This window comes from Microbacterium meiriae (genome assembly GCF_025143875.1).
Lineage (GTDB): Bacteria > Actinomycetota > Actinomycetes > Actinomycetales > Microbacteriaceae > Microbacterium > Microbacterium meiriae.
In genome coordinates this window covers 1-53,201 of record NZ_JAMBDU010000026.1, presented here as the reverse complement: position 1 = coordinate 53,201, position 53,201 = coordinate 1, and the positions used below count along the sequence as shown (strand labels likewise).

The following is a 53,201-nucleotide window of genomic DNA, read 5'->3' as shown; positions in this document are numbered from 1 at the left end:
AGACGTGGGTCTGTCCGTTCCTTTGTGTACGGGGCTTCGGCTTAGTTGATTCCTAGGCGGTCGCCGTAGGTGATGGACAGGGTGTTCAGGATAGCTTTCCAGCCGGCGATCTGCCCGGTCGGGTTCGTGCGATTCGGGCGCCGCTCGAGCACCGTCAGGTAGAGCACCTTCATCGCCGCCTGCTCGTTGGGGAAGTGCCCGCGGCGTCTCGTGGCCTGCCGGAACCTGGCATTGAGCGACTCAATCCCATTGGTCGTATAGATGAGGCGTCTGATCTCCGGCGGGAACTTCAGGAACGGCACGAACTCGCCCCACGCGTTCTCCCACATCTGGATCATCGCCGAATACAGGCTCCGCCATTGCTCGGCGAACTCCGCGAACCTCGCCTCGGCCGCTGCGACGGTCGGAGCGGTATAGACCTCGCGGAGCTGCCTGGTGATCTTGGACCAGTACTTCTTCGACGCGTATCGAAGTGAGTTCCGCACGAGATGCACGACACACTGCTGCACCGTTGCGAGGGGCCAGATCGCGGTGATCGCATCGGGGAGGCCTTTGAGTCCGTCGCAGCAGACGATGCAGACATCGGCGACACCACGGTTGCGCAGCTCCGTGAGCATGTTCATCCATTGCTTCGCACCCTCCCCGCCGGTCGGTCCCATCCACAACCCGAGAACGTCACGATGCCCCTCCAGATCGATGCCGACAGCGACGTAGACAGGCCGGTTGGCGACCTGCCCGTCGCGGACCTTGATCACGAGCGCGTCGATCAGCACCACCGGATAGACGACGTCCAGCGGACGGGCTTGCCATTCCTGCATGTCGCCGAGCACCTTGTCGGTCACCGTCGACACCAGATCACGAGAGACGTCTGATCCGTAGAGATCGGAGAGGTGCTTAGCGATATCGCCGGTGGTCATGCCCTTCGCATACAGAGAGATCACCGCCTCGTCGAACCCCGCGATTCGGCGTTGATGCTTGGGCACCACCACCGGCGCGAACGTGCCCGCCCGGTCCCTCGGGACCTGGATCGTGAGATCGCCGATCTCGGTCCGCACCGTCTTCGGCGTGGATCCGTTCCGACTGTTCGGCGTCTGCTTCCCGACCCGGTCGCCCGGGTCGTAGCCGAGGTGTTCGGTCAGCTCCGCTTCCAACGCGGACTGCAGTACCTGCCGGGTCAGTCCCGTCAGCAGCCCGTTCGGGCCAGTCAGTTCGATCCCTTGACCACGAGCGGCGGCCACGAGTTGCTCCGCGACCGCGGTGATATTCGGCGGCGCAGGAAGGATCTCCCCGGTTCGCAGATCGACGGTCTCGGATTGCTCAGTTGGTGTCTTCAATTCAGTGTTCATGACGTGATTCATCTTCCCGGACGACCGAAGCCGAACCGATCACGCCGAACCCCTCACACACAAACTTCCCGACAGACCCCAACCCTGCCCGGGCGAGATCCGCGATCACGCCGGAAATGGACCTTTGGGGAAGTTCTGAGACGTCGAGAAGTGATCGAAAGACGAAATGTGCGGATGCGGCAATCAGGGGCCCCCGTCCCTCGCAGACGCGCGTGCGACGAGGTACTCGATGCTGTCCCGTTGCGAACGCTGCGCCCACCGCGTCGTGGTCTGAGCGGTGAGACCCATTTGCGTGGCCACGACGGCCGCTGGCAGGTCGCTGGCGAGAGTAAGCATCGCCGAGTTGCGGGCGATCTGAGGGTGGATCCCGGCCTGCGTGAGCTTTCGCCCGAGCGTGGTGGGGTGGACGGGCTCATGGGATCTACGTGGGGAAGCGAAAAGGTAGCCGGCCTGTCCTGCTCGCGTCTGCGCGCGCGCGGACCGCTCTGCGATATCGGCGAGTTGTTCGATGAGCTGGGCGACCGGCGACGGTAGCTCCAGAGGGTCCTTCGCGATCGCCAAGTAGGTTCGTCCTTCTGCCGTGCTGATGTCGGCGGTCGTGAGCCTGTGGACACTTTCTGTCCGAGCGCCGTAGAGGAGGATGAGGAGGCCCGCGACCCTGGTCGCGAGATCTGCTGTGGTCTGTCCGGAAATGAGCTCGCGAATCAGCGTGCTGTGCAATTCTTCAGGATTGATCTCGCTGGGGTCCGCTGCCTTTTGGACTTCGACCCGGAGACCCTCGGTGACGCCGGAGATGTTCAGCCAACGTATGAACGGGGCGATATCGCTGCTTCGTGACCGGTTTCCGTTGGTCCAGCGGTCGAGCACGTCTTGCGTGAGCACCCCGATGCCCCCGCCGTCATGGTCGAGGTGACGGAGGAGACGAACGGCTGCTCGAATTCGTTCGCGGGCGGAGCCCGCTACTCCAATGGAGGTTCGCCTGCGTCGCGTGCGGCGTCGGACGGTGCGGAGGACCTTCCAATTCGCGTACGGGCCGATCACGGCGGCGTGGTGCGGCGGGAGCGTCGCTACGAGTTCGTCCACCCATGTTCCGAGCCGCTCGGTGTGTTCGTCGCGAAGAGGCAAGATGCCCGCGTCGACCAGCAGCGACCTGAGGTGATGTCTGGCCTGCCCCGGCGGGCATGCATCGAGGCTGGCATGCGTGATGGAGGCCTCCGCGCCGATGTTCTGCAGGAGTGCTCTCGGGATGGGCCTGAGGAGCCACCGCATGGTTGAGTCCGGACGACCGCGCCGCGCGAGCGCCGCCGGGAGCTCTGCGAGCGGGAAGGGGATATGGCCTGTTGCCGCGGAGAGTAGCTGCTTGACGCTCAAGGTAACTGAGCAGCGTATGCACGTTTGCTCAAAGTGTTGATCGCCGGCCGCACCGCAGAGAGCACACACGTAGTCCCGTGTTGCTCCGGCGCACGGCCCGCAGATCCGCTCCCCCGTCTCGGAAGCCCCGATGAGAGCCTTGACCTGATCGCAGGAGGGACACGTGCTCGGGGCGCGGAGCACGCGCCTGTAGCAGCCGGCGCAGACCGGGCCGATCGGCCACGTCGTGGTGTGAACCGGCTGCGTGAGATGGCAATCGACGCACTCCGTCTCGGTGGTCTGGTAGCAGGCTCTACAAAGATCGGTAAGGCCGTTCTGGCGGCGTGTGGCGATTGGTCGTTCCTGTCCGCAGCGCCCGCATGCCCGGACAGGCGCGTGGTAACAGCGCTGGCAATAGTCGTCTCCGTTGACGACGGCGGTGACGTGGTCCACGCGGCCGCACCCCGCGCAGGCCCGCTTGGGTCGAGCGCAATAGCTGCAGAGTGGGGCGCCGTCGCTCGTTCGGGCGGTGGGTGTTCGTGACCGGTGGCAGCGTGAGCATTCCTCGCGCCTGCTGATGTTGTAGCACGGGCGGCACAATCCGCCTCCATCGGCGAGCCTCTTGGAGCGTGGTGCGGTCACACCGCATGCGGAGCAAGGATGCTCCGGGAGTGCTTTCACTGAGCTGTGCCGGGGCGGCTGATGGTCGTGCGCCGGGACGTCACCCGGCTCTTCGGCGACAGGGTCTCCCCCGCGACCTTCTTGTTCGAGGCCTCGACGATGCGGGGCTCGATGAGGTCGTTGGGCGTGCACCCCAGGATGTCGCACAGTGCAACGAGGATCGACATGCTCAGCCGTTGCGGTTGTCCGGTGACGAGTCGGTAGGTCTGCTCTCGTGAGAGCGAGACGCCCCGTTCAGCGAGGCGTGGCTGCAGATCTGTCGTAGCGAACATGCCCTGCTCGGCCATCTTGGCGCGCAGGTGCCAGACGTAGTCCATTTCCTTCATCGCGGTTCCTCCTGGAGCTCGAGGCCGTACCTTGTGTGGATGGCCTGGGTGAGGAGACGGTTCCGGTACTCATTGGAAACGCCCACATAGATTGCGGTTGTCGAGGAGAACGAGTGCCCGACCTGCTCTTGGATGAACCGTTCCGGGTAGTCGAACTCCACCAGGTGGGTGACGTACGAGTGCCGCAGCGAATGCAGATCCAGCGTGGAGTCGATACCGGCAGCGTCCCGGGCGGTGCAGAACGCTTCGTTCGCGGCCCGTCTACTCATCCGCGTTCCGCGCTCGGTCAACCACAGAGCCGGTGATGACCGGGAGGAACAGAAGGCGGGACGAACCTCCTCGAGGTAGTGGGCGAGGGTCTCGGCGATCCAGCCCATCTCCGGAACCGTCAGGACGGTGCGGCGCTTGGGCGGGCCACCGCGGTTTGCCTTGCCGTACCGCACTGACAGCGCCCCGAACCGATCCAACTGCGGAAGCTTTGCGTTCCGTCGCAGGTCCACCAGGTCAAGCATCACCGCCTCCCGGCGGCGCAACCCATACGCGTAGACGCATTTCAGCAGTGCCGCATCGCGAACAGCTTGCGCGGCGCCCTTTCGCCGTCGTGCGCGGATCCGGGCGGCCAAACCGTCGGCCGCGTCGAACAGTGCCTGGACCTCGTCGTAGGTCAACGGTCGCCGGCCAGCGTCGCCTTCATAGTCGCTGACGTGCACGATCGAGTTGTCTTCGTGGAACACCTGCCTTGGGGTCACCCCGAAACGTTCCTCGCACTTCGTCATCCATTGGTACCGGGTGTCAGTGAGGTACTCGCAGAACATCTTGATGTCGATCTCGTAGCCGCGCAGGGTGGATACCGTGAGCGGCTTCACACCCGAACGCAGCTCGCTCACCCATGCCTCGGCCTCCGCCGGCGTCCACTGCCACGGGTACTGGCCAGTGAACTCCGCGAACCGCCGCACAAGACGCTCCCGCGCCTTGATCGTCGGCACTTTGAGGTAGCGAGCCGTCTGCTGCGCCCGCCACCCCTCTAACATCGCATCGAACACTGCGCGCTCAGGGTCCAGGTGAATAACGTTTCGCGCTGCCAGGCGAGAGGGCAATGGGTCGGGATCAAGCACACCTCATCATGCATCAGACCGGACATTGATGCAACTGAGCCAACCAAGTCGCGAGCTCAGCGTTAAACCCGAACTCCCACGCTGCGATCGACGACTTCCGCGCGAAAAATGATCCGAGAATGGTCGTCTTTCATGTTGCATCAGACGGCAATATCGCTCGTTTGGCGATGCGGTCGATCTGATCCGGCCGAACATCGCACCAGTGGTCCTGCTCGTCGACGACGACGACCGGCGCCATGCTGTAGCCCAGTTCTTCCGTGATGTAGGCGTAGGCGGCGGGGTTCTCCCTGACATTCACCTCGACGAACGGAATGCCGGCCCCGTCGAGCATCCGCTTGGTCATGGTGCACTTCACGCAGCTCGGACCCGTCGTGTAGACCGTCACAGGTTCCATGTCCCCTATCCCTCCTGGTCGCCGTCCCACATGCCTAGTGGTCTGGTTTGTTGATACTCTCAGTCTAGTCTAGTTGGTCAATGCTGTCTAGTGTTTCTTTCTGTTTTTCTCGGGACGTACGCGCTGGGGCTGCTGGGTGTTCGGTAGGGCTGGGTATCCCCGTGGCGCAGCGTGACAACCTCGGCCACGCCCCCGCATGCTCGATCTCCGGCAGTCAGCTCGGGGCGGACGCTGCTCCCTCGGCTGGGACAGGCCAGGGCCTAGGTACTTCTCCCCCTCCAAATCCCACCCCGTCGTCATCAGCGAAGAAACCGGCGTCGGCTGGGTCGGATGTCGCCGGCGTGGGGCTCCCCCCACCGGAACGCCGGCGCCCGTCCGGGCGGAGCCCGGCGCGGGGAGCGGCCGGGCTTGATGCTCCGGCCACTCCCCCACCCGCCCTACCCTCGGGCGACGACGATTGCCCGTAGGATCGCCCGGTGCTGGGTCGGCGTGGGTGTGACGTGCTCGCCGTCCTCTGTCACTCCGAGGAAGACGACCGGCCCGGCGAGGTAGTCGCCTGGGAGGAATCGGGCACCGAGGAGCAGCGCCACGGCGGTCGCGTGGTGGTTGGGCTCGGCGCCTGTGATCTTCCCTTCCTCGTCGAAGATCGCATCGAGGCCGCCGCGCAGCGCGGCCGTCTCGATCGTGCCGCAGCTCAGGGTGTCGTAGAGGGCGCGCAGCAGGGCGCGGCCGTCGAGGTGGACGTGCTGGATCTTCTCGTCGACGCCGGCGTCGATCCGAACTCCGGTAATGGTGGTCATGATGTGCTCCTTGTCGATGTGGGGTGGTTAGTCCCGGTGGTCTGCCGTGTTGTTACTATCAGTCTAGTCTAGTTGGTCAATACTGTCTAGTCTTGATCTCGATTGTCTGCGGTGGCGGTATCCTGGTGGGGTGCTGCCGGTGTGGTAACCGGCTGCCGTGTTGAAGTCGGGTCCGGCTCCTCCTCGCGGGGGACCGGACCCGACTTGTCTTAGGCGGCGGCCTGCTCGGCTTCGGGCTCGGCTTCGGGCTCGGCGTCGATGCGCAGCGCGTCGGCCAGGGCGTGGACCGCGGCGAGGACGCGGGTTGCGCTGTCGCGGATCACGTCGGCCTCGGCGCGCTCGGCCCATCCGGCGACGTATCCGACGCTGTAGGCGGTGCTGTCGAGCCCGAGCATGCCCGCCAGGACGTAGGCGACGCTCTCGGCCTCGACCTCGTAGCGGCCGCGGTGCTCGACGTACTCGGCCAGGTCCTCGACGTGACCCAGGGCGATGTGCGCGGCCTCGTGAAGGGCGGTCTTGGCCTGGTGAGCGGGGGAGAGGTGGTCAGCGATCACCACGCGAATCGGCCCCTCGGACGCCGGTGCGGTGTACCCGTTGGCGGCCGTCAGCGGCGAGATCTCGACCACGGCGCCCGATGCGGTCAGGTGGTCGACGACGCGGGCGAGGATCCCGCCCTCATCCTCTCCGGCCAGCGGGTGGGCAAGCTCGGACACGTCTTCGTGCCCTTCCATCACCTCGGTCTGTGCGATGTCAAAGACGCTCACGGGGAAGAACACCCGGCGGCGGCCGTTCTCGACCTCCTCGCCGTTCTCCTCGTCGTCAGCTGCGACTTTGACTGTCCCCGTGCCGTAGATCCGGATGCCGCGCTCACCCTTGCGCACCTGGCGGCCCTTCGCCTGCCAAGCCCGGTAGCCGGCGACCTGGGTGGCCTCGGGGCGCTGCGCCCAGATCAGCAGGAGGTTAGCGAAGCTGTAGCGGTGGAAGGACCGCGCGAACCGCAGGTAGGCAGTCCAGGTCTCGGAGTCGCGCAGCTGCTCGACGGCGGCCGTCAGCGTGTTGTGCAGCTCCTCCATCTCGGCCCGCTTCTGCTCGGGAGTGCGGCCCTTGCGGCTGGTCTGGCGCTTCGCGGTCATGATGTGCTCCTTGTCGATGTGGGGTGGTTAGTCCCGGTGGTCTGCCGTGTCGTTACTCTCAGTCTAGTCTAGTTGGTCAATGCTGTCTAGTAGTTGTGTTTATTCTTCTTCCTCGATCTCGACGCGCTCGAACCGGTGCGCGATCTTCGCCGCCATGCGCTCGGCGCGGGCGCGGGTTGGGTAGTTGGCTGTGCGCCGCTCGTCGAAGGTGACGCCGTACAGGGTGCGGAGGTTGAGGTCAGTCTCGCTGTACAGATAGCCGGTTTCACCTTGTACGTGACCAGGATTCGGATGCTCATAGGTGGGGCCTCACGGTCGGGGGAGGGGCGAACCGCTGCGGCCGCCCCTCCTGGTGTGTGCTTAGTGGGGCTGGATGGTGGCGATGTACTCGCCGCCGGGGCCGTGGATCACCAGAGGCGCGTTCACGCCGTCGATCTTCATGACGAAGACGTCTTCGGGCCGCTGCGCTTCGCCCTCGATGTGCACGGTTGCGATCGTGGTTCCCTCGTCGTCGTCGAGTTCGGAGGGTCGGGGCTCTGCCGTTCCAGTCAGTCCGTCACGCACCCAGGGCAACGGCTCCAGGCGTTCGCCGGTGTTGTAGGGGCTGGCGATCTCGTGCGTATTCATGATGTGCTCCTTGTCGATGTGGGGTGGTTAGTCCCGGTGGTCTGCCGTGTTGTTACTCTCAGGTTAGTCTAGTTGGTCAATACTGTCTAGTGTTCTGGTTGTGTTTTCTCGGGAACGTACGCGCCGGGGCTGCTGGGTGTCCGGTAGGGCTGGGTATCCCCGTGGCGCAGCGCGACAACCTCGGGATCTCTCCCGCATGCGCTCGACGTCGGTAGGCGGCTCGGGGCGGACGTCAGCCGCGCGGCTGGGACGTTCCGGGGCTCGTGACGTTGCACTTTCCCGATCCACCCCCTCGTCATCAGCGAAGAAACCGTCACCGGCTGGGTCGTGACGTGCGAGGCCGTCCCCACTGTGTGCAGGCAGCCGGGCGGTAGCTGGCTGTGCACATTGGGGTCGGGGCAGCGTGGTCGTGTCGGAGGGCGGTGGGAGGATGCTTGCCATGAGTTCCGCCGACGTCACTGCATCTTTGCCGGAGCCCTCGGCGCCGGCGCCCGGTCTCATCGCCGGGGTGCGGTCGCGGAGGGGCATGCTCCTGCTGGGCCGCGCGCAGAATGCGATGGTGATGCTGTTGCTGTGGGCGGCGCTCTGGATGGTGTCGGCCGCGGTGTGTGGCGCGATCGCCAATTCACTACCCGGTGTGACGCCGTTCGAATCGCCGAGCGTGCTCGTGCGGATCGGCGTCTTCGGGGTGAGCATGGCCGCGATCGCGGTGGTCATGCTGAACCTGGTGGTCTGGGAGCCGCCGTTGCGGCGCCGCGCTCGGCGGGTGCTGTCCCGCGCGTGGGCGCTGTTTCGTCGGCTGCTGCGTGATGTGTTCGGCCTCGCGTTCCTCAGCGGCCGCCGTCTGGCCGCCGCGGTCGGCCTGGGCGTCATCGCCGCGTTTGTGGCGTTCGGGGCCGGCTACCTGCTGGGCCTGGTGCCCGTGCTCGCGGAGAGCGTGCCGGCGACGGATGCTCGAGTCGAGGCAATGGGCGGCGCCCCGGCGTGGGTGCCGGCGGTGTTCTTCGCGACTTACGCTGCGGCGCCGGAAGAGATCGCCTATCGGGGCGCGCTCCTGGTGGCCGTCGCCGTGGTCGGGGCGTCGACGTCGAACCGGTGGGTTCGCGGGATCGTCACCGTGGCGGCCCTCGTCGGCACCAGCTGGCTGTTTGGTCTCGTGCATCTGGACTGGTCGCTGCTGAACGCGGTGTCTGCGGGCGTGACCGGCGCGATCTTCGGCGTCGTGGCGATCGCCACCCGGAGCCTGTGGGCGGCGATCGTCGCGCACGCGCTGTTCAACGCACTGGTATTCATCCTCTGAGCATCCGTCAGCTGCGCCGGGGCCGGGGGCGCCTCGGGAACCGGCGGTGCATGTCCGCGATGATCCGATCGATTTCGGGCCGCTGGGCTTCGATGTCCTGGCGCCGCTGTGCGGCCTCGGCCCGGCGGATCTCGTTCTCCGCACGGGCCTGGTCGCGGTCGCGCTGCGCCTGGAGGCGCGGGGAGAGCTGATCCTGCCCGATCGCGCGGCGGATGAGCCAGACGAGCCAGGCGAGCGGGTCGCGCTGCTCGGCGGGGTCGACGTCGACGCGCAGCGTCGCGCGGTGTTCGTCGACGAGCTTGAGCACCTGGGCGACGGTCCAGCCGCGCTCGACGAGCCGTTCCCGTGCGATCACGCTGCACACCTGACCGATGTGGCGGCCGCCGACCCACTGAAGGTCCGTGCGCCCGTCGGGCAGCTGCACGAGCACCCGCCGGGGTGCGCTGCGTGATGTCCAGAGGAGCCGGGGGAGTCGTCGGACCAGCTCGGCGGCGAAGTCTTGGACTCCGGGCCGCCAGCTGGGCAGGGAACCACCCAAATCGAACACTTCATTCATAGCTCGACGGCGCGGAGCGCCGGCCGTGTGCGCGCTTGCGCGCCTTGGCAGGGATCTCTTAACCGGTGATTCTTCGGGAACTGGTTGCGGAGTAGGTAGGGGGGTGCCGTCCACAGAACGAGGGATCGTGAGGGCGCGTGTGGACGCCACCGAGCGCTGCGAGATCCCGCCGAGTTCGCGGGCCTCGGCCAGCTGCTCCAGGGTCAGCCGGTTCGCGCCCCGTACGACCTCGACAATGAGCCCGAGACGGGTCAGGAACCGCATGATGCGCTTGACCGTCGCGTGGGCGTATCCGATGCGCTCTGCGACCGTCTGGTGCGAAATGGCCACGCCGCGCCCTGTGGAGTGGTCTGCGGCCGCCGCCCACTCGCGGCAGGCCCGGAGCACCGTGGAGACGCCTGCGACGCGCAGACGGCGTCTCAGGGCCTCGGAGGAGGGCATTGCGATGACGTGCTCCGCGGCCGCGAGCCAGTCGGACGGTGGCGCAACCGTGACACGGGCATAGGCACCGGGCTCCGGCTGGAGCACCAGGCCGCCCCGTCGACGGGTCGCGCGTGAAGGGCGCCGACTATCCGTCCGCTGCGGCGGCCGCGTAACACCGCCCGATGTCCCCCCAATGGGGGACACGCCGTCAGCACGGGCGATGGTGCTTGAAATCTGGGCAGCACGAGCTACCATAGGTGATACCTCCAGGGTCATCTCCTCGGGGTACAACGAAGGTCCGGCTCTCGGCCGGTTCTTCCTCACATCGCCTGATCTGTTCCCGTCGCCAAACTTCGACAGATCCGGCACTAGAGCTTCGAGGCCCGCCGCTGGCGGGCCTCACCTCGTTAAGCGGCGTCGATAGGCAGCTCCCCGTCTCTCAGCGGCTCAGCGGGCAGCCAGATAGGCCGGCCTCGCTCGTCTAGGGGCATGTGCTCTGCGAGCTGGTCGAGCAGCGCGCCGCCCGACATGCCGCTGCGTGCGGCGATCGCGTTGAATCGCTCGCGGGTGGCCTTCTCGATTTCCCAGCCCGCCGTCACGGGTTCGACCCGTGTGCCGCGGGGGAGTCTCGGTGCCATGTAGGCGACGATAGCGCTAGGGCTAGTGTTAACCAGCAGAGACACGCCGAGGCTCAATCCCAAGTTGAGGGTTGGCCGATCAGCGGTCGAGGGTGACGCCGAGCGCGTGCCCGAGGGTCAGGTACAGATGGTCGATGCGTTCAGGTACTGCGACGTACCGGACGCGGCTTCCGGGCCGGATCTGTTCGGCGGGCGGGTCGGTGGTGATAACTCCGGCGTCAAGGAGCACGCCGAGCTGGCTGGACACGGTGCCGGGTACTAGGCCCAGCGCTGTGGCGATCTCGCCACGGAGGGCAGGGCCGTGCGCCTGGAGGTATCCAAGGATCGCGACCCTGATGCGGTTCCCGAGGATGTCGATGGCTGCCTCCACGTTTTCTCCGAGCGGAGTGGGGACAAAACCAGGCATAGGAGCCATTGTGCCCGACTGGCGGCCGTGCCCCTTAGATCTTCACCACTCACACATGACCTATCATGTTACGACCTACCTTGTTACAATGTAGGTATGCTCATCTTACTCCGCCCCGATTCCCCCGGCGAGGGGCGCACGCTCAGCAGCCAGGGGGATCACATCGCCGGAATTTCGGTGTTATGGGGCGTGTCCCCCAAATGGGGGACAGATTCAGCGTGGGTCAGAGGGGTCGGCTTTACTGATAGGCGTGTCGGGCACGGTGGCCGGCATCACAGACCTCGGGGGGAGGCGACGTGAGTAGGAAGAACGCAGTACCGGCATGGCCTGTCATCGGCCTGACGTTCGACGGTGACATGGCCGTTGCGGATGCCGCCGGCGTGGGCGAGCCCATCCGTGTCGCCGCGTACCCGGATCTCGCGACGGCGGCGGGCGCCGCTGCGGCGGCCGCCGCTCGACGGCTCAACGTCCCCCGTTGCCGGGTTCAGGGGATCACCCCTGACGGCGACGTGTGGATGATGGTCGTCGACGCCGAAGCGGAGACCTTGGAGGAGCTGGAGACCGGGGGAGAGGAGAAGCAGGCCCGCCGGGGCTCTAGCTTCTTCCGCGGCCGCCTGTCGACGGTGCCTCGGCAGTGGTGGCTCGTGATCGGCGTGGGCGTCGTCGCGGCGGTGGCGATCGCCGTGGTCGTTGTCCCGCGCGGGATGCTCCCGACTCCGGTGGTCGGCAAGCCTGCCGCCGTCGACGAAGTGCCGGCGCCTGATCCTGGCCAGCTGCCAGTGTCGGCCCCGACCGGGTGGGACACATATGCCCGGTGGGTGATCGAGGCGGAGAAGCCAGACGCAGCCGCGATCCTTGCCGGCCGTGACGTGCTGGTTCTCGCGGACGGCGCAGACGTGATCGCAGTGGACGCGAAGACCGGCCGCCAGCTCTGGCGCTCGGGGACGGCGGGAAACGTCACCGAGCTCTACGCGCCGGCCGACTCCGATGTGATCTACGCCGCCCGCTCCAACACTGGAGTGAGCGTGATCGATCGGTCGACGGGGAAGGTGCTCACCAACGGGGAGACGTCGGCGCGGAACATCATCCTTGGCGATGTCCCGTTCGCTGAACTTCCTGGGCAGGCCGGGGCGGTGCTGGTCGGACGCGCGTGGGAGCGTCGGCAGGTGCCGGCGACGTCGGTCCCGATCGGGACCGTGGGCGAGGGGCTGGTCAGCGTGAGCGTGGAGCAGTCGAGCTTGTGGGTCACGACCTCCGACAGTCCGGTTCTGCCCGAGGCGGTGGCGCTGGGGGCACCGGCTGAGGGACTGTCGCTGTCGCGCATCGTGGCGTTCGTCGACGGCCGGTTGATCCTTGCCTGGGCTGATCGGTTCGGCCCCAAGACCTACACGGTCGATGCCGTCGACGAGGCCGGCCGTCTGACCCGTGAGAGCACGTTCGACGCGACGGGGCGATCGTCGGGTACAGCGACCGTCGACGCATCTGCTGGTCTGGTCGGCATCGGATCTCTCCTGCTCGACCTCAACACCGGAACGGTGACGGAGGCGGAGCAGGGGACGGTGACCGCCCGCGCCGGGTTCGGCTGGACCGAGCAGAGCGGCGACGACCGCGTGCGGATCTCGCCCGACGGCACGACGCTGCCGATGCGCAGCGGCGCCGTGATCCCCGATGTGATCTTGCCGGACGGCCGCGCCGTGGTGCGCGCAGCTCACGGCTCTGATGGAAACGCCTACTACGTGCTGGAGGTGCAGCAGCCGACCCCGACTGCCACTCCGGAACCGAGTCCGACTGACGGAAAGGGAGAGTGATGGAACTCATCGAGGGTGTGGTGACGCGCGACGGCAAAGCGACCGTGCGCGCTGGTGGAGAGTCGGTGCAGCTCACTGCACCGGGAGCTGATCTGAAAGCGGCTCGAGACGCGGTGCTCGCGTCCGCGAAAGACGCGGTGCGCGAGCGCGGGGAGGTCTGCCGACTGGAGATCACCGACAACGGGCGTCGCCACGTGTTCGCGGCGCACCCGGACGGGTCGCTGGTCCCGCTTGCAGACCCGAGCCCGGCCGATGCCGCCGAGCTGCACGACGACGCGGCCTCGGGGCCGGCCGCTCCTGCTCCAGCTGCGCCGGAGCCTGCGCTGATCGAGGACGTGCCCACGGGTGCGTCTCTGCTCCCAGCTGCATCGGCCGCCCCGTCGTCGACGCCGCAGCTCGCGGTGCCCCCGCGTCCGGATCTTCCCTCGGCCCCGGTCGAGGAGCCCCGAGCGAACTACCCCGTGGAGCCGGCCGTGGCCACTGCGCCCCCGGCTGATCAGGGGCCCGTCACTCGGCGCAGCCTTCGCGACACGACGTTCCTCGTCGATGACTCCCGCCACGATCCCGCGGCGAAAGGCTTCCGCGGGCTCCTGACTCGCATCGGAATCAAGCAGGAGCCCTCCGCGGCCGAGCTGGCCGAGCGCGACGATATCGCTGTCGTGTCTCGGCACTGGCCGGGCACGCGCACGATCGCTGTCGTGAATCGTAAGGGCGGCAGCGCGAAGACTCCGGTCGTCGCCGGCCTCTCCGCCGTGTTCGGCCGTTACGGCGGTGGCGGTGTTCTCGCCTGGGACAACAACGAGAACTCGGGCACGCTCCCCATCAGGACCGAGCAGGAGCCGCACGGGGCAAGCGTCCTCGATCTGCTGCACGACGAGGACCGCCTCAGAGACGGCCAGAGCCACGGGCTCATCGCCGGCTACGTGCACCACCAGTCGGCCGATCGCTACGACGTGCTCTGGTCAGATCAGAACGACTTTGGAGATCACGAGATCCAGGCGGAGGAGGTGCGCCGAGCCCACGCCGTGGCGTCGAGGTACTACCGGATGCTCGTCATGGATTCCGGGAACACGGCGCGCGCTGCGAACTGGAAGGCGATGATCGAGCTGACGAACCAGCTTGTGATCGCCACCACGACCGGCGAGGATCGCGCGGAGCTGGGATCACGCACCCTGCAGACGATCGCGGAGCGTGATGAGCACGGGGCGCGCCTGGCTGAGAACGCCGTCGTCGTGGTGAGCTGCTGGAAGCCGGCCGACATGGTTGAGGCGCAGCGCATCGCGGGTCTGTTCGAGCCTCTGGTGCGCTCCGTCGTCATCGTTCCCTTCGACAACGCGTTGAAGGCCGGCCGCATCCGGTTCGACGCGATGCAGCCGAACACGCAACGCGCGTGGCTCGCAGCTGCGGCCGCTGTGGGGCGGGGACTATGAGCAACCCGTTCCTGCCCGCTGCGGCCCCGGTCGAGGTTCCCGAGGAGATCGAGACCGATCCGATCCTGGGCAACGCCGCCGAGCAGACTGGGCTTGACGCCCCTCGTCTCGCGCGCGACGTCGCCCCGGCAGCGCCCGCGGTGCAGGCCCCGACGATCACCGCAGACACGGTGTGGCTCGTGGGAGCGTCCGGCGGAGTCGGCGTGAGCACGCTCGCCCGCCTGGCCGGGGAAACCGTCGTCGACGGGGGAGTGCACGCGCCGGCATGGCAGGCTCCCACGTTCGTGGTCGCAGCCACTCACCCCGCAGGGCTGGAAGCGGCGGCCGTCCTCGCACGCGCAAACGCGCGAGGAGATGTCGACTACGACATTCGCGGGCTCATCCTCGTACACGACCGGCCCAAGCTGTCGCGGGCGACCGTGCAGCTCGCGAAGCAGGTAGCGGGCGTGTACCCGCGCACGATGACGGTTCCGTTCGTTCCCGCGTGGCGGGAGCCCGGAGCCGTCGAGATCCCCAAGAACGTCCGTGTGCAGCTGGTCCTGGCTGCTCTGGCACCCAAGAAAAGGAAGAAATCATGAAGATCCTCGCGGCATTCACTGCACTCACCGGCTACGTCCCGCCGTCCGGCGGCGAGGCCCCTCCCGGCGTCGAGAACATCAACACGATCGTTACGTGGGCTCTCTGGGGCGTTGGAGCGGTCCTGTTCATCTACTTCATCGTTGGCCTCGTGCAGGCCGCACAGGCCCGCAACCGCGGCGGCCAGGCCGACGCCTCGGCGCCGGTGTGGCCGCTGGTCCTCGCGATCATCCTCGGCGCATCGGGAACGATCTGGAACGCAATCGCCTAACGGGCACACGACAGGACGGAGCGAGACATGGCGAAGGAAACCCCCGGCTGGTGGAGCCGCAACGCAAACCGGATCGCGCGCCCGGAGGAGCAGAGCCCGGAGCAGGCGAAGCGTGCCCCGTGGGTCTTGCTCGCGTTCCTCGCGCTGATCGTCATTGTGGCCGTGGGCGTGTGGGCGCTGCGGGTGTTCTGGTTCGAGCCGTCCCAGACGGCCGAGCCGGCACCGCAGCCCACCAGCTCGTCGGCCCCGGTCGAGACGACGACCCCAACCGACCCGGATGGGACGTGCACGCTCGACAACACCAACCGAGACATCAGCGCTACGCCGCCGGAGGCCACTCAGTGGGTGATCGAGCGCTGGGCGCCTCTCCCGGTCGTCGACGGCGCCGGCCCCTGCATCGAGCGCGACGGCTACCGCGTGGGCTTTGCCCACACCCAGACCGGCGCTCTGCTCGCCACCTATCACTACTTCGTACACGCGAACCCGAGCACAGCTGGGGCAGAGACCCGCGCGATTGCTGAGTATGGACTGGTCGATGGGCCTCTGAAAGACCAGATCCTTAAGCGAATCGACGATGTGCTGAACGGTGTCGAGCCCCGCCATACGGACGCGGACATGGCCAAGATCTCGCTGCGCGGATATCGCATCACCTATGAAGGCGATACGGCCGTCGTCGAGCTGCTGGCCGGCAGCCCTGACGGTTCTGTGCTGTCCGGCGGCACCTTCAAGCTGGTGTGGCAGGACGGCGACTGGCGAGTGGACCCTGCGGCGGGAGACTCCCTTGAAGCCTCGACGACGAACGTGCGCGCGAGCGACTTCGTTCCGTGGAGCCCGAGCACGACAGGTGCGAAATGAGAAGCGCGGGGATCATCGACGACATTGTCGGCGGTATCGGTGATTGGTTCACCGATGTGCTGCGGAACACGGTCTCCGCGCTGATTCAGGGCGTCTCGGAGGCTGTGAAGTGGGTGTCGACGTACTTCCTGTACCTACCGGCACCGGTGCTGGAGGGCGAGGGCGCTGGTTGGTCTCCCGCGGAGCGCGTGCAGGCCTATACGGACTGGGCCGTGATCATCGGCGGCATGATCGGTATGGCGTTCGCGCTGATCATGGTGGCGCGTCGGAAGGACGCCGATTCTGCGGTCGACGTCACGATGGGCTTCTTCCGCGTGATCCTCGTAACGGGCGCAGGTATCCCGACGATCTCTCTGCTGGCGAAGTTCTTCGACCAGGCATCGCCGTGGCTGATCAACAACATTGCCGGCGGGACGTTCGAGGAGGGGTTGGGAACGCTCGTGGGTGTGGACGCGGCGGCCGCGTCGAGCATGGGTGTCGGCACTCTGGTGCTGATGCTCGTCTCTCTCGTTTTCGGTGTGCTCGGCGGCATCCTCAACCTGTTCATGGTGATGTTCAACTGGGGCGTCCTCCCCGTCGTCGCGGGGCTCCTCCCGGTGCTTGCGGCGGCCGCGATGTCCGAGCGGGGCCGGAACGGCTTTAATCGGGTGCTCGCGTGGACTGCTGCGATCCTGCTCTTCAAGCCGGTTGCGGCGGTGATCTACGGCGTGGGTATCGCCAGCGGCCGGATGATCACGGGCGGGGTCGAGGACGCCGGGCAGATCGTCCTCCAGTCGATTTATGGGACGGTGCTGCTGTGCGCTGCCGGGATCGCCTTGCCGGCGATCGCGCGTATCGTCGCGCCGGCGATCGCGGCGGGCACTCAGGGCGGTGGAGCCGGCTTGCTGATCGGGGCGGGGATGGTCGCCGCTGGAGCTGTCACGGGTGGAGCTGCGGCAGTGGCGGCCGCCGGAGCCCGCGGCGCCGGCATGGCGGGCGCAGGGAAGATCGCCACTGCCGCTGCGCCGGCCCCGAGCGGCGCATCGTCGACGGCTGGCACGAAGGGTGGCGCGTCTAGCGGCCCGTCGGGTGCCGGCTCGGGGTCTGGCGGCGGCCCGTCGGGCGCTGGCTCTGACGGTGGCAGCTCGTCCGGTAGTGGCGGCGGCGCATCTGGTGGCGGTGGTTCCGCTGGCGGTGGAGGTTCGGCGCCGTCGGGTGCTGGCCCCTCGGGTGGTGCTCCCGCGACTCGCGGGTCGCAGTGGGCGAAGCGCTGGGCGGCGAACGGCGCGTACCAGACGCAGTCGCAGATCGGCGCAATGGAGCAGGCAGTAGAAGCGGGGGATGAGCGATGACTGAGCAGCTTTACGGGAACGTGCAGGAGCCGCGTTACGCGCGCACGATGGGCCTCTCAATGGCCTCTGTCGCGCTGGTGATCGCGGGAGGCGTGTCGACGTTCTTCCTGATGCAGTTCTTCGCTGTGCCGATCCACTTCGCGGCGATCGCGCTGCTGGTCGCGATCGCCGGCGTGTGGTTCTTGGAGACGGGTAGGAAGCAGGGGCGTACGCGCCTGGAGAGGGCGGTAGGTGCACACATGTTCCGCAAGTCGAAGAAGAAGGGCGCATCGACATATCTGAGCGGCCCGACGTCGCGGATGCCGGACGGCTCGCACCGCGCGCCGGGACTGCTGGCGTCGACGGAGATGTTCGAAGGGACCGACCACCTCGGCCGGCCCTTCGCTTTCCTGTGGGATCGAGTGAAGAAGACGGGCACGGTGTTCTTCACCGCGTCGGCGTCCGGGCTCGATCTCCAGGATCAGGAGGTGATTGACTTCCTGGTCTCGGGGTGGGGTGGGTATCTGCATCAGTCGGGCACGCTGGCCGCGTTGGAGCAGGTAGCGGTGACGGTGACAAGTATGCGAGACACGGGGGAGCGGCTGCCCGCCGCGGTGCAGGAGCATCGTTCGCGGGTCGACGCCTCCGCGGTGCCGACCTTCGCCCGTGAAGCGGTCGACGAGATCGTCGCGGACGTGAACGCGGGGGTCGGACGCATCGATGCCCGGATCGCGGTCACGTTCTCGGGCGCTCCGAACCCGGATGAGGGTTTGGACGCCCGCAGCCGTGAAGACCTGATGGGCGAGGTCATGGTGCACCTGCCGGCGATGATCGAGCAGCTGGAGCTTTCCGGCGGCGGCGTGGTGTCCTACCTCGCCGCGCAGGAGATCATCGACACCACGTACGTGGCGTACAACCCGGAGGCTGCGGTCGCGGTCGAGCAGGCGCGGTTGTCGGGTGTCGGCACTGGTCTCACCTGGGAGGAGGTCGGCCCTGTTCACGCGGTGAACGAGGTCGACCGTTACGAGCACGGCGGCGGGATCTCGCTGTCGTTCCAGGTGTGGAGGGCACCGGCAGGGGTGTTCCGGGAAAGCTCGCTCATGGCGCTGTTGAAGGCGGATGACGTCAGTGAGCAGAAGCGGGTCACGATCCTCTACCGGCCGCTGTCGGCGGAGCAGAGCCAGAAGCGCGTGCAGACGGCGGTGGCGGATGCCGACTACGAGACGAACCAGAAGGGCCGCAAGGCGACGGGCGCGCAGCTCGCGTCGGCCGCGCGGGTGAAGCAGACCGAGGCGGAGGTGTCCGCGCGGGGTGCGTCGCTGATCCGGTTCTCGTTCATCATCACCGTGACGGTGATGGATCCGGCCACGCTGCGGCGGGTGCCGTCGATGGTCCGCAACGCGGCTCAGACCGGTGTGCAGCTGAGCGTGCGGCCGTCGACGGGCAACGAGGATGCAGCGTTCGCGATTGGGCTGGGTCTCGGCATCGTCCCGGCGAAGTGGGCTTCGGTATCACCGCAGCTGCGACAGGCGCTCTAGGAGGCGATGACATGGGTGTTCTCGATGACGTATTCGACAAGGCGGTCAGCAAGACGAATCGGCTGCTGGGCCGTCAGCCGGCGCCAACAGCGGTCGATGTCCCTTTCCCGGGACTGACCGCAAAGGGCGTGGAGGGGCCGACGCTCGGCGCACACGTCTTTGTGGAGGCGCCACCCGAGTTCGAGGCGTCGAGCATGCAGGTGTGCGGGTTCTGGCCGTTCAGCGTCGGGGCCTCGACCCCGCTGGTGGGGGCGGTCCTCGGCAAGCACTTCTTCAACGGCGGCCCCGTCTGCGGCGATCCGATGACGCTGTTCAAGCGCGGCATCATCTCCTCGCCGTCCGGGTTCGTCCTCGCCCTCAACGGGCGAGGAAAGTCGTCGTTCGTGGTGCGGATGCTGCTCGGCATTGCCGACGGTGGAGATCTCCCGATGATCCTCGGGGATCTGAAACCCGACTACGTGGGCTTCAACCGGGAGATCGGCGGATTCGAGTTCTCTCTCGGGCGCGGCATGGGCGGCATCAACGTCCTGGACGCGGGGCCGTGGGCGGAGCACCTGCCCCGGCTGGACCCGTCCCGGCGTGAGGGCCTGGACGAGCTGGAGTACGCGCAACTCGCCAAGCGGTACAAGGAGGTTGTGGGGCGCGTGCACGGCCGCCGCCTGAACGCCCTCCGCGGCTTGGTGGAGATGGTTCTGCGTGAGGAGCTGAGCGAGAAGCGGTCAGAGGTCACGGTGCTGTCCGTGGCCGTGGAGATCGCCGCTGAGGAGGCGGCCGCCCGCGGTGAGCAGCCGCTGCCGGCCGATGTGCTGCGCGTCATCACCGAACGTCACCCGCGGGTGCGGGAGAACATTCTGCCCGTGAGCGACGAGGACTACGACAAGCTCACGTCGAACCTGCGGACCGGGCTGAATGGCCTGGGTCCGCACGGTCCGTTCGGGGACGTGTTCTGCCGCCAGACGACGGAGAAGGTGCCGATCGATCGGGCGCTGTGCTTCGACGTGTCGAGCATCCCGTCGACGGACGCGCAGCTGCGTGCGGCCGCGCAGCTCGCGTGCTGGTCGTACGGGCAGTCGGTCTCCGAGTGCGCGAAGATCCTCGCGGAGGAGGGTCTGGAGCCCGAGCGTCACCACTTCATGGTGATGGACGAGCTGTGGCAGATCCTCGAGGCCTGGGACGGCTCGGTGTACCGGATCAACGCGATTACTCGCGTGAACCGCACCGAGGGCCTGGGGCAGATCATGATCACGCACTCCATGAAGGATCTGGAGCTGTCGACCCCGGAGCGGACGAAGATCGCGCGCGGGTTCGTCGAGCGCTCGTCGATGCTGTACCTCGGCGGGCTCGCCCGCAACGAGATGCCCGACCTGCTGAGCGTGCGCCCCTTCTCCAAGAAGGAGCAGGAGCTGCTGGTCGCGTGGTCGGCTGAGGGGTCGATCAACCCCGTCACCGGCAAGCCGACCGCGCCTCCAGGTCGCGGGAAGTTCCTGATGAAGACCGGCGACATGGCAGGAGTCCCGTTCAGCACGGGGCGCGGCCTGACGGCCCGTGAGAAGCAGATCCACGACACGAACGCCGCGTGGGCTGCGGCGATCGGCGCGCACGGGGACAACTGATGCACGGGCGCAGGTATCCGGTCGGGCCGTACGTGATCACCGTGGCGGTCGCCGCTGTGATCTACGCGGCGATCTACCTGGGACAACTGATGTGGCCGGCCGACCGCGGCACGCTGTCGTGGAACCCGCTCGCGGCCGCGATCCAGCTGGTGACGGGGGAGAGCGCGTGGCCTCCCGGCGCCACGGTGCTGCTCCTGGTCGCCGCAGCGCTCCTCGTGGTCGTGCTGGTGGTGCTGTGGAACCGCGGTGGGAAGACGACGGCCGGGAAGGGCCCGCGCCGGATGACGGAGTTCGAGCGTCGCGTGAACGCGAACCAGAACACCGGGCGCATCCAGGAGCGGGAGCGTCGTGCGGAGATGGAGCACCTGCACCCCGACGTGGAGATCTCCGAGGCGGGCGTGCAGATCGGGCGGGCGCTCGATCGCGGCCGCGGTTGGGTGCTCCAGTCGTACCGGCAGTGCTCGGCGCACATCTGGGGGCCTGGTCGCGGCAAGACGCTCACGCAGGTGGTTCGCCACTCGTACTACGCCCCGGGCGCGTACGTGATGACGTCGAACAAGACCGACGGCGTGAAGTACGTCCTCGCGGCACGGGCGCTGCGCTACCCGGCCGGCCGGGTCTGGATGTTCGATCCCGACCGCATCTTCCGGCACGGTGAACGCCCGGCGTTCACCGTCGATCTGCTCGCCGGGGTGAAGGATACGAAGACGGCCGAGAAGCTGGCCAGCCTGTTCGAGAAGTCCGCTCCCACGGCCGAGCAGGCCGGGGGAGATCCGCAGTTCGACCCGCAGGGGCGGGAGTTTCTGGCGTGGTGCATGCTGGCGGCCGCGGTCTCGGGTAAGCCGCTGCGCCAGGTGCACCTCTGGGTGACCGAGGGCAACACCAGCGACCCGGCGGAGCGCCTGGTCGACGCGGGCTATGTCGGCCCCGTCGCAGCGCTCCGTGGTCTCGGCAAGCAGCCCGACCGCACGCGCGGGAGCGTCTTCGCGACCGCGCAGCGCATGTCATCCGCGATGGTGCACGATCACCTCATGGCGTGGATGACACCGACGCCCGGTCTCCCCGTGTTCGACCCGTCTACGTTCGCGACGTCGACGGACACGCTGATCCTCCTCACGCATGACCAGGCGGGGCCGTTGGCGGCGTTCGTGTCGAGCTTGGTGACTCAGGTCGCCAACGGTGCCGTCGCGGAGGCGGGCCGGCATCACTCGGAGCGCCTGCCGGTGCCGATGGTGATGGATCTGGACGAGTGCGGCAACGTCGTCCGGCTGCCCGATCTGCCCGACTGGTACACCCACTTCGGGTCCAAGGGCATCATCATCAACTCGTACTTCCAGTCGCCCGCGCAGGGCGAGGCCACCTACGGCAAGGAGAAGTTCGCGCAGCTGTGGGACGCCGCCGGCGCCCGCGTCTTCGGCGGCGGGATCGATCACGAACCGTTCCTGCGCGCCCTGTCGGATCTGATCGGCTCGTACGACAAGCCGACGGTCTCGACGACGACCAGCCAGGGCTCACGCTCGCGGTCGGAGTCGACGCAGAAGGAGGCGCGCGCGAGCGTGGCCGAGTTGGCCAACCTGCCTGAGTGGCGGGCGATCGTGCGCACCAGCAACGGCGTCTCGGTCGTTGTGGAGACGGTGCCCGTGTTCAACGATCCGGCGTTCGCGGAGGTCATGCGCGCCGGAGATCAGATCGGAGCGAGCGCATGAGCGATCAGACCACTCCCGCACCCGACCCTCGGGTGATCGAGCGCGCGGAGGCTGCCGTGGCGGCCGCCACGCGCGCCGTCGTCAACGCGGAGGCCAAGGCGGCCGCCGCCGCCGATGTCCTCGCGGACGCGGCCGATGCCGTGTCGGTCGCGGAGACGAAATTCGAGGACTTCCGCGGAGAGGACACAAAGCTGCCGTGGCAGGTCGCGGCCGCGGAGGCAGACCTGGCCAAGAAGAAGCGGGCTCACGCGAGGGCGCAGGCCCGGCACGCGGCGGCCGCCGAGAAGGTCGCCGCTGCGGGGGAGATGCTGGCCGAGGCGCGCGCCGAGCTGGCTCAGGCGCGCGTCACGCCGGCCGAGCCGATCCCGGATGACGCCGGCATGCCCCCGGGTGCCCCGCCCGAGGTCGTGGCGTGGGTCGAGAAGCTGACCCTCTACCTGGAAAGCCAGGAACGCGACGACTCGGTGTGGTGCCCGCAGTGGCAGGAGCACCCCGAGGCGGTGTGGCGGTTCACCGCCCTGCATCGGGAGTTCGAGATCTCTTTCCAGGACGACACGATGTCGAGCTGGTGGGTGAACCACTTCGATCGGCACGCGCCGTTCCTGTTCGGCCGAACGGGGATCTTTCAGGGGTGCGAGACCGCCCACGACCCCGACCGGACGTTCCGGTTCGCTCGGAGGGCGTGAGCGATGTCCAAGGTTCTCAGCAGCGCCGGCGTCCTCCTGATCGCAGGGCTTATCGTCGTGGTGCTGATGTTCGACTCCTTCGGGAATCAGCAGGCATGCAACCCGTCCGCATCGGTCGTGGACCCGACGTCGGTTCCCGAGGGACCGGTGAGCGGGTACGGACATGAGCAGTTGGTGAATGCGGCGATCATCGCGAAGGTCGCCGCTGATCGTGGGCTCCCTGCCCGCGCGCAGCTCATCGGCATCATGACCTCGATGGGCGAGTCGTCCCTGGTCAACGTCGGCTACGGCGACGACATCAACGGCGTCACCAACCCGGACGGCACGCCCACGTGCTCGCTCGGGTTGTTCCAGCAGCAGTGGTGCTTGGGCTGGGGGACGCGGGAGCAGGTGATGGACCCTGTGTACGCGGCGGGTGCGTTCTTCGACCGACTCGCCGGGATCTCCGGCTGGGAGACGATGGAGCCGACGCTGGCGATCAACCGCGTGCAGGGCAACTCCGACCCGTACCACTACGCGAAGTACGAGGGCGCCGCGAACGAGGTCCTCGGCGCCCTCGGCGGCGTCAAGCCGGGCAGCGGCGGGTGCGCCGGTTCGGGGGAGTGGACGTCCTCGTTCGACAGCACGGCCGACGTCGATCTATCCGACGTGTACGGCATGCGGACCGCGACGCGCATGCACAACGGTATCGACCTGGCGGCGTCAGAAGGGACGCCGCTCCTCGCGGCATCCAGCGGGACGGTCAAGAGCCTGTCCAAGGTTGATGCCTCTGCGATGGGCATGTACGTGCGGATCGAGCACAGCGACGGGATCGAAACGCAATACCTGCATCTGAGCCAGGTCTTCGTGAATGCCGGCGACAAGGTCTCGGCTGGACAGCTCATTGGGGAGGTCGGAAACACCGGGAGATCGTACGGTGCGCACCTGCATTTCGAGGTCATGGTCGATGGAGAGTACGTTGACCCGCTCCCGTTCCTGCAAGCGCGCGGCGTCGACTACTGCACGCTCGCGACTCCGACAGGCTCCAAAGCGTTGAACGCCTGCAGAAAGTGAAGAAGGGAATCACCATGACCACTCGAACACAGGCGGCCGCAGTTCTCGTCGCGGCCACGATCGCTCTGAGCGGCTGCGCCGCGGGGACGGCATCGGACCCGGCCCCGACGGCCACCGCAAGCCACGGGGACCACGACCACGGAGACCACGACATAATCGTGCCCTCTCCGACCTCGACGCCGGACCTTGACGCGGCCGCCACAGCCGCGGTCGACGCGCTTAGGGCGTACGCCCAACGGGATCTCGACTACCCGACATGGTTCGAGCAGTTGAAGCCGCACCTGCACTCCACCGCGATTGAGGCGTACAGCACGCTGCAGCCGTCCCGTATCCCGGCGATGACGATTCAGGATGGTGCAGAGGCCGCGCCGACGTCGACGGACGTCTACGCGGTCGTGTACGTCCCCACGTCGGTTGGGGAGTACACGATCGAGCTGCGCCGCGACGACCCCTCCGCTGAGTGGGGCGTGACCCGCTTCCAGCCCTCGAACTGATCCAGGAGAGGACAACGGTGTCTGTCTACGACCACGACGTCATCACCCGCGCTCGGATCGTTCGGGAGCGCCTGGCGCAGCTGCGGGCACATCAGACGGAGGAGCGGCAGCGCCTCCACGCGCTCGCCCTGCACGAACTCCTCGATGCGGGGTATTCGACCCGAGAGGCGGGCGAACTGCTCGGCCTGTCCCGCACGTTCGTCCACCGGGTCGCGTCCGGGGCAGCGGAGCCGCCCGAGGAGCGGCCCGAGTTTGAGGAGATCGACGCCGCCGTGGAGCAATTCATCCTCGGCTGATCCGCGAATAGCGGATTGGAGGATTCACACAGCACTACGGCGCCGACGCCGCGGCGCCGGTCGACGTCGACCAGGTGCACGTCTGTGACCTTCCGACAACGACTCGGCCGAGCTCGATCGCTGAAACCCACAAAGTGCCCTCCCCGCGATCGCGGGGAGGGCACTGGAGTTTGTAGGGTGCAGACAGGTGGGGTCAGCGGTCCAGGCCGCGCCCGCGATCGCGGTTCTTGGCGACGTCGTGCGCGATGGTCGTGGCCTCGGTGTCCTTCGCGCTGCGGGCGGCGATCTCGCCGCGTGTGCGCGTGGGACCGTGGTCGACGTCGACGCCCCACCAGCGCGCGTGATCCTTGCTCGTCGACCGACCGGACGATGCAGCGGGGATCTCCGCGGCCGCCACGCTCTCACGAGCTGCGGCGCGCAGGGCTGGCTCATGCGTGTGCCGGATGATCTCGCTGGATGCGGCGGAGAGGCGCCGCATCGTCTCGTGGAGATCTTCGGCCACCTGGGGGAGGTGCGAGACTCTGGCGGCCGCCACGACGAACTCACGCACCCACGCGCGACCCTCGCGACTCGTCATCGCGGAGGCGCTGCGGCCGGCCTCGATCGCCCGCCGAGCATCAGCGGCCGCGGTCTGGGCGACGTCGGCCGTCACGGTGCGGTCGTAGAGGACGCCCTGCGCGCGCGTGGCGACCGTGATCCGGTCGACGAGGCCGCGGGCCACCAGCTGCTCCACAGTGACGGGCATGGCCTCGTACGCGGCCTCGTGCGCCGCTGAGGGCGTCCACCGGTTCTGATCATTGCCGGCCGCCTCTCCGAGGTAGCGGGGGCCTTGACCCCTGATCTTGGACACGCTGATTCCAGCATGAACGCTGGGGAAGCGAGAATCCAAGGATGGCAAGGAAGAACTACACGGACGAGTTCCGGCGGCGGGCGGTGGACCTGTATGAATCGACGCCCGGTGCGACGCTCAAGGGCATCGCGGTCGATCTCGGGATTTCCCGCGGGGCGTTGAAGGAGTGGGTCGACAAGCTCGGCTCCGGGACGACCGCGAGCGGCGGCGTGGCTGTGCCGGACGGGCCGCGGCCGGAGTCGCAAGCGGCACGGGTGGCCCGGCTCGAAGCGGAGAACACGGCGTTGAAGGCGGAGGCCCGCAAGCTCGAGACGGAGCGGGACATCCTCCGTCAGGCCGCGAAGTATTTCGCCGGGGAGACGAACTGGTGAACCGCTTCCAGTTCGTCGAGGACCACAAGGACGCCTACGGCGTGAAGCGGTTGTGTGAGGTCATCGAGATCGCCCGATCCTCGTTCTACGCGTGGCTTGCAGCGGCGCCAGGACGATCCGAGCGTCAGGCCGCGGACGCGGCGTTGGTGGCACGGATCCGGGTGCTGCAGGACCCCGCCCGGGGCGGCGACCGCGCCTACGGGTCGCCGCGAATCACCGCCGACCTCAACGACGGCGTGCTCGCGCAGGAGCGGGTCAATCACAAGCGCGTCGCGCGCGTGATGCGCGAACATCAGCTCGCCGGGATCCGACTGCGGCGCCGGGTGAAGACCACGATCCCGGACCAGTCCGGGCGCCGCTTCCCGGACCTGATCGAACGCGACTTCAGCACGGGTGAGCCGAACCGCAGGTACGTGGGAGACATCACCTACTTGCCTATCGCGGGCGGCACGAACCTCTACCTGGCCTCGGTGATCGATCTCGGGTCTCGCAAGCTCGCCGGCTGGCAGGTCGCTGGCCACATGCGCACCGAAGCCTGAGGGTCTGGCTACGCCGACGAGCATCTACAGGCCTTCCAGGGCTTGATAGAGGTCGAGACGATGCGCATCTGCGTGAGATCCCACGTCGAAAAAAACGATGTGGCATACGGGAGAAAACCCTCGAACGCGTAATGGCGCCGGATAGGGCTCATCCGGCCTGAGAGCGATCGGGTAGAGCAACGCGACTTGATCGGTCCGGAGTCCGGAGTGACGCCCGTAGGCAACCGCCTGATAGATGTCCGCTCGCCTCACGCGGATGCGCTGCCCGCGCGTGGGCGTGAGATCAATCATCTCGTCGGGCTCGATGGATGTCGACGGCATGACATTTTTGTACTTGGCGTCGAGGACGAGCCTGACACCATCTGGACGGCGGATGACGTAGTCGGGTTTTACGGGCGTAGAACCGTTGACGCGACCGCTACCGTCGATGAGGGTTGCCCGATGCCGTCCTCTCACACCCGACGCCCCGGGCCACGCGTCGAGCACATTCCGGAGCGCTTGTTCATAGAGACCGTTCAACGACCACATAATCGCGTCTTGTGTGTGTCCGCCGATCTCCGTGGAGACGTAGGTGCCCTCGAGAAGCGCGGTAGTGAACCTCACGATCGGCGCGTAGTGGCGCAGAGGTCCAGAAAGGTTGAATCGGCGGGCATCCTGCGGTCGAACGGAAACGTCAGATACCCCAGCGAACATGGCGAGCGTTCGCCTCGTGAGCTCGTCGAGTGCGGTGCGTGCGGTGTCGAGAGGGACAGCACGTGCGAGGACGGCGGCCTGTCGAAGGCCTGCCTTGAGATAGCGGTTTACTGCGGTGTCATGTGTCGGCTCGGTGAAGCGGGCGGGGATGACATGCGGTCGGGCCTGCGCGAGTGATCGATTGAGGTAGCGCGCGACGTCGATCCGGCCGCGCACCCGGCCAATCAGGTCTTCCTCTCGAACGACGTAACCTCGGCGAAGCCAGCGGGTCGCGAACGCGAGGACCTCGGCAACATACCAACCCAACAAGCAAGCTGCCGGTTCCGACCTCAAAGCCGCAAGGTTCGCGCGAGCGTCCGTTAGCTTCTTCCCCACGCTCTTGGAGCCGTATGCCCAATCGGCGAGGAAGAAAAGGTCCAGACCCTGAATCTTCGGCGTGACCTTCAGGTGAACAGGGACTCCCTCTACATCGACGCGCGCAATTCCGGTGAAATCCGCAGCCCGGACTGTCCAGTCCTCGTCGCCGGGTGCCTTCTGGAAGGTGAGGTTGAGGTCCTGCCACCGATTGGCAGGTACAGCCTCAATAAGCGCGTTCGTCGCCCTGGCCGTTGATTGCTCGGCGATTAGGAGCGTCGGCATGCCGACGTCCCAGTCTGCGGCAGCGTCAGGCATCGCCCGACTGTTCAGACTCGTCGCGTGCTCCACTCGAAGTAATCCAAGCAAGCAATGCCGCCTCCACGGAGTCCTGCTTGTTCACGTCTCTGCCCACGCCGACGGTGCTCAAAACGGAAGTCAGCTTCGCGCTATCGACCAGACCTTCAGCTGCATATTCGTTAAGCAGTGGCACGACTTCGTATGCGAATCTGCGTGCGACCGAGCTAAGGGATTCAGCTTCGTTGTGGGCGTCTCCCGATGGAAGGAAGTAACTGTGGCCGACTGCTAGTGCAGCGTTGTTGTCCGCGTTGGTGAAGAGTCCGGAGACCGCCTCGAAGAGGTGGCGGGCGGCGTCTCTGTCTGCGGTCCCTAGCCAGGCTGCGTCATCGATCACCGATACATCGGGCTCCAGGGTGATAAATGTGAAGCGTCTCCGCAGTGCGTAGTCGATCAGAGCAATGCTGCGATCGGCAGTGTTCATCGTGCCCAGCAGAACGAGGTTCGAAGGGAGAATCATGGACGCGTTACCGTCCACGCTGTAGGGAGTCCGCACCGGTTCGTCGCGGTATTCCAGTGCGTAGAGAAGCTCCCCAAACACTCGTGCGATGTCTGCGCGGTTCATCTCATCGACGATGAGGATGATGTCGCAGTCGCTTCCGGCCTCGCGCAACTCGACAGCAACAGCGGCGAGGAAACTGAGCACGCGATGCTCTGCGCGAAAGGTCACCCCACTCGCACTCGGCACCGGGGTGAGTGTCCGCACGAAGTCTTCATACCCGTAACTTGGATGGAACTGCGCGATGTCCCAGACTGCCGTCAAACCCAGGCGAACCGCCTCTTCAGCCACGTCATGGGGCGTGCGTTCGTTGGTAGGGAGGCTTTCCAATATCGCGGATACATTTGATTCGCTCTCGCGACCAGCGGCAGCCCAGTCGATGTAACGCTTGGCGATGAAGGTCTTTCCAGTCCCCGGCGCTCCCTGGAGCACAATCTGCTTTCGACGTCGCGCTTCATCGTGCAGCAGGCGCAAGCTGCTGGGAAGCGCCGCGCGAGCAGACAGAGACTTCGTCGTACGCGGACGTGCAGCTAACCGGAACTCCTCCTTAGAGAGACCGAACCAACGGTTTGCTTTCCATAGAAGCGCGAGCTCGACAGAGTCGCCGCGCTTTGCCACGATCTTGCTTACCTGCCCCCGGATGCGCTCCTCAAGGAACTCGACGACAGCAGGCACAAACTGAGCCGTGCGGAGGAAGCGAACCGCCCCGATGATGGTGCCCCCGTGCTTTTCTGGCTCGAAAAGCGGCACTGCGGCCGCCTGGTTCAAGAGCGTGGAGGCCGCTTTCCTTGCAGTGCCCACGACGCCCAAGGCCTCGAACGCGCGGGTCACAACGTCGGTGGAGAATCCGGCCCTATCGAAGGTCCCATCCGCGCCTGCGAGCGTGTTCTCGACGACCTCGGCGATTCGCGGTTCCGCAAACACCCGCGCTGCCCACGCCAACGCATTGGCTGTTGCTGTGTCGCCATTGCGGGCCGCGCGAAGCCAGGCGTCATCCGCGAGTATGCCGCCGTGGAACGTGAACATACTCTCGATCCAGCTGGACGCTGACTCGGCGCTGTTCTGAGAGGCGATGTCAGTGACTTGCTGGAGACTCATCCCCGGTGTGACCTGAGCCGCAGTGGTCGTCAAACTCGCGAGGGTCGTGTTCCTCGTCAGAGACATGTGTTCGAGCCCAACATCCATGGCCCGATGCTATCGGCGCTCGAAGCGGCGGTAATGCAGTGCGACACGCGCGGCGGATCAGATGCATTACGTCCAACCCAAGATCTAAAGTAGCCTCATTCCCAAGATCTAATGGAGACGACCGTGACCCTGATTGCCGAACCCGTCCGCACGAGCATGAGGACTGCTGATCCACTTCGGGCAGAGCAGGCTCCCCCTCCCCTCCCCAGCATTGAGGGTGGATTCCAGACTGTCTATGCCGATCCTCCCTGGCAGTTCCAGAACCGGACGGGCAAGGTAGCCCCCGAGCATCGTCGCCTTGACCGATACTCGACGATGACGCTCGACGCGATCAAGGCTCTACCCGTAGCAGATCACGTCGCCAAGAATGCACACCTCTACCTGTGGGTGCCAAATGCGCTGCTGCCCGAGGGCCTCGCAGTCATGGAAGCTTGGGGATTTCGGTACGTCAGTAACATCATCTGGGCTAAGCGCCGTAAGGACGGCGGACCGGACGGTCGAGGCGTTGGGTTCTACTTCCGTAACGTCACCGAGATCCTTCTTTTCGGCGTCCGAGGTTCTTTGCGAACCCTTGCCCCCGCCCGTTCCCAGGTCAACATGGTCGAGACACGCAAGAGGGAGCACAGCCGGAAACCGGACGAGTTTTACCCGCTGATCGAAGCGTGCTCGCCCGGGCCGTTCCTCGAGATGTTTGCCCGACGAGCGCAGCCCGGCTGGCATGCGTTCGGGGATGAGGCACCGGACGAAGTCGAACCCAGAGGGCGCGAGCAAAAGGGCTACAGCGGCGGCGAGATCGAGCGAACCTGGCAGCCCGACGAGGCACCGAAACTCGCACCTCACCAACGCTTGGATGATGCGGCTGCGGATGAGATCGCACAGCTCGTGCGCGCTTTCTATGACTCCGGTCAGAGTATCCGTGACATCGCATCAACGACGAACTACAGCATTCAGCGTGTCCGCAGCCTTCTCCAGCACGCAGGAGCTGACCTGCGTCCGCGGGGAGGAACACACTCGTAGGCGGTTCCTGCCCTTATGTCGAGCGCGACCACGCTTCAACTCTTGCGCCGAATCGGTCTGCCGAAACCTATATGCGGCTGACGTTTGCGGAGCGCCTAAACCGCTCGCTGCCCAGGTGCCGCCAGAAACGATCGTTTTCGGTGGGCCTCCGACCGCGAGCTTCTCATCAACGCTGACCCTGGTGAGACTGGACGTGAACACCCCTCGTGAGCCTCAACGCCGATCGTGGCCGGACAGTGATCGATCTTCAGGTCTCCGTCTCATCGATCGGTCGCTCAGTGCGACGGTTCCGCGCCGAGCACCGTCAGGGGACCTTCCTCGGCGGTCGGGGGTTCGAAGTGGTCGAAGTAGTCTGCCGCGACGTCGTTGGAAAGCGCATAGTCGTCCGCGTGCTCGTGGCTCCGTGCCGCGAGTCGTCCCAGTGCGACTGCCCTTGGCGTCGCGAGATAGATCGTCTCAGGCACTACTCCAAGCGGGCGCAGCAAGTTCCGATAGATGAGACGGGCACGCTTGGACCAGAACGAGAAGTCGAGTACCACGTCTTGGTCAGCCGCGACGAGCGCGATGAGGCGGGCGCGGAGCTCCTGCTCGATCTCTTCATGCACATCGCTCGGCAGGGGCATCGTCCGGATGCCCCTGCGCCAGGCTTCCTGGTCGAATGAAAGACGAACCATGCCTTCCGCTTCCAGTCGCCTCGCAACGGTCGACTTTCCGGATCCCGCCGGCCCGCACATCAAAACAACTCTGATCATCACTCCGACGATAGCCCCGCCCGCTCTGGCAACGATCATTTACGGCAGACGCGAAGGTCAAACCGGGCGTAGTGAGGCAGCCGCTCCCCGCCACGTCTCGATGGCAACTCGTGTTTCAGGCGCGATGCACGATTCGCTAAACCAGGCTTCGAGATCCAAGTTCCCGTACATGTCGCGGAACGCGGATTCTGCGGTGTGGCCGAATCGGCCAAGGATTTGCTGTCGTTCTTCGACCTCAATAGATCGTTCGTGCAGCGCAGCCATCGCGTCCGCGTTCGTGAATGACTTGAGGTAGTCGGCGACGGCGGCATCGTCGGTGACATCGACCGCCCTCAGGAGTACGGCGGCGACGAGGCCGGTTCGATCCCACCCTGCCGAGCAGTGGAAGAGGATCGCTCCATCATCGGCGTCAGCGATCGCGTTCAGTACAAGCGCGAGTCTGTCTGGAAGCGCCTGGAGGTGCGCGAGATAGTAGAGGGGCGTGCCCCACCGGCCATCCTCTTCATACTGCTTCCAGAAGTCCGTCTCATCGCTGCCGTCAAGATCTACGTGGATGCGCTTGACCGCCGGGGGACTTGTCCCGTCGACTCATCTGGTCGACGAAGGTCGATCACGGTGCGTACTCCGTGGGACTCCTACCGCCTCGCCCACACCCGACAGGCAACTCCAGCGGCTCAACGTTAGGCCGGCGGAGACAGGTCACGCGGATGGCTTCGTGTCTGGCCGGGTGCCAACGGGCGCGGTCTGAGAAACGTCTGTCCAGACCTCGGTCATCTCGCTAATCAGTCCATCCCGTACTCGGACGAACGTCGCACATTCAAAATGATCCACACCCTCACGACCGCGCCCCGTGACATGCGAACGACAGGCCGCTCGGTCCAAATCTCCAACGATCTCTTCAACACGCAGATGATCGAACCCCGGATACTCCGAGTTCAGCCGGATCCAGGACTCACGATCGAACGACTCACCGGTATGCACGTATCGGCAGGAGAAATCGTCATGTAGATACCCACCCAAATCACCCCACCGGCGGTCATCGATCGCGGACATCAGGCTACCCAGCAGCTCAACAGCAATCACACCCTCAGGCTACTGGCCCTGATCGACACCTACCGGGGTCCGACCCGCATCCAAACATCATTAGTGGTCCCAGATCAGAGTGACAAACCGGTCCCAGATCAGATTGACATTCTCACTCCGGCTCGTTCAGGATCGCGACCCCCGGGGGCAGCAACGCACGCACGGTCGCAGCGTCCGGAGAGCGGGGGGATTGAGTTCGCATTATGTGCGAAAGTATCGCATGATCTGCGAACTGGCGTCAAAAGCCGGGACAAAATACCAGGCCAGATGCAATTTGCGATCACCTTCTCACTGCCATCGGGGCGAATGAAGCGAGGATGGAGCGGCATCCATGCGAGGTCGTGGGCAAGCTAACCCAGGAGAGTCGTGGCAACCGGCGTATTCGCATCTACCGAGAACATGTCGTCTTCTAACTTACATAATATCTATTATCGGCTTTTCCAAGCACCGTTGAGCCGCCCCCTTCATTCGGTCCGGACGTTCTGTGAGTCGTCGGTTTCCATTTGATGGGTGCACTGTCGAGCGTACTCGGCTGGGGGTAGGTAGCCGAGCGAGGAGTGCCGGCGGTGGTGGTTGTACTCGTCCTTCCAGTCGCCGATGATGACCTGCGCGTGCAGCAGCGAGTAGAAGCTGTTGATGTTGAGGCACTCGTCGCGGATCCGGCTGTTGAACGACTCGACGTACCCGTTGCGCCACGGCGAGCCCGGAGGGATGTAGGACAGGCCGGTGCGGGTGCCGGCCCAGTCGGCCATCGCCTCGCTGATGAACTCCGGCCCGTTGTCCGACCTGAGCACCGCCGGGGCGCCCCGGGCGGCGACGAGGTCCTCGAGGTGGGCGGTGAGTCGGTCGGCGGTAATCGAGCGCTCCACGAGGCCGCCGATGCACTCCCGGGTGTGTTCGTCGACGATCGAGCAGATCTTGATCGGTCGGCCGTGCTCGTCGGCGTCGAACTGAAAGTCCACCGCCCACACCACGTTCGGCGCGTCCGCCGTCGGCGCGTCGACGGTCGAGGACCCGACGCGCTTGCGTCGACGCCGCTGCGGGACCCGGAGCCCTTCGTCACGCCACAGGCGTTGGATCTTCTTGTGGTTCACCACCCACCCCTCGGCGCGGGCGTCGTGATACGCCCGCCGGTACCCGTAGCGGGGATGGTCCTTCGCCCAGGCGCGCAGCCACTCCCTGAACGCCCGATCCGGGTCCGCGACCGTGTCGCCCTTGAGCGGTCGCCGATACGCGGAGCGGCTCAGCCCGACCAGACGGCACGCCATCCGTTCGCTCACCCGCAGCTTGCGCTTGAGGTGATCGACGGCGGCGCGGCGCCTGTCCGGGCTTAGAAGTTTCCCTCAGCCAGCTCCTTGAGCGCGGCCTTCTCCAGCTCCGCTTCCGCGAGCAGACGCTTCAGGGTCGCATTCTGCTTCTCCAGCTCCTTCAGGCGCTTTGCGTCGTCGGCCTTGAGGCCGCCGTACTGGTTCCGCCACCGGTAGTACGTCTGCTCGGACACCACGAGCTCCCGGCACACCGCCGCGACGTCCTGACCGTCGGCGAGCATCCTGTCGGCCTGCCCGAGCTTACGGACGACCTGCTCCGGGGTGTGACGCTTCCTGCTGTTCGTCATGATCTGACCAGTCTCCCTGCCCGCGACCGCGGACAACAGGACGACTCTCATAACGACTGGACCTACGAAACGGGGTCAGCCCACCGTCTTTATCGAATATTTATTCGCAATCCAGAATGGGCTAACAAGCGCTATGTCGGGGCGCCTGGGATGGTCCCACTCCAGGTGCTGTGATGGTCGTCCCATGAGATACAGTCCCAAGGAGATTGTGAAACGGCTGATATGGGCGTGAACCCCGATAATGAATTGGTTCCCACTTATGTCGGAGCCCTCCTGCAGTGTCGGAGTGAGCGTAGAGGTCTACAGTGAGGGTGTGTATCCCGAAGCCGCGTCTTTCGCCGCACGCGCCGCCGGCGCCTTCATTGCCGCTGTCGCGACTCCCATGACACCCACAAGACACGTCGATAAGCGCGTGCTGGAGGCTTACTTTGGCGGTGTTATGGAGCGAGGAGCCACCGGGCTCGCCGCTGGCGTCCACACCGGACGCGGTTCGGAACTCTCTCTCGACGAACGCATCCTCGTTGTCGATACGGCGCGATCATCGAGCGAGATCGTGGTCACCGGAGTGTATCCGCAGGATCGGCCGAACGGCGACGCCTGGCTCAAAGCAGCTGTGTCTATTGGCGTCGACGCCCTCCTCGTATTCCCTGACAACTGGTCATCGCCGGAGTCAGCCCGAGACCGCTTTGACGAGATTTGGGAGCTGACTCGCACGCCGCTCATTGTCTTCGACCTCTATACAAAACCAATACCGGATTCTACCCTCGCCGAGCTACTCGAGCATCCTGCTGTCGCAGCATTCAAGCCTGCTCGCCTGCGCGATGCCACAGCATCGGAGCGGGGCATCCGTCGAGCCTCCACCGCCGGACGCTGCGTGCTCACGGGAGAAGACCTCATGTTGACGGAGAGTCTGGGATGGGGGGCTTCCGGCGCGCTTGTAGGCCTAGGAGCAGCGTGTATCGAGCTGACGGCAGCGGCAGTGTCCCGGCGAGCGGAAGCTGGCTTCCTCAGCGAGATGCAGCCATTCATCGATCTGCTCGCAGAGGCAACCTTCCATGAGCCGATGGACGCGTACGTGCAGCGCATGCTCTGGATTGCCGTCGACGAGGGCCTCATCCCGCCCGAGTTTGGGTATGATCCACTCGCCTGCGACCGCACAGGCGATGCGGAGCGTCAGTACGTCGTCGAGGCCGCGCGTCGTGCACGGGCGGGCGTCACTGCTCTGCTACAAAGACGTTCTTTCGGCTGAGGTCCGCGGCGCGGCTGAGCTGACGGAGCACAACGAGGCTGTGCTGCCACGACCTCGGTGCAGGTTCGCCTCGCCCGAGCGCGAGAATCTGCGACGCAGCGGCAACGTATCCGAACGGGTCGGCGGAGTCATCCGGAAAGCTCACCGTGGACGTGGAGGTTGCCGTGTGGTATTCGAACGCATACCGTTCGGAATCTGATGCACCGATGAGGGAAACGGTAGCGCCGAGCCCGTCCGAAAAGCGCAGCAATAGCTGGGCCGAGTCTCCTCCGTTCAACTCAGGGTAGGCCCGCCGTCCGCATTGGACGGCCTCGACTTCGAAGTCTTCCCCGACGGTTGAGGCCAGGACATCGAATGCGTGCACCCCGATCACCGGTACGAGCCCGCGCGCGCCCGATTCTGCGGCCTGCCAGGCGAAGGCGGGGTCCCGCCACCAGGAGACGTCGTGGCGGAGAGTCGCCTCTACGGCGACGAGCTGTGAGCGTTCGATGGAGGCCTGCGCCACTGCAGGGGCGAAGGAAAGCACTGACCCGGTGAGGAATGCGCTCGTCGCATCGCGCAGAATGGCTTCGATTTCGTCCACCTGGGCGATAGTCACCGCGGCGGGCTTGTTGATGAAGACGGGAACGCCGGCGGCGCACAACGCTCGTAGCGCGGCGGCCACCTCTTCGGGGCGGACCGAAATAATCGCGACGTCAGGGCTGGAAGCGAGGACCTCGCTCACGGTCGGGAACACACGTGTACTCGGGTTGTCCGCGGCGAACGACGCCATGCGACCGGGCCGTCCGCAAGCTACTAGTTCGACCGCGGGATCCAGCGCACGCAGGTTGCGCGCGTCCGAGAACGGGTGGCTCGTCTCTAGGCCCACGAATGCGATCCTCATATGCACGTACTCTCCTCTGCAGGTCGGGACTGCCACCGACGACTGATTTCGGCTAATTCCGAAATCAACACGCTATCGTGTTCAACAACTTACGCCGAGGACTGAAGGGTATCCGTGAAGGCTGTCATCGGAGTAGTCGGACCGCTCGACCTCATCACTCCTGTCATCAGTGCCGTTTCAGAGCTTCCCGGAACGAAATTCGTCCCCTATCCGTATACACACGAGTCGGGCGCGCCCGATATCATCACCGCCGCCGCAGCCGAAGTCGATGGGTGGCTATTCACTGGTCTCATTCCTTATTTCATTAGCCGAGAACATCTCACTCGACCTGCTACCTACGCCGAGTACAGCGGATCGACTCTGCTCACGGCACTCATCCAGCTGCTCCGCGAGGGTCACGACGTCACGCGTTTGTCCATCGATTCACTCAGCGGTCACAGCGTCGCAGAAGCGCTCCGGGAAGCGGACGTGCCGACCTCAACCACGAGAGTGCTTGAGTACAAGCCCGGGGTGACGTCCGACGAGATCATCCGCTTCCATCGGGAGGCCAAGTCCGAGAGCTATGTCGTTATTACCTGCATCTCCTCCGTATACGAGGCGCTTCGGGATGAGATGACCTGTATACGCCTTGCTCCTTCACTCGATGCGGTCCGCATCGCAGCGAACGAGCTCCTTCTTGTCTTGACCAACCAGGTCAACGAAGATTCGCACGTGGTGATTGGCCTGCTCAGCGCAGGCCCGCAGCTTTCGCTGGACCACCCTGCGGTGATGGCGGGCGCGGCGGCGCTATCCGGAGTCCTGGCCACTGCGGCCACGGGAGAGATCCTGCTCGTGACGAACCGTGCGGGTCTGCATCGCGCCAGCCGCAATCTCACCACCGCACCGATTATTGATCAGCTAGCGCAGGAGGACCAGGTCGCGCACATCGGCTTCGGCACGGGGAACTCCGCCATAGAAGCCGAACGCCTCGCGTACCATGCACTCGCCCGCGCGAAGGCACATGAGCAGTCGACCGCCGTGGTCTCTTACCGTCACGAGATGGACTTGACCTTCGGCACGAGGCCGATCCCCGACGCCGATGCCTCAGACGCGGGCGCCGGCGTCGCAGCTGCGCGCGCCGGCCTCTCTGTGTCCAACATTCAGCGCTTGCAAAGGTTCTCTCGGGCGGCACCCGGCCCATGCACGACACGCGATATCGCTGAGCACCTCGACGTCCAGATGCGCACCGCACGCCGGATCGTCCATCGACTCGAGCTGGCTGGATACGCAGTGCGAACAGGCAAGCAACCGACGGAGGCAGCAGGTCGTCCCCTCACCCTGTATCAGCTCCGCCTCTGAAGCTCTTCGTGTCCCGAGTGGTGATCAGTTCAGCCAGCGATCGAGATGTTCGGCGATGAAGGTGTCGTCTCGGAGAAATGGGTAGGCGTCCCAGATCCGGTCGATCTCTTCCGCTTGCCCGGGTGAGAGCACCTCATTTTCATCTAGCAGCCAAGTGCCGCCGAGTAAGCCGTGCCGCCGCAGCACTTCGTGTACACCGGGAATAACGCCGCGAAAGTCGTGGCGCGCGTCGAAGATCGCCGAGTTGGCGTCCGTCAGAGCTTGACTCATCTCTAGCGCCTCCCGCAAAGCATCGTCATCGCCCTCCTTCGCCCGACGAGTGAGCTCGAGGGTGTGTACGGCAACGCGGGTCCACACGGCCCACTGCCCGAGAAGCCCGCCCCTGAACGAGAGCCGGACCGGCTCTCCGGCACGGTCGCGGGTGGGGAACTCACTCAGAAGATCAAAAATGATGTTGTCATCGTTCCCCGTATACAGCGCAATGTCCTCGGCACGCCCCGATCGGGCCAGTCCGTGGAGGACATCGAGGGTCGCGTAACGATCGAACGGCGCTACCTTGATACCCACGATGCCCTGGATCTCGGCGAGGCGCTGCCAGTAGTCCTGAGAGAGATACTGACCTCCTACAGCCGGTTGCAGGTAGAAGCCGATTACAGGCAGTATCTCCGAGACAGCTCGGGCTCGTTCGAGCAGCTCTTGTTCCTCTAGTCCACCGCAGCCGTAGCTGGAGAGCAGCGCGAAGTCGTAGCCTAGCTCAGCTGCGAGAGCGGCCGTACGTGTGGCAGTGGCCGTGTCACCGGTGACACCGGCAACGAGGAACGGTGGTTTGTCGTACTCGCCGGTCGTCTCGCTCACCAGCTCCAGAAGCGGACTCAGGAGATCGCGATGTCGATCATGGATGCTGAACTGGCTGGAGTGCACGGCGACGGCCAGTCCGCTAGCCCCCGCTTCTATGTGATATCTCACCAGCGCCCTCTGGTGCCGCTCGTCGAAACGGCGGCTGCTGTCCAGGGCAAGTGGTTGAGCTGGGATGACCCCCCCGCTCAGGAGTCGCATACGCGCGTCCGCGATTGTGTCGCTCATCAGAATCTCCCGTCGCTCGTCTGGAACTTGGTGGGTCTGCCGTGGGTGGCTCCGCCCGCAGCGATCCAGTCCGCGGTCGCGTCGATTAGGGCATCGAGAGTGACCGACGGGTATCCAAACAGGCCGAAGCACTTTGCCGCGTTGGAGAGGAAAGCGACTTGGCTCTCTTCCCCACGGAAGTTGACATCCCGTCCGAGGCGTTCGGCCAGCCGCGATGCCGCATAGCGGATTGATACGGTCTCGGGGCCAGTCACATTGATCACAAACGGCGACGCCGCCGCTGCATGAAGGAGCGAACGAAGCGTCACCTCGTTTGCGTAGCCCTGCCAGACGACATTCGCGGCCGGCATGGACAGGTCGATCGGGGTACCCTCGAGGATCATGGTCGCGAGGTCGATCAGGATGCCGTACCGCATTTCGACGGCGTAGTTGAGGCGGATTAACGCGAGCGGCGATCCCGTCCGCGCAGCGAAATGGGTGAGGATGCGCTCCCTCCCCACGCACGACATCGCGTAGTCCCCGATGGGTGCAACAGCGGCCTCTTCGGTGCATCCCCCACTTTCGGCGGGGACCATCGGATAGACGGTTCCGGTCGAGAGCGCTGCGATCCGTGCCCCGGCGAACCGCTCGGCGATCCTCCCAGGCAGATAGGCGTTCGTCGCCCAAGTGGACGCGGCGCTCTGGGTGCTACCAAACTTTTCCCCGACGAGATAAACGACGTTCTCCGCATCGGGGAGTTCGAAGAGGGCTCGCTCATCGGTCACATCGGTGGCAACGGTGCGGATCCCAGGTCCCCGCAGCTGTTCCTCGGAACCGGGGGAACCAAAGCGCGAAACGGCAATGATTTGCCTGGACGCTCCCGAGGCCTGTGAGGCGTTTGCAGCGAGCTTCACGAGGCTCGGTCCGAGCTTTCCTCCCGCTCCGATAACGATGATGTCCCCGCTCAGCTCCGCGAGATCCCCTATGAGGGCTTCGCTGGGCTCCGCGAGTCTCATCTCGAGCTCTTCCAATGTGCGCATGTCTCTACCTTCCTCATGCCCTCCGGGTGTGACCGAAAGGAATACTGTTTGCGGCGTTATGCACCGCGAGCGCGACGATCCGTCACGACCCGGTGCAGCGCCGCGGCCGCTGCGTGTGCTCCATCTGCCCCGGACATCAGGACAGGCTGACGAAGCCAGATGATTCTGTCGGCCACCGCATCAAATCTCGGAGTACGGATACGGCGGGATTTCATGGCGACAGGCTCGATTCGGTGCAGACCGGGGTATCCCAGATCCACTGGCAGACCTTCCGCGGCGAGGGCACGGGCGACCCAGTCCCGCGACATCCCCTTCGCAAGGCGCAGCATGAGAAGGTGGCGGGAGTCGATAGTAGTGCCCTCCGGCGGAGCGACAACCTGGATCGGGGTTTCCCCGAGCTCGCCTGCCAGTGCATCGGCGAACTCGTTCCTACGGGCAATCTCCTCGTCCAGCCGACCGATCCAGGGGATCAGGATGGCAGCCTGGATCTCGGTCATGCGGAGGTTCCACCCGATCGTTTGATGGCCGTACCACTCGCCGCCACGGGTGCGTCCGACGTTCGCGATTGACCACGCGCGGGCGGCTAGCTCAGCATTGTCCGTGACGATTAGTCCACCTTCACCAGCCGTCATCGCCTTGGAAGACTGGAAACTGAAGGTGCTGACATCTCCGAGCGCGCCGACGGGCCGTCCGTCATATGCGGCGCCGTGCGCCTGGGCGGCATCCTCGATGACGGCGATCCCGGCCGTTCGCGCGACATCAAGGATCTCCGCCATCGGCGCCGGACTCCCCGCGAGGTGCACGACCATAATGGCGCGCGTCCGTGGGGACATCGCCTCTTGGATCGTCTCTGCGGTCAGGTGAAGATGGCTGGCCGACACATCGGTGAGGACCGGAGTCGCGCCGGCGAGAAGGACGGCCGTCGCACAGGCAACGAACGTATAGACAGGGACGATGACCTCGTCACCGGGGCCAATGCCCAGAGCTCGCAAGGCGACGAAGAGCGCCAAGGTACCGTTTCCGACCGCCACGGCGTGGGCTGCCGCGTGTCGGGCGGCGAAGTCCTCCGAGAACCGCTCGCAGAGCCCTCCCTGCGCGGCTCCCCAGAGCCCACTGCCGAGGACGTCGTCCACGAGCGCACGCTGATCAGCGTCGAGCGGCGGAGGCCAAGAAGGCCACGAACTGCATAGGGCTGTCCCCCCGTCGATGGCGAGTAGATCAATAGTCATGTGTGACCTCCTTCATGTCGCCCAGGACCACCTTCGCGTTTTCAAAGGCGACATGGTCCCGGTCCTCCCTCGTCAGCGGCGCACTCTTCAGGAGCCCCACCGCGTAGCGCGGATCCAGAAAGACCGCGTCACTTCCGAAGACCACGCTGCCCCTACCTGCACGATCAACGAGCCGGGCGAGCATCCGTCCGGTCAGGCGGGATCCACTGGTGTCGAGGAAGAGATTCGCGCGCGCTGCGGCGATGTCGGCGGCTCGGTCAAAACCGTACGGCCACAACCCCGAGTGACCGCAGACCAAACGCAGGTTCGGATGCCTGTCTGAGACGGCGCCGAACATGCCTGGGTCCGACCAGCCAGAGTCTGTCTGACCGTGAGCGAGCACGGCCACGCCCGTAGTCGCGGCGAGCTCAAGGTACGGTGCGTAACGCGGACTGTCCAGCCGGAGCTCATGGAAGTCGGGATGTAGCTTCAGCCCCCAGACGACCGGATCCTTCAATTGTTCGCGAAGCTCTGCGGAGTCCTGCCCTGCATGGGGGTTGACGACAAGCCAGATCCCCAGCGCCCCTCGATGCTGACGCGCGACGTCGATGGCCACCCGATTGAACGCCGCGGGGTCGTGACCGAGAGCGCCGAGATGCGATACCCCGACGGCGGTCACACCGATGCGCTCATTTGTCCGCACGAGCCACTCCGCAGAGGTCTGTGGCATGAAGAACGCATGCCACCCTCCGATGTGTCCGTGGATGTCAATAATCATTGCCTCGCCACCAGCCGTTTCCAGTTCCCCGCGGCTATAAGGCGCCGGTCCTCATCGGGCAGTTCGAGCATCTCGAGGGTATGCCGCGCGCCTGCCGCATCTCGCAACGGCGCTCCCGTTCCGAACACGATCCTGTCTGCTCCCGCCGTCTCAGCGAGCCACTCGATCGCACCCGATGCGATGAGCGTGCCGCTTTCGATGGACACCGTAGGCCCGAGCAGCTCGACCACGGTCAGAAGATCGCGGTAGCCGGGGTTGAGGACAAGGATCTTGAGCGCCGGATGACGCCGCACGAGCTGGGCGATGGCACCGAGGCCGACCTCCGTCGCGTCAAGGGACACGGGAATGGCGTGCTCAGTGAGGGAGGACAGTGATAAGTCCGCCGCCGGCCCGAACAGATCGAACCGGTGGAGCACGGGGGCGAGCCGCACCAATGGCGCTCCGAGCGGCACTGGTGAGAACGGGTGCCCGGGGATGTGGACGGCGAGCCGGGTAAGACGACCGGTGTCGTCGAACGGCGCCATGCGTCGTTCGTGCTCACCCGCGTCTCGGGGGTCCCCGTACAGATCCCATGACGCCACGACCGCCGCCATGTTGATTCCGAGCCGATCCAGTTCGCCTATAAGGCCCGCGGAGGTTGCTACACCCTCGGCATGCGGAAGGGGCCCGAGGATTCTATGCGCATCGAAGACCTGCATGTCAGCGGTCACCCCTTGATCCCCGTCATCGCAACACTGTTGACGAGATAGCGCTGCAAGACCGCAAAAATGATGAGGCACGGGATGACGCTGATGACGGCGGCTGCCATCAAGGACGACCGGTAGACGGTCTCGGCGTTCATCGAAGCTAGCCCCACGGTCAGCGTACGCATCGCATCCGTCTGAGCAATTACTAGTGGCCAGAGGAAGTCGTTCCAATGCCAGAGGAACACAAAGATTCCCAGGGTGGCAAGGATTGGCTTCATCAGCGGGAGCACAATCCGGAAGAAGATAGTCCACTCTCCTGCACCGTCGATGCGGGCGGCCTCGAAGAGGTCGTCCGGCAGCCCCTGGATAAATTGGCGCATGAGAAAGACGGCTTGTGAGTTGGCAAGTGTCGGCACGATTAGTCCCCAGTACGTGTTAACGCCGTCGAGGGAGGCGATGAGCACGAACAAAGGAATGAGCGTCACCTGCACGGGGACCATAAGCGTGGCGAGGAACGACCACATGATCGCATCGCGGCCCGGGAAGCGCTTCTTGGCGAAAGAATAGCCAGCCATCGAGGCAGTAAGGAGGATCACCATGACGGACACGATGGAGTAGATGAGGGAGTTCATCGTCCACGTCGTGAAGTTCTGCGTCCCGAGGACTCGGGCGAGGTTGTCAAGGGTGAGCCGCTCCGGCCAGGAGTAGGGGATGGACGGCGCCCCCTCCGGGCTTAACGCCAGGATGAGGATGGCGAGGAACGGGCCCACCGTGAAGATGCAGCCGGCGATGAGCAGCGCGATCACCAGCCATTGACGGCTCGTTCGGCGCCGCTTCATGACGACGGGTCGATTGGTCTTCGCAGGAGGGAATGCGCGGAGCTGTGTCGACGGTTGCACTAGTTCTCCTTGTCCAACACACGTCGCTGGATAATTGACACCACGAACACGAGAACGAATACGGCCACGCCAATCGTGGCGGCGTATCCGAAGTCGAAGAACTTGAATCCCTGTTCGTAAAGCATGTATATGAGCGAATAGCTCGCACGCGCCGGGCCGCCGCCAGTCATGACGTAAACCACGTCAAAAACCTGGAAAGCGCCGATCGTTTCGATGATCAAGACGAAGAACACCACAGGACGCAGTAGCGGCAGCGTGATCCGGAAGAACCGCTGTCGCCCGTTGGCGCCATCGATCCGCGCCGCCTCCAGGATTTCCTCCGGGATGTTTTTCAACCCCGCCAACAGGATGAGCATGGTGTACCCGAACCCCCGCCACGCGGTCACGACGGCTATTGAAGTGAGCACCGTCATCTGATTACCAGACAAGAACGGGATCGCCGGAGTTCCCCAGGTCGTGAGCAGGCCATTGATCAGTCCGTCAGAGGCGAATACCCAGAGCCAGATCACACCCGCGAGGACGAAGGAGGTGACATAGGGCAGGAAGAGCGCACCACGGAAGAACCCCTTTCCCCAGACCACATGGTGCAGCAGAAGGGCGCTTCCCATCGAGACCACCAGGACGAGCGGCACATACACGATTCCGAACAGCAGCGTGGTATGCAAGGCCTTGAAGAAGATCGGGTCGGCGAGCAGACGCTGATAATTGTCGATCCCCACGAAGTCGAACTGCCCGTTCAGACGGTAGTCGGTGAAGCTCATCCCGGCGGCGCCGATGATCGGCACGAAGCGGAACACCACGAAGAGCACCAGCATCGGGAGAATGAAAAGGAACGCTGACCCCGGCTCCTTGATGCGCGCCCATAGGGGCCGCCGTCTGTTAGTGCGCTTTTGGTCGTGCACGCCTTCACCGCCCTCCGTCACGGACTGTTCTAACTCGCCGACTCGATTGAGCACGCTATGGGGGCGGCTTCCGCTCGGGCCGCCGCCCCTTTGTACCCTTCTCACTTGCCGAGGATCGTCCGCGCCTCGGCAGCCGCGTCTGCCAGTGCCTGCTCCGCAGAAACGGAACCCTGCAGAGCAGCCTGGATGTGCGGAGCAAGCACAGCCATTACCTGCCGCGCATTCGGGAAGATCTCACCCGGTGAAGCAAAAGACAGCGCGTCCACGAAGGCCAAAGTCGTCTCGTCGTCGGCTGGTTCCTCTACGTCCTTGCGGACCGGGTAGTTGCCCGCTTGGATGTTCAGCTCGTGGGCAACCGCCGGCGAAGCGATGAAATTCGCGGCTGTAAGAGCCGCAGCATCGTCTTTACTCACTGTCGTCAATGAGAGCACCCCGGGGGTGCCGTAGGCGACCTGCTCGCGGCCCTTCAGCGGAGCGCCGACGACGACAGCATCTTCGCCAAGCGCCGCCTGCATCTGGGCCACCTGCGGCTGCGTCAGCACGGATCCCATTGCAGCGGAACCGAGCGCCAGTGGCCCGCCCTCCACCGCGTTGTTCTTCGTCGCTGCGTCGGTGGGCAGTCCGCCGACGGCCTGCAGATCAAGGAGGAACTGCAGTGCGGCCACGCCTTCCTTACCGTCGAAGGCGATGTCCGTCCCGTCCTCCGTGAATACCGAGCCGCCAGCTTGCCAAAGCAGCGGGTAGAAGCTGAGGTTCAGCGTCAGCTCCGGGCTTCCGGAGTAGTCGAAGATTGCGACGCCCTGTTCAGCCAGCATTGGAGCCGCAGCAAGGACCTCACTCCAGGTAGCGGGCAGCTCATCTACCCCTGCCGCCTCGAACAAGGCCTTGTTGTACGCCACGGTGGTAGCCGTCTGGTAGATCGGAACTCCGTACACGTCTCCATCGAAGGTCACGGCGTCCAGCGGCGACGCGAGGAAGTTGTCGATATCGTCGATATCATCCGTCACCGGCTTCAGCCCGCCAATCTCCACGTAGTTGAGGGCTTGGTCCGCTCCCAACAGGACGAGATCCGGACCCGTCCCCGACGCAATCGCGGTCGCGATCTTTTCGTCACGGTTGTCCCAAGGCTGCAGCTCGATGGTGAGGTCAATCCCCTTGTGGGCAGCCTCGAAATCCTTCTCGACGCCACTCCAAAACTCGGCGCTGCGTTCCTCATCGGGGATTACGGGGTACATCCAGACTGTGACCTCCTTCGATGCCTCAGAACCCGAGTCATCGGCACCGCATCCCGTGAGGGCGAGGGCAGACAACGAGACGACAGAGATGGTCGCGAGTACACGCTTGGTCATACGTTCCTCCAGAGCTGGCTTTCATTGTGATGCGGGAAATTTGGTGATGCGGATGGGCTTCGCGTCGCACACCTCAGCGAGGCGCGTCAGCGGTTGACGAAGTCGATCAGGCCGTATGAGCCCCAACCGACGAAGCCACCTCCGGTCATCCCTGAAGACGAGGCCTCTCCTCCGAGGGCGCCAACGAGTACGCCGTCGTCGTTGACGATGGCGGTGAGCATGAGGATATGGGCGCCCCGGATGGTATTCGCGCTGTCCGCGTAGGGCGCGATGCCGTCACGGGTGAGGCATCTCTTGTGGTGCTCGTAGGTGATTAGGCGACTGTTCGGCTGGACATAGACCATGTGATTCTCACCCAGCACCTGGGTCCGGACGTTGTTGTTGATGTTGTCGGTCGTGCCGGCGAGACAGGCCCTAGTCCCTGTGTCATTGGAGGGGGACGACGGCGGTGGCGGCGGGCACTCGTTGCCCTCCTGTCCGGCTCGATAGTTCGAGCAGCGGCCCGAGGACGACGGAATCCACGCTACGTTCGAGCTTCCGGCGGAGGGCACAACGAGGTCGCGCACCGGCATGTTGATCTGACCCTGCCGGATTGCCCCCGCCTCCCACGTCTTAAACCGGCCAACCCACTCATAGGGCCCGCCAAGTGCGGCGAGCTTACTCGCGGTGAAGTTTGCAGAAGTCCAGGACTTGGAGCTTCCGTAGCCGACCCCCTCCCAGCCTGCGGCCGGGGGTACGAGGGTCATCTTGCCGAGCTTCCCGCTGTCGACGAGGGATAGGTCGAACTTCTGTGTCCCACCTCCGGAGCCGGCGCTCCAATTGATCGTGACCTGCCCGCTGGTCCCGCTACCGGTGTACGAAAAGGTTCCTGTGTACGAAGTACCTGCCACATCAGGGGCGGACCCGTACACGGGGCAGTTGTAGCTCTCCCCAGCGACAGGCGAAGGATTGCAATTGTTTACGGTGGCAACCGTCAGCCGCGAGGGGGGCGTATCGAGCTTCTGGATCCAAGTCTGTGCCCATCCATCGACGAGAAGGGACCCATTCGTGTCCGTGTAAAACCGATAATTCATCATCTGCCAACGGACGGGGGGCGTGTCAGTGAGATGCGCGACAACAGCGGTCCAGTGAGGCTTCTGTGCGAGCAGTGCGGGCATCGTTGCCGCGGACGCCGACGAGGCGGGAGCGACCATCGCTACCGCGATCGCCAACGTTCCGATGAATGCGGCGAAGCTGCGAGAAATTGTTCTTTTGTTCACGGTGACTCCTTTCGGTGAGAATAACGGCCTAGGCCGTTACTCGTCAAGGGTCCTATGAGTCTCGGTGGAATATTCCCGTAGAACGGGGTGCCGATGGCGATGAAGTGGGAGCGGATGCTCATCGCGCTACCTCGCATCAGCTGATCCCTATCGCTCTTGGCCGCGATCACGTATCCGTCGACGAGCATCGGCAGCGTCGCGCGCAGCCTGGCTAGCTTCGGTGTCGCGTGCGCTGCGCGCCGTCGCGTCCCCAGCTCGAGCGGGCCGCTTCTTTCGGGCGGTTTCGTTCTCGCGGTCGAGGTCGCGCGTCGAGGTTCTGCTCGATGCCGTCGGGAGGGTTGCGGGCTTGTCGACGTCGACGCCCCACCATGCCGCCTGGGCGCGCTGGCTGTCGGTGTGAGTGCGCGTGCCCGCGGTGCCTTCGAGATCACGAGCGGCGCCGGCGCGCTTCATCTCGATGCCACGGTCGCCGGCCTCTCGGGTCATCGCGTTGACGAACATCTCTCGTGCCTGCAGGCGGGTCTCCGCGACGACGTGCAGCGTGTTGGACTCGCGGCCACGTGTCGCGGAGACATACACGGCCGATGCGCTCGAGGAATCGGTGATGATGCCGTGCCCGGCCTGTACGGTGGCACCCTGGACACCGAACTCGGTGGAGGCGTACGCCAGGTGCGTGTGCGCCTTCACGTACGACGGGGGCAGCTTGACGGCGCGCTTGCCGTTCGTCACGGTGACCTCGCCGCTGCGGTGGACGCGCTTCACCATCCAGAGGTCTCGGTTCGCGACTCCCAGGTCACGATCGTTCTTGCGCGTCATGAGCCGGTCGCCGTTGCGGATCGTCAGCAGATCACTGCCGGAGATCTCGACGACCGGTGCCTTGGTGTGGCCGGCCTGCGCGTGCGCCTGCTGGATGAGCGCATTGAGGTCTGCAGCTTCCTCGTTGGTCGCCGTGGCGATCGCGACCGATGAGCCCGCGCGCGCCCGGGCAATCGCGTCGTCGCTGATCACTGCGCGGGCGTCATCCATCGTCTCGTGGATGACGAGGCTCCCGCGTTCGTGGAGCTCGTCGAACAGTTCGGCCGGCGACTCCCGCGATCGCATCTGGAGCGTCAGCTGGGCGTACTCCGTATCGAGCGCTCCATCGGGTGTGACGAAGCGGTGCAGATCTGTGAGATCCAGCGGCGTCGGGTGAGCGGCGACGGCCATATCGAGCACGCCGCCTCGCCCGACGGCGGGCAGCTGCGCGCGGTCGCCGACGAAGGCGAGAGCGGCGCCGTTCTCGTCCGCGATCTGGACGAGCGCGTGCGCGATGTCCTGGTCGATCATGCCGGCCTCATCGACGATGATCCGGGTGTTCGCGTCGACGTGGAACCCGTCTGCCGGCCCGCGGTACTCCATCCAGGTCGATGGGTCCAGCTCCCCCGCGACAAGTCGTGTCCACCGGCCGTAAGCCTCGCGGCGGAACCCGTGTTCGTGCGCGAGCTTGTGAGCAGAGGACGCGGCGGTGCCGAGCGCGGCGCCGGCCTCCTGTGCGGCGCGCAGCGTCGGGGCGACGACCACGAAACGGCGACCCTGACTCTCGGCCAGCTCCGCAGCCGTCTTCAACATCGTGGTCTTGCCGGCGCCCGCCGCGCCTTCGACCACGACCAGCGGTGCAGCGCTACCAAGGGCCCGAGCAGCGTCAGACTGCGCCTGTGTGAGGTTGCCCAGGACGGGCTCATTCATCACCAGAGCGGAGTCGAGCCCGCGAGTGATGAACGCCTGTCGTAGGTCTTCTTCGACCGCCACAACGCGTTCCGAAGTGATCCATCGGACCCAGCGTGGTACGTCGCACCAGCGTTCGATGTCGAGTCTCAGGAGCATGCTCGCTGCAGTATTCGCGGTGTCGGCTACCCACGCCTCAACATCCTCGCGCGAAGCGATCACGCCCGACTGCCCGAGAACGACTCCGATCTGACCTTCGAGATCAGCGATCGACCATGCCGACTTGGACTCTTCCAGCTGTGCGATCGCCACTCGGGTGATGTCAGCGCGGTCGACGTCGACGCGGGAGACGCGAGTCTCTTCCCCGCCTCCGGTGAAGCCCGACGTGGACAATCCAGCGTCGCGCAGCTCGGCCGTCCATCGGTCCTCTGCACGTCCCGTATCGTGCATCTTGTGTGGCCGGTCGATCGCCCATGCCTGCTGGTCCCACTCACGCAGGAGCTCCTTCGGCGGCTGCTCTCCGGGGTGCAGCTCACGCCACTCGCGCTCCAACTTGGTGACGTTCCGCTGTACTTGGAGCGCTCGCTTCGACATCAGCTCGGCGTGCTGGGCCAGCTCGACGACCTTGCCCGTCGAGGCATCGAACGAGAGCCCCGCGGTGCGCAGCGCGGCGCGCAGTTGTGGGTGCGAGTTGATGACAGCCTCCGCAACGCCGCGGAGTGCTCCCTGCTGCTTCAAGGTGGCGGCGGTGTGTAGCGCGCGCCACTTCCCATCCGCGAACACGCGCGTGTTCCACTGCACGTGAATGTGGCGGTGAGGGTCACCAGCTCGCGAGGTGCGGTGCACGACCGCAACCTGTTCGAACCGCTCGACCGGCACGAACTCCTGCTCACCACGCGGGCCTACCCGCGTGACGGAGTTCTGCGCCAAGTACGCACCCATTGCGGCCGCCGCGTCGGCCTGCGCGGCGTCCAGCGCTGCGGAAATCTCAGGCACCAGAGCGGCCGCCACCGATAGTGACTTATCGCAGTTGACGGTCATCTCCGCGAACCTTGGAGAGGCTGGGCGCGTGACAATCTCACCGCCGGTCGATACCCGCACCTCGTCGCGCGGGACGCCCCGTTGCTCCCCCGTCACCGGGTCGCGCCAGTCAACCCATGCTTGGTAGGTCTCGCCGTCCAGCTGTGACTCTGCGCGGACGGAGCCGGTGCTGTCGAGCGCGGTCCACTGGGCGACGGCATCGCCGTTCTCGAGGTAATACTCATCGGCGTGCGAGTTGTCGGACTCGAGGTAGGCACGCGCAGCAGCGCCCGGCCCTCGATAGAACACCACTCCCCCTCGCATGCACCGAGTATATCTATGGGCCAAGCCCGTAGCATACGTGCATCCGATTTCAGGGTCTCTCAGAGGGAGGCCAGCTGAAATCGGATGCAGTGAGATGCACTCTGGAACGTATGGACTCTGAGACTCTGCAAAGTTCGAATCTCGCTGTCTCTCAGAGAGAGGCTGAGTGAGATTCGAAAAGGCGAGATGCAGTTGCCAAGCCGCCCTGCTCGTACGCGGCACTCCCAGCTGTACCCACCCCCGACCGTGACCGCGCCTACTCCCCCACTCCCCTCCCACCCCGACCGCGGGCTATGCTGTGCGCATGGCGCTCAACATTCGTGAAGTCGTAGAAGCTCAGGTAGCCGAGAAGATCGAGAAGGGTGAAGCACTCGCCCACGCGATCAGCGCGGCCGAGGAAGCCGCCGCCGCGCTCGACGCCGCACAGAAGAACGTCGCCGCCGCGCGCCGCGACGCGATGAATGCGGGCTGGACCGAGACCGAGCTAAAGCGTCTCGGCCTCGCCAACGCTCGCCCCACCCGTACCCGCAAGCCGCGCGCACAGAGCGCCGAGTAGCAGGCGTTAGGTCTGGAGGATCAAGTGGTTACCAACCCGAAAGATGACGCCGCGCGAGTCGTACGAGACGCGCGTGAGGTGACAAAGTTCCTGAGCTTCACCGAGCGCGCCGACTTCATGCGCGAGGTCGTTAAGGCGATCCGTGACGGAGTGAAGTTCGATGCTCTCGTCGGTGGTCCGTCCCCGATCGGATCTGACGAAGAACTGATCGGTATGGGTGAGGTGTCCGGCGCCGCCGAGGACTACTACACCGATGCGCTCGACGCGCAGCTCCGCGCCGACGGCCGTAAGTAGCCGCCGACCTAGAAGAGCGTCGGGTGCTCGCTGCCGGCGTCGCTGAGAGCGCGCGCGATCAGCTCCGGGTCCCAGCCGTGAGCCCGCACGGCGTCACGCAGCCGGCGTGACCGAGCCACGCGGTCGGCGCGCGGAAGGCTCGCGTACTTCTCGATCGTGAAGCGGTTGCGCCGACGCCCCGCGCGCGCAGCGTCACGCTGGTTCTCGGCCGCTCCCCCGACCCGCAGATGCGAGACGGCCGGGTCGACGTCGACGTGCACGCAGAGGGCGACGTCGCAGCGATGCAGCAGCATCGTCGACGGAGGCAGGTCGATGCCGGTGAGGTGGCGATAGAGGAACCGCTGAGGCCGCATGGTGCGTTGTCGGATGCCGTCGCCGACCGTCCAGAATCGCCCGTAGCCGTCGTCGCCAACTGCGCCTGTCCAGATCCAGCAGTCGTCAGGATCAGGCCCCTTCACGACGTGCTTCCACAGACGCTCCACTTCGGCGGCTCGATCCTCGGTCATGGCCCGCTCTCCTCGTCGCTACGGACACACGGACCACAGGCCGGCGCCGGTGTCTCGCGCACGGTCCTGCGCAGCGAGGTAGTCGCTGCGGCGCCCGTATGAGCTGTCGTAGGTGTACTCGGTGCCGACGCCCGCCTCGATCGCGAGCTGCGCTGCACTCTGCCCCTCGATGAGCACGTGGCGCAGCAGCCGGCCGTGCTGGTCGGCGTCGGCCTCGGTGGGGTCGCTGACTAGCTCGACGTCGTGACCGTAGACGAGCTGGTCGAGGTAGGTGCGAGCTTCCTGCGCGTAGCAGTCGTCGGCGCCGCCGTCACGAGAGATCTCCGGGGTGTCAATCCCGATTAGACGCACGCGCTCCTCCCCCGTCGACGTCTTGACGTCGATCGTGTCGCCGTCGACGACGGCGACGACCGTGGCGACCGTCGAGGTTGCGGGCGTGGTCGAGATCTCCGCGGGTGTGCAGCTGGTGAGCGCGAGCGCGACAGCTGCGGCCGCGATCGTCAGGGTGCAGCTGCGCGCGGTCATGGTGTCCTGCCTTGTCAGCGCACCAGGCGGTTCGGGAGGCGTGCCGGAGGCGTCGGCAGGGTTCCGCCGTTCGCCTTGCGGGCGTCGTCGACCGCGAGGGCGATCGCCTCGGCGCACCATGCGCTGTCGGAGGGCCACCGGCCGGCCTGCTGGTCGGCGGTGATCGCAGCCCGCATGCGCTGCATCGTGCTCGTCGGGATGCTGAACGACCTGGTGGAGCCGGTGCGCGCGTCGGAGCGGCCGCGCAGGCGGTCACGGGCTGCGCGCTGCTTTGCGGTGCGCGCTGCGTGACGGTCCAGGGCGCTCGCGATCCACCGCGCGAACGTGTCCACATCTCCCCCGTTGGCCCAGTCGGCCAGGTACGACGCCCGGGCGTCGTCGAACTCGACCGGCGTCAGGTAGATCCCGAGACGTGCTGTGTCCTCGGCGCCGGACTTGGCGCGCGCCTTGCTCTGCCGCTCGGCCTTGCGCGCGGCCGCCTCGACGGCCTCCTCCTGCTCCATCCGCTCGACCGCCGCGAAGTGTTCCTGCCGGATCTCGATGTCCTCGCGCTGCTCGTCGGTGAGGTTGGTGACGTCGATCGCGGTCCGGCCCCGCGGCTCGTCGGTGCTCGTCGTCACCTCGTTGGCGATCGCGGCCGTGTTCCGGTCGCGGAGGCTCTTGCGGGCCATGATGTGCTCCTTAGTCTGGTAGGTCTGCCGTGTGCGGCTGGTCAGGCTGGTACGGGCGCCGGCGTCTTGCGCGTCGGTGCCGACTGCCCGATGATCGGCGCGAGAGCGTCGGCGTAGTCCTCGGCGACCGGATGCCGGGGCGCGTAGACGCTGACCGGCTTGCCGTCGGTGTATGCGTCCTTCGCTGCCACGGCCTCGCGGATGGGGCTGGTGACGCGCCCGGGGTACTGCTCGTTGAGCAGCTCCACGACTTCGCGATCGATCAGTCGTCCGTGCTTGTACTTCGTGGGCACGATCCAGTGCAGGCGCTGCCCCGGGTGCATGCGCGGGGCGATGCGCTGCGCGATCACTTCGTCGAGGCGGCGCAGCTGGTCGTATGCCTCGGTCGCGCACTCGACGGGGCCGACCACGACGTCGGCGGCCGCGAGGGCGGCGAGGGTGACCAGGCCCAGGGCCGGCGGTGTGTCGATCACGACGTCGTCCCACTCCCCCGCGACCTCGGGCAGGTGGTCGCGCAGTGAGGTGATCACTTCGGGTCGGGTGTCGAGGGTGGCGAGATCGTGAGTGCCGGCGAGAACGCCGGCGCCGGGCACGGACGGCGCCGGCACGGCTGCCTCGATCGCTGAGGCGTCACCGGTGAGGACGTCGGCCGCGACGGCCGCGACCTCGGTGTCGTCCGTCACGCCCAGCCGAGTCGTGAGGTTGCCCTGCTGGTCGAGGTCGATCGCCAGCACCCGGCGGCCGGATGCTGCGAGGGCTGCGACGAGCTCGGCCGCGGTGGTGGTTTTGCTCGAGCCGCCCTTGCTGAGGGCGACGGTGTAAACGGTCATGATTTCTCCTTGATCGTGGATGTCGTGGAGCGGGGGGGGGGGGGGGGGGGGACCCCCCCCCCCCGCGGGGGG

General features: G+C 65.7%; 52 protein-coding genes and 1 pseudogene. 20 read left to right on the top strand and 33 right to left on the bottom strand.

Translation table 11 applies throughout. From position 1 onward, the window contains the following. Positions 1-41: 41 nt before the first annotated feature. From M4D53_RS14445 to M4D53_RS14410, 8 genes are all read right to left on the bottom strand, one after another. The gene (locus tag M4D53_RS14445) at positions 42-1,346 is read right to left on the bottom strand and encodes an IS256 family transposase (protein WP_259954689.1); all 1,305 of its coding nucleotides are present in this window, start codon (positions 1,344-1,346) and stop codon (positions 42-44) included. Between the two features lie 183 nt (positions 1,347-1,529). Next, the gene (locus M4D53_RS14440) at positions 1,530-2,717 is read right to left on the bottom strand and encodes a hypothetical protein (protein ID WP_259954688.1); all 1,188 of its coding nucleotides are present in this window, start codon (positions 2,715-2,717) and stop codon (positions 1,530-1,532) included. Positions 2,718-3,373: 656 nt separating this feature from the next. Continuing rightward, on the bottom strand, positions 3,374-3,703 hold the full coding sequence (locus tag M4D53_RS14435; RefSeq protein WP_259954686.1) for a helix-turn-helix domain-containing protein: 330 nt from the start codon (positions 3,701-3,703) through the stop codon (positions 3,374-3,376). Continuing rightward, positions 3,700-4,818 (bottom strand): tyrosine-type recombinase/integrase, encoded by a 1,119-nt coding sequence (locus M4D53_RS14430; protein ID WP_259954685.1) that lies wholly within the window; start codon positions 4,816-4,818, stop codon positions 3,700-3,702. Before M4D53_RS14430 ends, M4D53_RS14435 begins: the two co-directional genes overlap by 4 nt. Positions 4,819-4,948: 130 nt before the next feature. Beyond that, positions 4,949-5,212: a glutaredoxin family protein gene (locus M4D53_RS14425; protein WP_259954684.1), complete on the bottom strand. Its 264-nt coding sequence runs from the start codon at positions 5,210-5,212 to the stop codon at positions 4,949-4,951. A gap of 437 nt (positions 5,213-5,649) precedes the next feature. Next, positions 5,650-6,012, bottom strand: coding sequence for a DUF3846 domain-containing protein (locus M4D53_RS14420; RefSeq protein WP_259954683.1), 363 nt, complete (start codon positions 6,010-6,012; stop codon positions 5,650-5,652). Between the two features lie 209 nt (positions 6,013-6,221). Further along, complete coding sequence (locus M4D53_RS14415) at positions 6,222-7,145, bottom strand: ArdC-like ssDNA-binding domain-containing protein (RefSeq protein ID WP_259954682.1); 924 nt, start codon at positions 7,143-7,145, stop codon at positions 6,222-6,224. Positions 7,146-7,505: 360 nt separating this feature from the next. After that, on the bottom strand, positions 7,506-7,772 hold the full coding sequence (locus tag M4D53_RS14410; RefSeq protein WP_259954681.1) for a hypothetical protein: 267 nt from the start codon (positions 7,770-7,772) through the stop codon (positions 7,506-7,508). A gap of 439 nt (positions 7,773-8,211) precedes the next feature. Here M4D53_RS14410 and M4D53_RS14405 point away from each other — a divergent pair, with 439 nt between their 5' ends. Continuing rightward, positions 8,212-9,072, top strand: a complete 861-nt coding sequence (locus M4D53_RS14405; protein ID WP_259954680.1) for a CPBP family intramembrane glutamic endopeptidase — start codon at positions 8,212-8,214, stop codon at positions 9,070-9,072. A 7-nt stretch (positions 9,073-9,079) separates the two neighbouring features. Here M4D53_RS14405 and M4D53_RS14400 read toward each other — a convergent pair whose 3' ends face one another. From M4D53_RS14400 to M4D53_RS14390, 3 genes are all read right to left on the bottom strand, one after another. Further along, positions 9,080-10,156 carry a hypothetical protein gene (locus tag M4D53_RS14400; protein WP_259954679.1) on the bottom strand — a complete coding sequence of 359 codons (1,077 nt, stop codon included), beginning with the start codon at positions 10,154-10,156 and terminating at the stop codon, positions 9,080-9,082. Between the two features lie 302 nt (positions 10,157-10,458). After that, on the bottom strand, positions 10,459-10,689 hold the full coding sequence (locus M4D53_RS14395; RefSeq protein ID WP_259954678.1) for a hypothetical protein: 231 nt from the start codon (positions 10,687-10,689) through the stop codon (positions 10,459-10,461). Positions 10,690-10,768: 79 nt separating this feature from the next. Continuing rightward, the gene (locus tag M4D53_RS14390; protein ID WP_259954677.1) at positions 10,769-11,095 is read right to left on the bottom strand and encodes an ArsR/SmtB family transcription factor; all 327 of its coding nucleotides are present in this window, start codon (positions 11,093-11,095) and stop codon (positions 10,769-10,771) included. 296 nt (positions 11,096-11,391) lie between these two features. Between M4D53_RS14390 and M4D53_RS14385 the strand changes: the two genes are divergently transcribed. The 13 genes from M4D53_RS14385 to M4D53_RS14325 are packed head-to-tail and all read left to right on the top strand — an operon-like array spanning position 11,392 to position 24,731. Beyond that, entirely contained in the window at positions 11,392-12,903 is a 1,512-nt protein-coding gene (locus tag M4D53_RS14385; protein WP_259954676.1) for a BamB-related PQQ repeat family beta-propellar protein, read from the top strand. Further along, positions 12,903-14,333 (top strand): MinD/ParA family ATP-binding protein, encoded by a 1,431-nt coding sequence (locus M4D53_RS14380; RefSeq protein WP_259954675.1) that lies wholly within the window; start codon positions 12,903-12,905, stop codon positions 14,331-14,333. Before M4D53_RS14385 ends, M4D53_RS14380 begins: the two co-directional genes overlap by 1 nt. Then, positions 14,330-14,911, top strand: a complete 582-nt coding sequence (locus M4D53_RS14375) for a DUF6668 family protein (protein WP_259954673.1) — start codon at positions 14,330-14,332, stop codon at positions 14,909-14,911. Before M4D53_RS14380 ends, M4D53_RS14375 begins: the two co-directional genes overlap by 4 nt. After that, positions 14,908-15,180 (top strand): hypothetical protein, encoded by a 273-nt coding sequence (locus tag M4D53_RS14370; protein ID WP_247639115.1) that lies wholly within the window; start codon positions 14,908-14,910, stop codon positions 15,178-15,180. Before M4D53_RS14375 ends, M4D53_RS14370 begins: the two co-directional genes overlap by 4 nt. A 27-nt stretch (positions 15,181-15,207) precedes the next feature. After that, on the top strand, positions 15,208-16,035 hold the full coding sequence (locus tag M4D53_RS14365) for a DUF8175 domain-containg protein (protein WP_259954671.1): 828 nt from the start codon (positions 15,208-15,210) through the stop codon (positions 16,033-16,035). Beyond that, on the top strand, positions 16,005-17,366 hold the full coding sequence (locus M4D53_RS14360; RefSeq protein ID WP_259954670.1) for a hypothetical protein: 1,362 nt from the start codon (positions 16,005-16,007) through the stop codon (positions 17,364-17,366). The genes M4D53_RS14365 and M4D53_RS14360 overlap by 31 nt, the downstream gene beginning before the upstream one ends. Then, positions 17,363-18,883: an SCO6880 family protein gene (locus M4D53_RS14355; RefSeq protein ID WP_259954669.1), complete on the top strand. Its 1,521-nt coding sequence runs from the start codon at positions 17,363-17,365 to the stop codon at positions 18,881-18,883. Before M4D53_RS14360 ends, M4D53_RS14355 begins: the two co-directional genes overlap by 4 nt. A gap of 11 nt (positions 18,884-18,894) precedes the next feature. Beyond that, positions 18,895-20,496 (top strand): putative type IV secretion/conjugal transfer ATPase, encoded by a 1,602-nt coding sequence (locus tag M4D53_RS14350; protein ID WP_259954668.1) that lies wholly within the window; start codon positions 18,895-18,897, stop codon positions 20,494-20,496. Continuing rightward, positions 20,496-22,202, top strand: a complete 1,707-nt coding sequence (locus M4D53_RS14345) for a type IV secretory system conjugative DNA transfer family protein (RefSeq protein ID WP_259954667.1) — start codon at positions 20,496-20,498, stop codon at positions 22,200-22,202. Before M4D53_RS14350 ends, M4D53_RS14345 begins: the two co-directional genes overlap by 1 nt. Next, entirely contained in the window at positions 22,199-22,888 is a 690-nt protein-coding gene (locus M4D53_RS14340) for a DUF4913 domain-containing protein (protein ID WP_259954666.1), read from the top strand. Before M4D53_RS14345 ends, M4D53_RS14340 begins: the two co-directional genes overlap by 4 nt. 3 nt (positions 22,889-22,891) lie before the next feature. Then, the gene (locus tag M4D53_RS14335) at positions 22,892-23,941 is read left to right on the top strand and encodes a M23 family metallopeptidase (protein ID WP_259954665.1); all 1,050 of its coding nucleotides are present in this window, start codon (positions 22,892-22,894) and stop codon (positions 23,939-23,941) included. Positions 23,942-23,955: 14 nt separating this feature from the next. Further along, positions 23,956-24,435 (top strand): hypothetical protein, encoded by a 480-nt coding sequence (locus tag M4D53_RS14330; protein WP_259954664.1) that lies wholly within the window; start codon positions 23,956-23,958, stop codon positions 24,433-24,435. A 17-nt stretch (positions 24,436-24,452) separates the two neighbouring features. Further along, positions 24,453-24,731 carry a helix-turn-helix domain-containing protein gene (locus M4D53_RS14325; protein WP_259954663.1) on the top strand — a complete coding sequence of 93 codons (279 nt, stop codon included), beginning with the start codon at positions 24,453-24,455 and terminating at the stop codon, positions 24,729-24,731. Positions 24,732-24,924: 193 nt separating this feature from the next. On the opposite strand, the gene M4D53_RS14320 is transcribed toward M4D53_RS14325, so the two are convergent. Continuing rightward, complete coding sequence (locus M4D53_RS14320) at positions 24,925-25,581, bottom strand: DEAD/DEAH box helicase family protein (protein ID WP_259954662.1); 657 nt, start codon at positions 25,579-25,581, stop codon at positions 24,925-24,927. A gap of 41 nt (positions 25,582-25,622) precedes the next feature. Here M4D53_RS14320 and M4D53_RS14315 point away from each other — a divergent pair. Beyond that, positions 25,623-26,485: pseudogene (locus M4D53_RS14315) on the top strand (IS3 family transposase); the annotation flags it as partial. A gap of 30 nt (positions 26,486-26,515) precedes the next feature. On the opposite strand, the gene M4D53_RS14310 reads toward M4D53_RS14315, so the two are convergent. Together M4D53_RS14310 and M4D53_RS14305 are read right to left on the bottom strand one after the other, a co-directional pair. Further along, positions 26,516-27,856, bottom strand: a complete 1,341-nt coding sequence (locus M4D53_RS14310) for a 5-methylcytosine restriction system specificity protein McrC (protein WP_259954661.1) — start codon at positions 27,854-27,856, stop codon at positions 26,516-26,518. Further along, positions 27,849-29,579 (bottom strand): McrB family protein, encoded by a 1,731-nt coding sequence (locus M4D53_RS14305; RefSeq protein ID WP_259954659.1) that lies wholly within the window; start codon positions 29,577-29,579, stop codon positions 27,849-27,851. Before M4D53_RS14305 ends, M4D53_RS14310 begins: the two co-directional genes overlap by 8 nt. A 123-nt stretch (positions 29,580-29,702) precedes the next feature. Here M4D53_RS14305 and M4D53_RS14300 point away from each other — a divergent pair, with 123 nt between their 5' ends. Continuing rightward, positions 29,703-30,596, top strand: coding sequence for an MT-A70 family methyltransferase (locus M4D53_RS14300; protein WP_259954657.1), 894 nt, complete (start codon positions 29,703-29,705; stop codon positions 30,594-30,596). 275 nt (positions 30,597-30,871) lie between these two features. Here M4D53_RS14300 and M4D53_RS14295 read toward each other — a convergent pair whose 3' ends face one another. The 4 genes from M4D53_RS14295 to M4D53_RS14280 form a co-directional block, all read right to left on the bottom strand. Continuing rightward, positions 30,872-31,348: a P-loop nucleotide/nucleoside kinase family protein gene (locus tag M4D53_RS14295; protein ID WP_219846283.1), complete on the bottom strand. Its 477-nt coding sequence runs from the start codon at positions 31,346-31,348 to the stop codon at positions 30,872-30,874. A gap of 57 nt (positions 31,349-31,405) precedes the next feature. Continuing rightward, positions 31,406-31,903: a tyrosine-protein phosphatase gene (locus M4D53_RS14290; RefSeq protein WP_228385707.1), complete on the bottom strand. Its 498-nt coding sequence runs from the start codon at positions 31,901-31,903 to the stop codon at positions 31,406-31,408. Between the two features lie 144 nt (positions 31,904-32,047). Then, positions 32,048-32,431, bottom strand: coding sequence for a nuclear transport factor 2 family protein (locus tag M4D53_RS14285; protein ID WP_259954652.1), 384 nt, complete (start codon positions 32,429-32,431; stop codon positions 32,048-32,050). 464 nt (positions 32,432-32,895) lie between these two features. Beyond that, positions 32,896-34,046, bottom strand: a protein-coding gene (locus M4D53_RS14280; protein WP_087132324.1) for an IS3 family transposase whose coding sequence is annotated in 2 segments (ribosomal slippage) — positions 32,896-33,776 and positions 33,776-34,046 — 1,152 coding nt in all. Because the reading frame shifts where the segments join, the coding sequence is not laid out codon by codon here. A 286-nt stretch (positions 34,047-34,332) separates the two neighbouring features. Here M4D53_RS14280 and M4D53_RS14275 point away from each other — a divergent pair. Then, positions 34,333-35,295 carry a dihydrodipicolinate synthase family protein gene (locus M4D53_RS14275; protein ID WP_259954646.1) on the top strand — a complete coding sequence of 321 codons (963 nt, stop codon included), beginning with the start codon at positions 34,333-34,335 and terminating at the stop codon, positions 35,293-35,295. On the opposite strand, the gene M4D53_RS14270 is transcribed toward M4D53_RS14275, so the two are convergent. Then, a complete protein-coding gene (locus tag M4D53_RS14270) occupies positions 35,261-36,178 on the bottom strand; it encodes a Gfo/Idh/MocA family oxidoreductase (RefSeq protein ID WP_259954645.1) in 918 nt (305 codons plus the stop codon). The genes M4D53_RS14275 and M4D53_RS14270 overlap by 35 nt on opposite strands. Positions 36,179-36,292: 114 nt before the next feature. Here M4D53_RS14270 and M4D53_RS14265 point away from each other — a divergent pair, with 114 nt between their 5' ends. After that, positions 36,293-37,516, top strand: a complete 1,224-nt coding sequence (locus tag M4D53_RS14265) for a hypothetical protein (RefSeq protein ID WP_259954644.1) — start codon at positions 36,293-36,295, stop codon at positions 37,514-37,516. A gap of 24 nt (positions 37,517-37,540) precedes the next feature. Here the strand turns inward: M4D53_RS14265 and M4D53_RS14260 are convergent, their stop codons facing one another. The 10 genes from M4D53_RS14260 to mobF form a co-directional block, all read right to left on the bottom strand. Next, positions 37,541-38,599 (bottom strand): dihydrodipicolinate synthase family protein, encoded by a 1,059-nt coding sequence (locus M4D53_RS14260; RefSeq protein ID WP_259954643.1) that lies wholly within the window; start codon positions 38,597-38,599, stop codon positions 37,541-37,543. After that, entirely contained in the window at positions 38,599-39,618 is a 1,020-nt protein-coding gene (locus M4D53_RS14255; protein ID WP_259954642.1) for an NAD-dependent epimerase/dehydratase family protein, read from the bottom strand. Before M4D53_RS14255 ends, M4D53_RS14260 begins: the two co-directional genes overlap by 1 nt. 56 nt (positions 39,619-39,674) lie before the next feature. Continuing rightward, complete coding sequence (locus M4D53_RS14250) at positions 39,675-40,847, bottom strand: DegT/DnrJ/EryC1/StrS family aminotransferase (RefSeq protein WP_259954641.1); 1,173 nt, start codon at positions 40,845-40,847, stop codon at positions 39,675-39,677. Then, positions 40,837-41,604, bottom strand: a complete 768-nt coding sequence (locus M4D53_RS14245; RefSeq protein WP_259954640.1) for an amidohydrolase family protein — start codon at positions 41,602-41,604, stop codon at positions 40,837-40,839. The genes M4D53_RS14250 and M4D53_RS14245 overlap by 11 nt, the downstream gene beginning before the upstream one ends. Then, positions 41,601-42,314 carry an amidohydrolase family protein gene (locus tag M4D53_RS14240; protein WP_259954639.1) on the bottom strand — a complete coding sequence of 238 codons (714 nt, stop codon included), beginning with the start codon at positions 42,312-42,314 and terminating at the stop codon, positions 41,601-41,603. Before M4D53_RS14240 ends, M4D53_RS14245 begins: the two co-directional genes overlap by 4 nt. Further along, complete coding sequence (locus M4D53_RS14235; protein WP_259954638.1) at positions 42,311-43,096, bottom strand: carbohydrate ABC transporter permease; 786 nt, start codon at positions 43,094-43,096, stop codon at positions 42,311-42,313. Before M4D53_RS14235 ends, M4D53_RS14240 begins: the two co-directional genes overlap by 4 nt. Positions 43,097-43,188: 92 nt before the next feature. After that, on the bottom strand, positions 43,189-44,004 hold the full coding sequence (locus tag M4D53_RS14230; protein ID WP_259954637.1) for a carbohydrate ABC transporter permease: 816 nt from the start codon (positions 44,002-44,004) through the stop codon (positions 43,189-43,191). Between the two features lie 188 nt (positions 44,005-44,192). Further along, positions 44,193-45,440 carry a sugar ABC transporter substrate-binding protein gene (locus M4D53_RS14225; protein ID WP_259954636.1) on the bottom strand — a complete coding sequence of 416 codons (1,248 nt, stop codon included), beginning with the start codon at positions 45,438-45,440 and terminating at the stop codon, positions 44,193-44,195. 86 nt (positions 45,441-45,526) lie between these two features. Further along, positions 45,527-46,699, bottom strand: a complete 1,173-nt coding sequence (locus M4D53_RS14220) for a hypothetical protein (RefSeq protein WP_259954634.1) — start codon at positions 46,697-46,699, stop codon at positions 45,527-45,529. A 147-nt stretch (positions 46,700-46,846) separates the two neighbouring features. After that, the gene (gene mobF / locus M4D53_RS14215; RefSeq protein ID WP_259954632.1) at positions 46,847-49,747 is read right to left on the bottom strand and encodes a MobF family relaxase; all 2,901 of its coding nucleotides are present in this window, start codon (positions 49,745-49,747) and stop codon (positions 46,847-46,849) included. Between the two features lie 304 nt (positions 49,748-50,051). On the opposite strand from mobF, the gene M4D53_RS14210 reads away from it, so the two are divergent. Then, complete coding sequence (locus tag M4D53_RS14210; RefSeq protein WP_259954631.1) at positions 50,052-50,303, top strand: hypothetical protein; 252 nt, start codon at positions 50,052-50,054, stop codon at positions 50,301-50,303. A 78-nt stretch (positions 50,304-50,381) separates the two neighbouring features. After that, positions 50,382-50,597: a hypothetical protein gene (locus M4D53_RS14205; RefSeq protein WP_259954630.1), complete on the top strand. Its 216-nt coding sequence runs from the start codon at positions 50,382-50,384 to the stop codon at positions 50,595-50,597. A gap of 8 nt (positions 50,598-50,605) precedes the next feature. Here the strand turns inward: M4D53_RS14205 and M4D53_RS14200 are convergent, their stop codons facing one another. From M4D53_RS14200 to M4D53_RS14185, 4 genes are read right to left on the bottom strand one after another with little or no spacing between them, the layout of a single operon-like run. Continuing rightward, entirely contained in the window at positions 50,606-51,103 is a 498-nt protein-coding gene (locus M4D53_RS14200) for a hypothetical protein (protein ID WP_259954629.1), read from the bottom strand. A gap of 18 nt (positions 51,104-51,121) precedes the next feature. Further along, positions 51,122-51,628 carry a thermonuclease family protein gene (locus M4D53_RS14195; protein WP_259954628.1) on the bottom strand — a complete coding sequence of 169 codons (507 nt, stop codon included), beginning with the start codon at positions 51,626-51,628 and terminating at the stop codon, positions 51,122-51,124. A 14-nt stretch (positions 51,629-51,642) separates the two neighbouring features. After that, positions 51,643-52,299: a hypothetical protein gene (locus M4D53_RS14190; protein WP_259954627.1), complete on the bottom strand. Its 657-nt coding sequence runs from the start codon at positions 52,297-52,299 to the stop codon at positions 51,643-51,645. Between the two features lie 41 nt (positions 52,300-52,340). Further along, positions 52,341-53,129, bottom strand: coding sequence for a ParA family protein (locus tag M4D53_RS14185; protein WP_259954626.1), 789 nt, complete (start codon positions 53,127-53,129; stop codon positions 52,341-52,343). Positions 53,130-53,201 lie beyond the last annotated feature (72 nt).

Excerpts from the sequence above, each read along its gene's own strand:
- M4D53_RS14445 (WP_259954689.1), bottom strand. The coding sequence starts at position 1,346 with ATGAACACTGAATTGAAGACACCAACTGAGCAATCCGAGACCGTCGAT.
- M4D53_RS14435 (WP_259954686.1), bottom strand. The coding sequence starts at position 3,703 with ATGAAGGAAATGGACTACGTCTGGCACCTGCGCGCCAAGATGGCCGAG.
- M4D53_RS14425 (WP_259954684.1), bottom strand. The coding sequence starts at position 5,212 with ATGGAACCTGTGACGGTCTACACGACGGGTCCGAGCTGCGTGAAGTGC.
- M4D53_RS14420 (WP_259954683.1), bottom strand. The coding sequence starts at position 6,012 with ATGACCACCATTACCGGAGTTCGGATCGACGCCGGCGTCGACGAGAAG.
- M4D53_RS14415 (WP_259954682.1), bottom strand. The coding sequence starts at position 7,145 with ATGACCGCGAAGCGCCAGACCAGCCGCAAGGGCCGCACTCCCGAGCAG.
- M4D53_RS14410 (WP_259954681.1), bottom strand. The coding sequence starts at position 7,772 with ATGAATACGCACGAGATCGCCAGCCCCTACAACACCGGCGAACGCCTG.
- M4D53_RS14405 (WP_259954680.1), top strand. The coding sequence starts at position 8,212 with ATGAGTTCCGCCGACGTCACTGCATCTTTGCCGGAGCCCTCGGCGCCG.
- M4D53_RS14395 (WP_259954678.1), bottom strand. The coding sequence starts at position 10,689 with ATGGCACCGAGACTCCCCCGCGGCACACGGGTCGAACCCGTGACGGCG.
- M4D53_RS14390 (WP_259954677.1), bottom strand. The coding sequence starts at position 11,095 with ATGCCTGGTTTTGTCCCCACTCCGCTCGGAGAAAACGTGGAGGCAGCC.
- M4D53_RS14380 (WP_259954675.1), top strand. The coding sequence starts at position 12,903 with ATGGAACTCATCGAGGGTGTGGTGACGCGCGACGGCAAAGCGACCGTG.
- M4D53_RS14375 (WP_259954673.1), top strand. The coding sequence starts at position 14,330 with ATGAGCAACCCGTTCCTGCCCGCTGCGGCCCCGGTCGAGGTTCCCGAG.
- M4D53_RS14370 (WP_247639115.1), top strand. The coding sequence starts at position 14,908 with ATGAAGATCCTCGCGGCATTCACTGCACTCACCGGCTACGTCCCGCCG.
- M4D53_RS14365 (WP_259954671.1), top strand. The coding sequence starts at position 15,208 with ATGGCGAAGGAAACCCCCGGCTGGTGGAGCCGCAACGCAAACCGGATC.
- M4D53_RS14355 (WP_259954669.1), top strand. The coding sequence starts at position 17,363 with ATGACTGAGCAGCTTTACGGGAACGTGCAGGAGCCGCGTTACGCGCGC.
- M4D53_RS14350 (WP_259954668.1), top strand. The coding sequence starts at position 18,895 with ATGGGTGTTCTCGATGACGTATTCGACAAGGCGGTCAGCAAGACGAAT.
- M4D53_RS14345 (WP_259954667.1), top strand. The coding sequence starts at position 20,496 with ATGCACGGGCGCAGGTATCCGGTCGGGCCGTACGTGATCACCGTGGCG.
- M4D53_RS14340 (WP_259954666.1), top strand. The coding sequence starts at position 22,199 with ATGAGCGATCAGACCACTCCCGCACCCGACCCTCGGGTGATCGAGCGC.
- M4D53_RS14335 (WP_259954665.1), top strand. The coding sequence starts at position 22,892 with ATGTCCAAGGTTCTCAGCAGCGCCGGCGTCCTCCTGATCGCAGGGCTT.
- M4D53_RS14330 (WP_259954664.1), top strand. The coding sequence starts at position 23,956 with ATGACCACTCGAACACAGGCGGCCGCAGTTCTCGTCGCGGCCACGATC.
- M4D53_RS14310 (WP_259954661.1), bottom strand. The coding sequence starts at position 27,856 with ATGCCTGACGCTGCCGCAGACTGGGACGTCGGCATGCCGACGCTCCTA.
- M4D53_RS14305 (WP_259954659.1), bottom strand. The coding sequence starts at position 29,579 with ATGGATGTTGGGCTCGAACACATGTCTCTGACGAGGAACACGACCCTC.
- M4D53_RS14295 (WP_219846283.1), bottom strand. The coding sequence starts at position 31,348 with ATGATCAGAGTTGTTTTGATGTGCGGGCCGGCGGGATCCGGAAAGTCG.
- M4D53_RS14270 (WP_259954645.1), bottom strand. The coding sequence starts at position 36,178 with ATGAGGATCGCATTCGTGGGCCTAGAGACGAGCCACCCGTTCTCGGAC.
- M4D53_RS14260 (WP_259954643.1), bottom strand. The coding sequence starts at position 38,599 with ATGAGCGACACAATCGCGGACGCGCGTATGCGACTCCTGAGCGGGGGG.
- M4D53_RS14255 (WP_259954642.1), bottom strand. The coding sequence starts at position 39,618 with ATGCGCACATTGGAAGAGCTCGAGATGAGACTCGCGGAGCCCAGCGAA.
- M4D53_RS14250 (WP_259954641.1), bottom strand. The coding sequence starts at position 40,847 with ATGACTATTGATCTACTCGCCATCGACGGGGGGACAGCCCTATGCAGT.
- M4D53_RS14245 (WP_259954640.1), bottom strand. The coding sequence starts at position 41,604 with ATGATTATTGACATCCACGGACACATCGGAGGGTGGCATGCGTTCTTC.
- M4D53_RS14230 (WP_259954637.1), bottom strand. The coding sequence starts at position 44,004 with ATGCTGGTGCTCTTCGTGGTGTTCCGCTTCGTGCCGATCATCGGCGCC.
- M4D53_RS14225 (WP_259954636.1), bottom strand. The coding sequence starts at position 45,440 with ATGACCAAGCGTGTACTCGCGACCATCTCTGTCGTCTCGTTGTCTGCC.
- mobF (WP_259954632.1), bottom strand. The coding sequence starts at position 49,747 with ATGCGAGGGGGAGTGGTGTTCTATCGAGGGCCGGGCGCTGCTGCGCGT.
- M4D53_RS14210 (WP_259954631.1), top strand. The coding sequence starts at position 50,052 with ATGGCGCTCAACATTCGTGAAGTCGTAGAAGCTCAGGTAGCCGAGAAG.
- M4D53_RS14200 (WP_259954629.1), bottom strand. The coding sequence starts at position 51,103 with ATGACCGAGGATCGAGCCGCCGAAGTGGAGCGTCTGTGGAAGCACGTC.
- M4D53_RS14195 (WP_259954628.1), bottom strand. The coding sequence starts at position 51,628 with ATGACCGCGCGCAGCTGCACCCTGACGATCGCGGCCGCAGCTGTCGCG.
- M4D53_RS14190 (WP_259954627.1), bottom strand. The coding sequence starts at position 52,299 with ATGGCCCGCAAGAGCCTCCGCGACCGGAACACGGCCGCGATCGCCAAC.
- M4D53_RS14185 (WP_259954626.1), bottom strand. The coding sequence starts at position 53,129 with ATGACCGTTTACACCGTCGCCCTCAGCAAGGGCGGCTCGAGCAAAACC.